At 62.8% G+C, this 55,466-nt stretch carries 55 protein-coding genes; 23 read left to right on the plus strand and 32 right to left on the minus strand.

Features of this window, described 5'->3' with window-relative positions; translation table 11 throughout:
* Positions 1-47 precede the first annotated feature (47 nt).
* The 3 genes from ctaD (at position 48) to PVZ78_RS17510 (ending at position 3,270) form a co-directional block, all read left to right on the plus strand.
* The gene (gene ctaD / locus PVZ78_RS17500; RefSeq protein ID WP_009046264.1) at positions 48-1,649 is read left to right on the plus strand and encodes a cytochrome c oxidase subunit I; all 1,602 of its coding nucleotides are present in this window, start codon (positions 48-50) and stop codon (positions 1,647-1,649) included.
* Between the two features lie 144 nt (positions 1,650-1,793).
* A complete protein-coding gene (locus PVZ78_RS17505; protein ID WP_009046265.1) occupies positions 1,794-2,348 on the plus strand; it encodes a cytochrome c oxidase assembly protein in 555 nt (184 codons plus the stop codon).
* Between the two features lie 34 nt (positions 2,349-2,382).
* The gene (locus PVZ78_RS17510; protein ID WP_273829007.1) at positions 2,383-3,270 is read left to right on the plus strand and encodes a cytochrome c oxidase subunit 3; all 888 of its coding nucleotides are present in this window, start codon (positions 2,383-2,385) and stop codon (positions 3,268-3,270) included.
* Between the two features lie 8 nt (positions 3,271-3,278).
* Here the strand turns inward: PVZ78_RS17510 and PVZ78_RS17515 are convergent, their stop codons facing one another.
* Positions 3,279-3,482: a twin transmembrane helix small protein gene (locus tag PVZ78_RS17515; RefSeq protein ID WP_016703917.1), complete on the minus strand. Its 204-nt coding sequence runs from the start codon at positions 3,480-3,482 to the stop codon at positions 3,279-3,281.
* 69 nt (positions 3,483-3,551) lie between these two features.
* Here PVZ78_RS17515 and PVZ78_RS17520 point away from each other — a divergent pair, with 69 nt between their 5' ends.
* The 5 genes from PVZ78_RS17520 to PVZ78_RS17540 are packed head-to-tail and all read left to right on the plus strand — an operon-like array spanning position 3,552 to position 7,460.
* Positions 3,552-4,292, plus strand: coding sequence for an SURF1 family protein (locus PVZ78_RS17520; RefSeq protein ID WP_041987860.1), 741 nt, complete (start codon positions 3,552-3,554; stop codon positions 4,290-4,292).
* Positions 4,258-4,851, plus strand: a complete 594-nt coding sequence (locus PVZ78_RS17525; protein WP_101281600.1) for a hypothetical protein — start codon at positions 4,258-4,260, stop codon at positions 4,849-4,851. The genes PVZ78_RS17520 and PVZ78_RS17525 overlap by 35 nt, the downstream gene beginning before the upstream one ends.
* 10 nt (positions 4,852-4,861) lie before the next feature.
* Entirely contained in the window at positions 4,862-5,941 is a 1,080-nt protein-coding gene (locus tag PVZ78_RS17530; protein WP_007924313.1) for a COX15/CtaA family protein, read from the plus strand.
* On the plus strand, positions 5,929-6,828 hold the full coding sequence (cyoE, locus tag PVZ78_RS17535) for a heme o synthase (RefSeq protein WP_009046269.1): 900 nt from the start codon (positions 5,929-5,931) through the stop codon (positions 6,826-6,828). Before PVZ78_RS17530 ends, cyoE begins: the two co-directional genes overlap by 13 nt.
* Complete coding sequence (locus PVZ78_RS17540; protein ID WP_009041520.1) at positions 6,825-7,460, plus strand: SCO family protein; 636 nt, start codon at positions 6,825-6,827, stop codon at positions 7,458-7,460. The genes cyoE and PVZ78_RS17540 overlap by 4 nt, the downstream gene beginning before the upstream one ends.
* A 189-nt stretch (positions 7,461-7,649) precedes the next feature.
* On the opposite strand, the gene PVZ78_RS17545 is transcribed toward PVZ78_RS17540, so the two are convergent.
* The 7 genes from PVZ78_RS17545 to zur all read right to left on the minus strand — a co-directional run bounded on the left by PVZ78_RS17545 (position 7,650) and on the right by zur (position 13,273).
* Positions 7,650-8,423: a MetQ/NlpA family ABC transporter substrate-binding protein gene (locus PVZ78_RS17545; RefSeq protein WP_009046270.1), complete on the minus strand. Its 774-nt coding sequence runs from the start codon at positions 8,421-8,423 to the stop codon at positions 7,650-7,652.
* Positions 8,424-8,478: 55 nt separating this feature from the next.
* A complete protein-coding gene (locus PVZ78_RS17550) occupies positions 8,479-9,153 on the minus strand; it encodes a methionine ABC transporter permease (protein WP_009046271.1) in 675 nt (224 codons plus the stop codon).
* Positions 9,153-10,160, minus strand: coding sequence for a methionine ABC transporter ATP-binding protein (locus tag PVZ78_RS17555; RefSeq protein ID WP_009046272.1), 1,008 nt, complete (start codon positions 10,158-10,160; stop codon positions 9,153-9,155). Before PVZ78_RS17555 ends, PVZ78_RS17550 begins: the two co-directional genes overlap by 1 nt.
* Before the next feature lie 313 nt (positions 10,161-10,473).
* Positions 10,474-11,187, minus strand: coding sequence for a PA5502 family lipoprotein (locus tag PVZ78_RS17560; protein ID WP_273829008.1), 714 nt, complete (start codon positions 11,185-11,187; stop codon positions 10,474-10,476).
* 37 nt (positions 11,188-11,224) lie between these two features.
* Positions 11,225-12,013 (minus strand): zinc ABC transporter permease subunit ZnuB, encoded by a 789-nt coding sequence (gene znuB, locus PVZ78_RS17565; RefSeq protein WP_009046274.1) that lies wholly within the window; start codon positions 12,011-12,013, stop codon positions 11,225-11,227.
* Entirely contained in the window at positions 12,006-12,791 is a 786-nt protein-coding gene (gene znuC, locus PVZ78_RS17570; protein ID WP_009046275.1) for a zinc ABC transporter ATP-binding protein ZnuC, read from the minus strand. Before znuC ends, znuB begins: the two co-directional genes overlap by 8 nt.
* Positions 12,791-13,273: a zinc uptake transcriptional repressor Zur gene (gene zur / locus PVZ78_RS17575; RefSeq protein ID WP_007924301.1), complete on the minus strand. Its 483-nt coding sequence runs from the start codon at positions 13,271-13,273 to the stop codon at positions 12,791-12,793. Before zur ends, znuC begins: the two co-directional genes overlap by 1 nt.
* Before the next feature lie 57 nt (positions 13,274-13,330).
* Here zur and PVZ78_RS17580 point away from each other — a divergent pair, with 57 nt between their 5' ends.
* Positions 13,331-14,260: a zinc ABC transporter substrate-binding protein gene (locus tag PVZ78_RS17580; protein ID WP_273829009.1), complete on the plus strand. Its 930-nt coding sequence runs from the start codon at positions 13,331-13,333 to the stop codon at positions 14,258-14,260.
* 74 nt (positions 14,261-14,334) lie between these two features.
* Here PVZ78_RS17580 and PVZ78_RS17585 read toward each other — a convergent pair whose 3' ends face one another.
* On the minus strand, positions 14,335-15,285 hold the full coding sequence (locus PVZ78_RS17585) for a homoserine kinase (protein WP_016703912.1): 951 nt from the start codon (positions 15,283-15,285) through the stop codon (positions 14,335-14,337).
* A gap of 62 nt (positions 15,286-15,347) precedes the next feature.
* Positions 15,348-15,635, minus strand: coding sequence for a DUF2782 domain-containing protein (locus PVZ78_RS17590; protein WP_007924295.1), 288 nt, complete (start codon positions 15,633-15,635; stop codon positions 15,348-15,350).
* A gap of 74 nt (positions 15,636-15,709) precedes the next feature.
* On the opposite strand from PVZ78_RS17590, the gene polA reads away from it, so the two are divergent.
* On the plus strand, positions 15,710-18,517 hold the full coding sequence (polA, locus tag PVZ78_RS17595) for a DNA polymerase I (RefSeq protein ID WP_273829010.1): 2,808 nt from the start codon (positions 15,710-15,712) through the stop codon (positions 18,515-18,517).
* Positions 18,518-18,930: 413 nt separating this feature from the next.
* Here polA and yihA read toward each other — a convergent pair whose 3' ends face one another.
* Entirely contained in the window at positions 18,931-19,572 is a 642-nt protein-coding gene (yihA, locus tag PVZ78_RS17600) for a ribosome biogenesis GTP-binding protein YihA/YsxC (protein WP_009046280.1), read from the minus strand.
* A 191-nt stretch (positions 19,573-19,763) separates the two neighbouring features.
* On the opposite strand from yihA, the gene PVZ78_RS17605 reads away from it, so the two are divergent.
* The 7 genes from PVZ78_RS17605 to PVZ78_RS17635 all read left to right on the plus strand — a co-directional run bounded on the left by PVZ78_RS17605 (position 19,764) and on the right by PVZ78_RS17635 (position 27,154).
* Positions 19,764-20,054: a c-type cytochrome gene (locus tag PVZ78_RS17605; RefSeq protein WP_009041528.1), complete on the plus strand. Its 291-nt coding sequence runs from the start codon at positions 19,764-19,766 to the stop codon at positions 20,052-20,054.
* 45 nt (positions 20,055-20,099) lie between these two features.
* On the plus strand, positions 20,100-20,705 hold the full coding sequence (locus tag PVZ78_RS17610) for a c-type cytochrome (RefSeq protein WP_273829011.1): 606 nt from the start codon (positions 20,100-20,102) through the stop codon (positions 20,703-20,705).
* A 195-nt stretch (positions 20,706-20,900) separates the two neighbouring features.
* Positions 20,901-21,530, plus strand: a complete 630-nt coding sequence (locus tag PVZ78_RS17615) for a thiol:disulfide interchange protein DsbA/DsbL (protein ID WP_009041530.1) — start codon at positions 20,901-20,903, stop codon at positions 21,528-21,530.
* A 13-nt stretch (positions 21,531-21,543) separates the two neighbouring features.
* Positions 21,544-22,422, plus strand: coding sequence for an endonuclease/exonuclease/phosphatase family protein (locus tag PVZ78_RS17620; protein ID WP_009046282.1), 879 nt, complete (start codon positions 21,544-21,546; stop codon positions 22,420-22,422).
* Positions 22,419-24,575: a GGDEF domain-containing protein gene (locus PVZ78_RS17625; RefSeq protein WP_028683570.1), complete on the plus strand. Its 2,157-nt coding sequence runs from the start codon at positions 22,419-22,421 to the stop codon at positions 24,573-24,575. The genes PVZ78_RS17620 and PVZ78_RS17625 overlap by 4 nt, the downstream gene beginning before the upstream one ends.
* A 104-nt stretch (positions 24,576-24,679) precedes the next feature.
* A complete protein-coding gene (locus PVZ78_RS17630; RefSeq protein WP_038583259.1) occupies positions 24,680-25,459 on the plus strand; it encodes an N-acetylmuramoyl-L-alanine amidase in 780 nt (259 codons plus the stop codon).
* A 72-nt stretch (positions 25,460-25,531) separates the two neighbouring features.
* The gene (locus tag PVZ78_RS17635) at positions 25,532-27,154 is read left to right on the plus strand and encodes an EAL domain-containing protein (protein WP_016703907.1); all 1,623 of its coding nucleotides are present in this window, start codon (positions 25,532-25,534) and stop codon (positions 27,152-27,154) included.
* 3 nt (positions 27,155-27,157) lie between these two features.
* On the opposite strand, the gene PVZ78_RS17640 is transcribed toward PVZ78_RS17635, so the two are convergent.
* Both PVZ78_RS17640 and algB read right to left on the minus strand, forming a co-directional pair.
* A complete protein-coding gene (locus tag PVZ78_RS17640; protein WP_009046286.1) occupies positions 27,158-28,945 on the minus strand; it encodes a KinB sensor domain-containing domain in 1,788 nt (595 codons plus the stop codon).
* 10 nt (positions 28,946-28,955) lie between these two features.
* Positions 28,956-30,302: a sigma-54-dependent response regulator transcription factor AlgB gene (algB, locus tag PVZ78_RS17645; RefSeq protein ID WP_053267951.1), complete on the minus strand. Its 1,347-nt coding sequence runs from the start codon at positions 30,300-30,302 to the stop codon at positions 28,956-28,958.
* A gap of 449 nt (positions 30,303-30,751) precedes the next feature.
* Here algB and PVZ78_RS17650 point away from each other — a divergent pair, with 449 nt between their 5' ends.
* The 5 genes from PVZ78_RS17650 (at position 30,752) to PVZ78_RS17670 (ending at position 35,248) form a co-directional block, all read left to right on the plus strand.
* Entirely contained in the window at positions 30,752-31,039 is a 288-nt protein-coding gene (locus PVZ78_RS17650) for a hypothetical protein (RefSeq protein ID WP_009046288.1), read from the plus strand.
* Between the two features lie 71 nt (positions 31,040-31,110).
* Positions 31,111-31,275: a DUF1328 domain-containing protein gene (locus PVZ78_RS17655; protein WP_003177151.1), complete on the plus strand. Its 165-nt coding sequence runs from the start codon at positions 31,111-31,113 to the stop codon at positions 31,273-31,275.
* Between the two features lie 2 nt (positions 31,276-31,277).
* Positions 31,278-31,742, plus strand: a complete 465-nt coding sequence (locus PVZ78_RS17660) for an inhibitor of vertebrate lysozyme family protein (protein ID WP_009046289.1) — start codon at positions 31,278-31,280, stop codon at positions 31,740-31,742.
* Between the two features lie 738 nt (positions 31,743-32,480).
* Positions 32,481-33,812, plus strand: a complete 1,332-nt coding sequence (gltP, locus tag PVZ78_RS17665) for a glutamate/aspartate:proton symporter GltP (RefSeq protein ID WP_007924276.1) — start codon at positions 32,481-32,483, stop codon at positions 33,810-33,812.
* A 206-nt stretch (positions 33,813-34,018) separates the two neighbouring features.
* Positions 34,019-35,248 carry a nucleoside recognition domain-containing protein gene (locus PVZ78_RS17670; protein ID WP_009046290.1) on the plus strand — a complete coding sequence of 410 codons (1,230 nt, stop codon included), beginning with the start codon at positions 34,019-34,021 and terminating at the stop codon, positions 35,246-35,248.
* 71 nt (positions 35,249-35,319) lie between these two features.
* On the opposite strand, the gene PVZ78_RS17675 is transcribed toward PVZ78_RS17670, so the two are convergent.
* The 9 genes from PVZ78_RS17675 to PVZ78_RS17715 all read right to left on the minus strand — a co-directional run bounded on the left by PVZ78_RS17675 (position 35,320) and on the right by PVZ78_RS17715 (position 45,477).
* The gene (locus PVZ78_RS17675) at positions 35,320-35,952 is read right to left on the minus strand and encodes an ABC-type transport auxiliary lipoprotein family protein (RefSeq protein WP_041987840.1); all 633 of its coding nucleotides are present in this window, start codon (positions 35,950-35,952) and stop codon (positions 35,320-35,322) included.
* Positions 35,949-36,887, minus strand: coding sequence for an MlaD family protein (locus tag PVZ78_RS17680; protein ID WP_009046292.1), 939 nt, complete (start codon positions 36,885-36,887; stop codon positions 35,949-35,951). Before PVZ78_RS17680 ends, PVZ78_RS17675 begins: the two co-directional genes overlap by 4 nt.
* A gap of 1 nt (position 36,888) precedes the next feature.
* Complete coding sequence (locus PVZ78_RS17685; RefSeq protein ID WP_007924271.1) at positions 36,889-37,692, minus strand: ABC transporter ATP-binding protein; 804 nt, start codon at positions 37,690-37,692, stop codon at positions 36,889-36,891.
* On the minus strand, positions 37,689-38,837 hold the full coding sequence (locus PVZ78_RS17690) for an ABC transporter permease (RefSeq protein WP_016703904.1): 1,149 nt from the start codon (positions 38,835-38,837) through the stop codon (positions 37,689-37,691). The genes PVZ78_RS17685 and PVZ78_RS17690 overlap by 4 nt, the downstream gene beginning before the upstream one ends.
* A 69-nt stretch (positions 38,838-38,906) precedes the next feature.
* Complete coding sequence (locus PVZ78_RS17695; RefSeq protein WP_135006142.1) at positions 38,907-39,938, minus strand: DUF5924 family protein; 1,032 nt, start codon at positions 39,936-39,938, stop codon at positions 38,907-38,909.
* Between the two features lie 61 nt (positions 39,939-39,999).
* The gene (locus PVZ78_RS17700) at positions 40,000-41,385 is read right to left on the minus strand and encodes a M16 family metallopeptidase (RefSeq protein ID WP_124312594.1); all 1,386 of its coding nucleotides are present in this window, start codon (positions 41,383-41,385) and stop codon (positions 40,000-40,002) included.
* A 56-nt stretch (positions 41,386-41,441) separates the two neighbouring features.
* On the minus strand, positions 41,442-43,100 hold the full coding sequence (locus tag PVZ78_RS17705) for a Na/Pi cotransporter family protein (RefSeq protein WP_028683564.1): 1,659 nt from the start codon (positions 43,098-43,100) through the stop codon (positions 41,442-41,444).
* Positions 43,101-43,314: 214 nt separating this feature from the next.
* Entirely contained in the window at positions 43,315-44,082 is a 768-nt protein-coding gene (locus tag PVZ78_RS17710; RefSeq protein ID WP_009046297.1) for a TerC family protein, read from the minus strand.
* Between the two features lie 87 nt (positions 44,083-44,169).
* On the minus strand, positions 44,170-45,477 hold the full coding sequence (locus tag PVZ78_RS17715) for a CitMHS family transporter (protein WP_007924260.1): 1,308 nt from the start codon (positions 45,475-45,477) through the stop codon (positions 44,170-44,172).
* Positions 45,478-45,818: 341 nt separating this feature from the next.
* Here PVZ78_RS17715 and PVZ78_RS17720 point away from each other — a divergent pair, with 341 nt between their 5' ends.
* On the plus strand, positions 45,819-46,220 hold the full coding sequence (locus PVZ78_RS17720; RefSeq protein WP_009046298.1) for a GFA family protein: 402 nt from the start codon (positions 45,819-45,821) through the stop codon (positions 46,218-46,220).
* 56 nt (positions 46,221-46,276) lie between these two features.
* Here the strand turns inward: PVZ78_RS17720 and PVZ78_RS17725 are convergent, their stop codons facing one another.
* The 10 genes from PVZ78_RS17725 to PVZ78_RS17770 form a co-directional block, all read right to left on the minus strand.
* Positions 46,277-48,238 carry a DUF7844 domain-containing protein gene (locus PVZ78_RS17725; RefSeq protein ID WP_124300992.1) on the minus strand — a complete coding sequence of 654 codons (1,962 nt, stop codon included), beginning with the start codon at positions 48,236-48,238 and terminating at the stop codon, positions 46,277-46,279.
* Positions 48,235-48,555, minus strand: a complete 321-nt coding sequence (locus PVZ78_RS17730) for a DUF2388 domain-containing protein (RefSeq protein ID WP_009046300.1) — start codon at positions 48,553-48,555, stop codon at positions 48,235-48,237. Before PVZ78_RS17730 ends, PVZ78_RS17725 begins: the two co-directional genes overlap by 4 nt.
* A 27-nt stretch (positions 48,556-48,582) precedes the next feature.
* Positions 48,583-48,891, minus strand: a complete 309-nt coding sequence (locus PVZ78_RS17735; protein ID WP_009046301.1) for a DUF2388 domain-containing protein — start codon at positions 48,889-48,891, stop codon at positions 48,583-48,585.
* A gap of 106 nt (positions 48,892-48,997) precedes the next feature.
* Entirely contained in the window at positions 48,998-49,315 is a 318-nt protein-coding gene (locus PVZ78_RS17740) for a DUF2388 domain-containing protein (RefSeq protein WP_009046302.1), read from the minus strand.
* Positions 49,316-49,479: 164 nt separating this feature from the next.
* Positions 49,480-49,689, minus strand: coding sequence for a DUF1127 domain-containing protein (locus tag PVZ78_RS17745; RefSeq protein WP_016703898.1), 210 nt, complete (start codon positions 49,687-49,689; stop codon positions 49,480-49,482).
* A gap of 277 nt (positions 49,690-49,966) precedes the next feature.
* Positions 49,967-50,182, minus strand: coding sequence for a DUF1127 domain-containing protein (locus PVZ78_RS17750; RefSeq protein ID WP_007924247.1), 216 nt, complete (start codon positions 50,180-50,182; stop codon positions 49,967-49,969).
* Between the two features lie 319 nt (positions 50,183-50,501).
* Complete coding sequence (locus tag PVZ78_RS17755; protein ID WP_009046303.1) at positions 50,502-51,995, minus strand: acetyl-CoA hydrolase/transferase family protein; 1,494 nt, start codon at positions 51,993-51,995, stop codon at positions 50,502-50,504.
* 180 nt (positions 51,996-52,175) lie between these two features.
* Positions 52,176-53,612 (minus strand): NAD(P)(+) transhydrogenase (Re/Si-specific) subunit beta, encoded by a 1,437-nt coding sequence (locus PVZ78_RS17760; RefSeq protein WP_016703896.1) that lies wholly within the window; start codon positions 53,610-53,612, stop codon positions 52,176-52,178.
* Complete coding sequence (locus PVZ78_RS17765) at positions 53,612-53,935, minus strand: NAD(P) transhydrogenase subunit alpha (protein WP_003187010.1); 324 nt, start codon at positions 53,933-53,935, stop codon at positions 53,612-53,614. Before PVZ78_RS17765 ends, PVZ78_RS17760 begins: the two co-directional genes overlap by 1 nt.
* A 15-nt stretch (positions 53,936-53,950) precedes the next feature.
* On the minus strand, positions 53,951-55,072 hold the full coding sequence (locus tag PVZ78_RS17770) for a Re/Si-specific NAD(P)(+) transhydrogenase subunit alpha (RefSeq protein ID WP_273829012.1): 1,122 nt from the start codon (positions 55,070-55,072) through the stop codon (positions 53,951-53,953).
* Positions 55,073-55,466: the final 394 nt, after the last annotated feature.

The raw sequence follows: 55,466 nt of genomic DNA on the forward strand, positions 1-55,466 counted from the left end.
CGTGCTGCCCTCGATCGTCCAGCCCAACCGTTTACAGGAGACAGGCCATGAACGCTGTGAGCGATGAGCACGGTCATGCAGTCGTTGGCGATCATGACCACACCCACGGCCCCGCCAAGGGCCTGATGCGCTGGGTGCTGACCACCAACCACAAGGACATCGGCACCCTGTACCTGTGGTTCGCCTTCTCCATGTTCCTGCTCGGCGGCTCGTTCGCCATGGTGATCCGCGCCGAGCTGTTCCAGCCCGGCCTGCAGATCGTGCAGCCGGAATTCTTCAACCAGATGACCACCATGCACGGCCTGGTGATGGTCTTCGGCGCGGTGATGCCGGCCTTCGTCGGCCTGGCCAACTGGATGATCCCGCTGATGGTCGGCGCGCCGGACATGGCCCTGCCGCGGATGAACAACTTCAGTTTCTGGTTGCTGCCGGCGGCGTTCCTGCTGCTGGTCTCGACCCTGTTCATGCCCGGCGGCGGACCCAACTTCGGCTGGACCTTCTACGCCCCGCTGTCCACCACCTACGCGCCGGAAAGCGTGACCTTCTTCATCTTCGCCATCCACCTGATGGGCATCAGCTCGATCATGGGCGCGATCAACGTGATCGCCACCATCCTCAACCTGCGCGCCCCCGGCATGACCCTGATGAAGATGCCGCTGTTCGTCTGGACCTGGCTGATCACCGCGTTCCTGCTGATCGCGGTGATGCCGGTGCTGGCCGGCTGCGTGACCATGATGCTGATGGACATCCACTTCGGCACCAGCTTCTTCAGTGCCGCCGGTGGCGGTGATCCGGTGCTGTTCCAGCATGTGTTCTGGTTCTTCGGCCACCCCGAGGTGTACATCATGATCCTGCCGGCCTTCGGCGCCGTCAGCGCAATCATCCCGGCGTTCTCGCGCAAGCCGTTGTTCGGCTACACCTCGATGGTCTACGCCACGGCGAGTATCGCCTTCCTGTCGTTCATCGTCTGGGCGCACCACATGTTCGTGGTCGGCATTCCGCTGGTGGGCGAGCTGTTCTTCATGTACGCCACGATGCTTATCGCGGTGCCGACCGGGGTCAAGGTCTTCAACTGGGTCAGCACCATGTGGCAGGGCTCGCTGACCTTCGAGACGCCGATGCTGTTCGCCGTGGCCTTCGTGATCCTGTTCACCATCGGCGGCTTCTCCGGGCTGATGCTGGCCATCGCCCCGGCGGACTTCCAGTACCAGGACACCTATTTCGTGGTCGCGCACTTCCACTATGTACTGGTGCCGGGCGCGATCTTCGGCATCTTCGCCTCGGCCTACTACTGGCTGCCGAAGTGGACCGGGCACATGTACGACGAAACCCTGGGCAAGCTGCACTTCTGGCTGTCCTTCGTCGGCATGAACATGGCGTTCTTCCCGATGCACTTCGTCGGCCTGGCGGGAATGCCGCGGCGGATCCCGGACTACAACCTGCAGTTCGCCGATTTCAACATGGTGTCGTCCATCGGCGCGTTCACCTTCGGCGCGACGCAGATCTTCTTCCTGTTCATCGTCATCAAGTGCATCCGTGGCGGCCAACCCGCACCGGCCAAGCCCTGGGACGGTGCCGAAGGGCTGGAGTGGAGCGTGCCGTCGCCGGCGCCTTACCACACCTTCACCACGCCGCCGGAAGTGAAATGAACAGCCTGCCGCGATACCCGCTGACCTCCTCCTGTAGGAGCGAGCTTGCTCGCGATAGCCACGAAGTGGCGCGCTATCAGCCTCATCGAGTCATCGTTGGTGATTTTTTCGCGAGCAAGCTCGCTCCTACAAGGGGGCGCGCTCATGGCTGAGATCTCGATGAAGAAGCTGGTCACCCGCCTGTTGCTGGTGGTGGCGGCGATGTTCGTCTTCGGTTTTGCCCTGGTGCCGATCTACGACGTGATGTGCAAGGCGCTGGGCATCAATGGCAAGACCGGCGGGCAGTATTCCGGCGAGCAGCAGGTGGATGTCTCGCGCCAGGTGCGGGTGCAGTTCCTGTCGACCAACGCGATCGACATGGTCTGGGACTTCTATCCCAAGGCCGACGACATCGTGGTCCATCCGGGCGCGGTGAACGAGATGATCTTCATCGCCCGCAATCCCAGCGACCGCCCGATGAGCGCCCAGGCGATCCCGAGCATTTCGCCGAGCAGCGCCGCGATGTATTTCCACAAGACCGAATGCTTCTGTTTCACCCAGCAAGTGCTGCAGCCCGGTCAGCAGATCGAGATGCCGGTACGTTTCATCGTTGACCGCGACATGCCCAAGGATGTGAAGCACCTGACGCTGGCTTACACGCTGTTCGATATCACCGCGCGTCATCCACCGGTGGCCGTGAGCACCAACACCGGCGGTTAAGACGTTCAAGCGTGCCCGATAAGGAGAACAATAAATGGCAACTCATGAGCATTATTACGTTCCCGCCCAGAGCAAGTGGCCGATCATCGCCACCGTGGGCATGTTCGTTACCGTGTTCGGCCTGGCCACCTGGTTCAACGACCTCAAGGCCGCGCGCCCGGAATCCCATGGCCCGCTGATTTTCTTCGTCGGTAGCCTGTTGCTGGCCTACATGCTGTTCGGCTGGTTCGGCGCGGTGATCAAGGAAAGTCGCGCCGGCCTGTACAGCGCCCAGCTGGATCGCTCGTTCCGCTGGGGCATGAGCTGGTTCATCTTTTCCGAAGTGATGTTCTTCATCGCCTTCTTCGGCGCGCTGTTCTACGTGCGCCAGATCGCCGGCCCGGCCCTGGGTGGGGAAGGCAGCAAGGGCATCGCGCACATGCTCTGGCCGAACTTCGAGTTCGTCTGGCCATTGCTCGAAAACCCCGATTCCAAGCTGTTCCCGCCGCCCAAGGAAGTCATCAGCCCCTGGGGCCTGCCGCTGCTCAACACCGTGCTGCTGGTGAGTTCCAGCGTCACCGTGACCATCGCCCACCACGGCCTGAAGAACGGCCATCGCGGCGCGCTGAAAATCTGGCTGGCGATCACCGTGCTGCTGGGTTGTGCCTTTCTCGGCTTCCAGGCCGAGGAGTACCTGCACGCCTACCACGAGCTGGGGCTGACCCTGGGTTCGGGCATCTATGGCGCCACCTTCTTCATGCTCACCGGCTTTCACGGTGCCCACGTGACCATCGGCACGCTGATCCTGTTCGTGATGCTGATGCGCATCATGAAGGGGCACTTCGATGCCGAGCATCAGTTCGGTTTCGAGGCGGCCAGTTGGTATTGGCACTTTGTCGATGTGGTGTGGATCGGCTTGTTTGTCTTCGTCTACGTGCTCTGAGCGCGGGGTTACCAGGGCGCGTGCGACACCAGCTGGCCGCTGAAGAAGCCCCAGGCGATCAAGCCGACGGTGAGCGCGGCCAGGCACACACGCACGGTCAACGACCTGACCAGGCGATGGGAGCTGCTGTCGTCCTTGACCAGAAAGAACAGGCCGCTGAACAGGCTGATGAGCGTGGCGATCAGCAACAGGACGATTGCCGCTTTAAGCATGGTGGGCTCCAGGGGAAACGCGATGCGCTTGAGTATAGCCAGTCGATCTCGCCACTTTCGGGCGCTGCCATGAACGGCTTTCGCCCGGGCGTGCTGCCGACCCTGGTGGTGCTGGCGTTGCTGCCGGTACTGGTGACGCTCGGGTTCTGGCAACTGGGCCGGGGCGAACAGAAGCGCGAGCTGCTGGCCAGCTACGCGGAACGGCGGGTGGCCGAGCCTTTGAGCGTGGATGAGCTGCAGGCTGCCCCTGATCCGGCGTTCCGCCGGGTGCGAGTGCATGGCAGCTTCGATGCAGCCCACAGCCTGCTGCTGGATAACCGCATGCACGAAGGCAAGGTCGGGGTCGAGCTGCTGCAACCCTTTCTCGACCAGGCCAGCGGCCAATGGCTGTTGCTCAACCGGGGCTGGCTGCCCTGGCCGGACCGGCGCACGCCACCGGCGTTCAGTACCCCCGAACAACCTCTGGACCTCGACGCCTGGGTCTATGTCGCCCCCGGCGCGACCTTTCAACTGCATGCCGATCCGCGCAATGCCCAGTGGCCGCGGCTGGTGACGACGGTCGATCCAGCCAGGCTCTGGAGCGAGCTGGGACGCAGCGGCTTTGCCTACGAGCTACGCCAGGAGGCTGGCCCGGGCGCCTACCTGACCGAATGGCCGGTGGTGGCCATGGGGCCGGAAAAACATCTGGGCTACGCCGTGCAGTGGTTCGCCATGGCGCTGGCCCTGTGCGCTTTGTACCTCTATCTCGGATGGCATAACGCAAGGGAGAAACACCATGGGAGCGGCCATGAATCCACCCAACATTTCTGAGGCCCAGGCGCCGCACAACCGGCGCCGCGGACGCTGGCAGCTGCTGCTGATCGTGGCCATGGTGATCGGCCCGATGATCCTCGCCACCGGCATGTACAAGTTGCAGTTCTGGGTGCCGGAAAGCCGCAGCTACCACGGTGAGCTGATCGGCAACGGCCAGAGCCGCGCCGACATCGGGGTCCAGGCCGACGAGACGCGCTGGCAGATCCTGGTCACCGCGCCCAGGGACTGCGCGGTGGATTGCCAGCAACTGGTGTACCTGGCGCGGCAGATCCAGATCTCCCTGGGCCGCGACGCCTCCCGGGCCAGCCACGCCCTGGCCGCCTCCCAGCCGCTGGACACCGATTACCAGGCCAAGCTGCAGCGCGAGTACCCGCAACTGCAACGCTACCCACTGGACCTGCCGACCTTCACCAAGGGCGCCAGCGACCAGGGCGCGCCGCTGCTGTGGATAGTCGACCCGCACGGCAACCTGGTCCTGCGCTACGACGCCCGGGTCAAGGGCAAGGACCTGCTCAACGACCTGCGCCATCTGCTGAAACTGTCGAACATCGGATAAGGGCATCGTCATGGCCAAACCTGGATTTCGCCTCGCCTTATTTGCCACCTTGCTGGCACTGATCGTGGTGCTGCTCGGCGCCTATACCCGGCTGACCCACGCCGGCCTCGGCTGCCCGGACTGGCCGGGGTGCTACGGCTTCATCAGCGTGCCGAAAAGCGAAGCCCAGCTGGCCCATGCCGAGCTGCATTTTCCCGACACCCCGGTGGAAGCCCACAAGGGCTGGAACGAGATGATCCACCGCTATTTCGCCGGTACTCTGGGCCTGTTGATCGTATTGCTGGCGGCACGCTCCTGGACCCATCGGCATCATCCCGGGCAACCATTGAAGTTGCCGCTGTTCCTGCTCTCGGTGGTGTTCGCCCAGGCCTTGTTCGGCATGTGGACGGTGACCCTCAAGCTGTGGCCGCAGGTGGTCACCGCGCACCTGCTGGGCGGCTTCGCCACCCTGAGCCTGCTGTTTTTGCTGACGCTGCGCCTGTCCGGGGTGCTGCCGGCGCTGATCGTGCCGCGCCGCCTGCAGTACTGGGCCACGGCCGGGCTGGTGCTGGTGATCGGGCAGATCGCCCTGGGCGGCTGGGTCAGCTCCAACTACGCGGCGGTGGCCTGCATCGACCTGCCGACCTGCCACGGCCAGTGGTGGCCGGCGGCGGATTTCGCCAACGGTTTTCACCTGACCCAGCACATCGGCCCCAACTACCTGGGCGGGCAGCTCGACAGCGACGCCCGCACCGCCATCCACCTGACCCATCGCATCGGCGCGTTGCTGGTGACCCTGGTGTTGCTCGGCCTGGCCTGGCAACTCAAGCATGTGGGCATGACCCGCCTCGCCGGGTTGGTGCTGGTGGCGCTGGCGGCGCAGATCGGCCTCGGCATCAGCAATGTGCTGTTCCACCTGCCGCTGCCGGTGGCCGTGGCGCATAACGCGGGTGGCGCGGCGCTGCTGCTGACCCTGGTGCTGGTCAACTATCACGCCCGTACCAGCCTGGTCCGCGCCCGCTCGCACCTGCCGCTGGGCTGGCGCCTGAGCCCGCGCAAACACGCCGCCGGGCCCATCACTATTAAAGGAGAAATGCCATGGCGACTCTGATCGGCGAGCGTCACCGCCAGGCGATCTGGCGTGACTACCTGGAGCTGACCAAACCCAAGGTGGTGGTGCTGATGCTCATTACCTCGCTGGTGGGCATGTTCCTCGCCACCCGTGCCGGGGTGCCGTGGACGGTGCTGGTGTTCGGCAACCTGGGCATCGCCCTGTGCGCCGGTGCGGCGGCAGCGGTGAACCATGTGGTGGACCGGCGGATCGACGCGGTCATGGCGCGCACCCACAAACGGCCGCTGGCCGAAGGCCGGGTATCGCCGCCGGCGGCGCTGGGTTTCGCCCTGCTGCTGGCCATCGCCGGGCAAGCCTTGCTGCTGGCGTTCACCAACCCGCTGACTGCCTGGCTGACCCTGGCATCGCTGCTCGGTTATGCGGTGATCTACACCGGTTTCCTCAAGCGGGCGACCCCGCAGAACATCGTGATCGGCGGCCTGGCCGGGGCCGCGCCACCGCTGTTGGGCTGGGTCGCGGCCACCGGCCATGTGACGGCCGAACCGCTGCTGCTGGTGCTGATCATCTTCGCCTGGACCCCGCCGCACTTCTGGGCCCTGGCCATTCACCGCAAGGAGGAATACGCCAAGGCCGACATCCCGATGCTGCCGGTGACCCACGGCGAGCATTACACCAAGGTGCATATCCTGCTCTACACCTTCGCCCTGCTGGCGGTCAGCCTGCTGCCCTATGCGATCCACATGAGCGGCCTGCTCTACCTGATTTGCGCCCTGGGCCTGGGCGCGCGCTTTCTGCAATGGGCCTGGGTGCTGTACCGTGGCAGTCGGCCGCACGCGGCGATCAACACCTTCAAGTACTCTATTTATTACTTGTTCCTGCTGTTTATCGCGCTGCTCGTAGACCACTACCTATTGTTGAACCTATGACTCGAACTCAGAAAACCGTCTTTATTCTCGTGGCGCTGGTGGCCCTGGTGCTGGGGCTCACCGTCAACAAAGTGCTGACCGGCAAGAACCAGGGGGACCCGACCGCGCTGATCGACGCCGGGATCATCCTGCTGCCCCAGAGCCGCAACCTGCCGGATGTGAAGATGACCGACCAGGAAGGCCAGCCGGTGGTGCTCAATGAGCTCAAGGGCAAGTGGAGCCTGCTGTTCTTCGGCTACACCTTCTGCCCGGACATCTGCCCGACCACCCTCGCCCAACTGCGCCAGATCAAGAGCGAGCTGCCCAAGGAGGCGGTGGACAACCTGCAGGTGGTGCTGGTCAGCGTCGACCCGAACCGCGATACGCCGCAGCAGCTGAAACAGTACCTGGGCTACTTCGACAAGGACTTCAAGGGCCTGACCGCGACCTCGGTGGCGGATGTGCAGAAGCTCGCCAATGCGGTGAGTATCCCGTTCATTCCGGCGGACACCAGCAAGCCCAACTACACCGTCGACCACAGCGGCAACCTCGCGGTGATCGGCCCGGACGGCACCCAGCGCGGCTTCATCCGCGCGCCGCTGAACAACCAGAAACTGGTGGCCCAGCTGCCGGTGATGTTGCAGCGCAAGTAATCCGGGACGCCTGAGTCCTGTAGCCGCTGCCGCAGGCTGCGATAAGGTGCGGAGCACCTTCCGAGGCCCTCAAGAGCGCGTCTCCTGCGGAGCCGATCGCAGCCTGCGGCAGCGGCTACAGGGGGCGCGGTAGGCAACTGAAACGAAACGGGGCGCCTTGAGGCGCCCCGTTTGTGTTTCTGTAACCGATCAGAACGCCGGAACCACGGCGCCTTTGTACTTCTCGAGAATGAATTGCTTCACTTCGGGGCTGTGCAGGGCGGCAACCAGTTTCTTCATGGCGTCCGAATCCTTGTCGTCAGGACGGGCCACCAGGATGTTCACGTAAGGCGAGTCCTTGCCTTCGATCACCAGGGCGTCCTTGGACGGGTCCAGCTTGGCTTCCAGGGCGTAGTTGGTGTTGATCAGCGCCAGGTCGACCTGGGTCAGCACGCGCGGGATGGTCGCGGCTTCCAGCTCACGGAATTTCAGGTCCTTGCTGTTCTCGGTGATGTCTTTGACCGTGGACAGGATGTTGTTGGAATCCTTGAGCTTGATCAGGCCGGCCTTGGCCAGCAGCAGCAAGGCGCGGCCGCCGTTGGTGGCGTCGTTGGGGATCACCACGTTGGCGCCACCTGGCAGTTCTTCGAGCTTCTTGAACTTGTTGGAGTAGGCGCCCAGCGGCTCCAGGTGCACGCCGGCGACGCTCACCAGGTGGGTGCCCTTGGCCTTGTTGAACTCATCCAGGTACGGCTGGTGCTGGAAGAAGTTGGCGTCCAGGCGCTTTTCGGCGACCTGCACGTTCGGCTGGATGTAGTCGGTGAAGACCTTGACCTTCAGGTCCACGCCTTCCTTGGCCAGCGCCGGCTTCACGAATTCGAGGATCTCGGCGTGAGGCACCGGAGTGGCGGCCACGGTCAGGGTGTCAGCGGCGTTCGCGGAAAACGCGGCAACGGCGGCGAAAGCGACGAGTAGTTTTTTCATCCAGCTAGCTCCTTGTGAGGCGCCCGGTGCCGGACGCCTGCCGGCCAGGGCCGACTTATTTTCGGGAAAAGTGCACCACCAGCTTGTCGCCGACGGTTTGCAGAACTTGAACCAGCACCAGCAACAGCACCACGGTGACCACCATCACATCGGTCTGGAAGCGCTGGTAACCGAAGCGGATCGCCAGGTCGCCGAGACCGCCCGCGCCTACCACGCCCGCCATGGCGGTGTAGGAAACAAGGGTAATCGCTGTCACGGTAATTGCCGCGAAAATACCCGGACGGGCTTCCGGCAGCAGGGCGTTGGTGATGATCTGCCGGGTGGTCGCGCCCATCGACTGGGTAGCTTCGATGATGCCGCGGTCCACTTCGCGCAGGGCGGTCTCCACCAGGCGGGCGAAGAACGGCGTGGCGCCGACCACCAGGGGCGGGATCGCGCCGGCGACACCCAGCGAGGTACCGGTGATCAGCACGGTGAACGGGATCATCACGATCAGCAGGATGATGAACGGCAGCGAACGCAGGATGTTCACCATCAGCGACAGCAGGGCGTAGAGGCTCTTCTGCTCCAGCAGTTGGCGCGGGCTGCAGAGGAATAGCAGCACACCCAGGGGCAGGCCCAGCAGCACGGTGAACAGCAACGAACCACCGAGCATCAGCAGGGTGTCGCCGGTGGCCAGCCAGATTTCGTACCAGTCGATATTGGCGAAGAAACTTGTCAGCAGTTCCATTAGCGCAGCACCTCCATATGGACGTCCGCCGCGGTGAAGTGGGCGAAGGCCGCCTCCATGTCACCGCCGGTGATAGCCAGGGTCAGTTGCCCGTAAGGGACATCTTTGATGCGGTCGATGCGGCCGGCGAGGATGCTGTAGTCCACCCCGGTTTCGCGGGCCACGGTGCCCAGCAGCGGCGCGTAGGTGGCGTCGCCCTGGAAGGTCAGGCGCACGATGCGCCCCGGTACGTGGGCGAAGTCGTCGCGCTGTTCGCTTTCGTCGATCTGCTCGTCTTCCTGGACGAAACGCTTGGTGGTCGGGTGCTTGGGATGCAGGAACACCTCGGCCACCGAACCCTGCTCGACGATCACCCCGGCATCCATCACCGCCACCTGGTCGCAGACGCGACGGATCACGTCCATCTCATGGGTGATCAGCACGATGGTCAGGTTCAGTTCGCGGTTGATCTCAGCCAGCAGTTGCAGGACCGACGCGGTGGTCTGCGGGTCCAGGGCGCTGGTGGCTTCGTCGCACAGCAGGATCTTCGGCTTGGTCGCCAGGGCGCGCGCGATGCCGACGCGCTGCTTCTGCCCGCCGGACAGCTGGGCCGGGTACTTCTTGGCGTGATCGGACAGACCGACGCGGGCCAGCAGCTCGGCCACGCGCTGGTCGATCGCACTGCGCGACAGCTCGCCGGCCAGGGTCAGCGGCAGCGCGACGTTGTCGGCCACGGTCTTGGAAGCCAGCAGGTTGAAGTGCTGGAAGATCATCCCGACCTGCTGGCGGAAGCGGCGCAGGCCGTTGGCGTCCAGGGCGGTGACTTCCTCGTCGTCGACGATGATCTTGCCGCCGCTGGGGTTTTCCAGGCGGTTGATCAGGCGCAGCAGGGTACTTTTACCCGCGCCGGAATGGCCGATCAGGCCAAATACCTGGCCATTCTCGACCTTCAGGCTGGTCGGATGCAGGGCGGGAATATCCTTACCGGCGACCCGGTAGGTTTTATGGACGTTTTGAAACTCGATCACGTAGCGAACCTTGTGGGGCGCGTTAGAAAAGGATCAGCGGTTAGCCGGGCGCGCATTTTAGCCTGTCCGTATAGAGGTTCTTAGCATTTATTTTGTATTCATCCTTCGATTTGGCAATAACGCGATCAAAGGTTATGGCACCGGCTCTGGGAGCGGGAGCCCAAGGCGATTGCGGCGAGATGTTTGTTTAGGAGCACAGCTTGCGTGCGATGGGGACGCCACGGTCATCTGTAGTACCGCGTTATCGTTCATCGCGGGCAAGTCGGATCGCCGCCCGCTTGCTCCTACAGCCGCGGGCTTGCGGGCGATGGGTTTATTGGGGCTTGCGCGGGCTCAGCACCATCTGTGCCGGGACGTGGCGCAGGATCTGCCGTTCGATTGTCAGGTCGTAGTCGGCATCGAGCTTCTTCACCCGCTTGCTCAGCAGGGTCTTCAGCCAGGGGTAATCCTCGGTGCGTGGCGCCTGGATGCTCACGTCGCACTGGTAATTCACCACATCGGCGGCGATCGCATCGAGTTGCCGACGCAGTTGCTTGATATCGCTGAGGTTCAGCGCAATGGTGGTGCTCTCGGCGGCCGGGTCGATCAGCTTGGCTGGCGGCCGGGCTTCAGCGGCCTTGAGCGCGGCTTCGGCTTTTTCCAGCTCGGCTTTACGGGCCTGGGTGATGGCGCCATCGACGCCACCGGTCAGGGCCGGTGCCTTGGGCATCAGCGCGCGGGCGCGGCTCAGGGCCGTGGCGGCGGCGTTGACATCACCCTTTTGCAGCACGATCTGGCTGCGCTGCAGGTAGGCTTCGGCCAGCTGGCGCTGGTATTGCTCGAGCTGCGGGTCGTTGGGCGACTGGGCCTGCAAGGCGCTCAACTGGTCTTCGGCGGTGGCCAGTTCACTGCTGGCGATATTTTGCTGCAGCTGTGCGATGGCCGTGGCGCGGGCGTCGGGCACTTCAGCCGGCGGCGTGCTCTGGCAGGCGCCCAGCAGCAGGGAAAATGCGACAAGGAGCAGATAACGGGAGGCGAACGGCTTCATTCCTGCGACTCTCTAATTGCGCAAAAAGCGAGCAAGTCTACACCCCTCGACGGGGCAGGACAAAACTCAGCAGAAACAATGCGGCCGCCGTGACCACAATCGACGGCCCCGCGGGGGTGTCCTTGAACCAGGACAACGCCAGCCCGCCACAGACCGCGAGTATGCCCAGCAGGCTTGCACCCAGCGCCATCTGCTCCGGGGAACGGGCGTGACGTTGAGCCGCAGCCGCCGGGATGATCAGCAGCGAAGTGATCAGCAACACCCCGACGATCTTCATCGCCACCGCGATCACCACCGCGATCAACAGCATTAGCGCCAGGCGCAACGACGCCACCGGCAAGCCTTCGACCCTGGCCAGCTCCTCGTGCACGGTGATCGCCAGCAACGGCCGCCACAGGGCCACCAACAGCAGCAGGACCGCGGCGCTGCCGCCGAGAATCCACGCCAGGTCGCCGGGGCTGATCGCCAGCAGATCGCCGAACAGATAGGCCATCAGGTCGATCCGCACGTCATGCATGAAGCTTAGTACCACCAGCCCGAGGGAGAGCGTACTGGGGGCGAGAATCCCCAGCAGCGTATCGGAAGCCAGCGGCTGGCGTTGTTGCAGGGTGACCAGCAGCACCGCCAGCAACAGACAGCCGACGGTCACCGCCACCGCCGGGCTGACATCCAGCAGAAAGCCCAGGGCCACGCCGAGCAAGGCGGCGTGGGACAGGGTGTCGCCGAAATAGGCCATGCGCCGCCAGACCACGAACGATCCCAGGGGACCTGCCACCAGCGCTAGCGCCAGGCCTGCGAGCAGGGCGTAGAACAGAAAATCAGCCATGCTTGCAGCTATCTCCGTGAACATGAACGTGACCGGCCGCGGCCCCGGTGACGACCGAGCCGTGCAGATCGTGGGCGTGGTCGTGATGGTGGTGGTAGATCGCCAGGCTCGGCGCGTTCTGGCCGAACAGCTCGACGAAGGCCGGGTCGCCGCTGACCTGTTCCGGGTGGCCGGAGCAGCACACGTGGCGATTGAGGCAGACCACCTGGTCGGTGGTGCTCATCACCAGGTGCAGGTCGTGGGAGACCATCAGCACACCGCAGCCGTGGCGATCGCGCAAACGGGTGATCAGGCTGTACAGCTCGGCCTGGCCGGCGACGTCCACGCCTTGTACCGGCTCGTCCAGTACCAGCAGTTCCGGCTCGCGCAGCAGGGCGCGGGCCAGCAGCACACGCTGCATCTCGCCGCCGGAAATGCTCTGCACCGGGCTGTCGATCACCTGTTCGGCGCCGACTTCGTTCAGCGCGGCCAAGGCTGTCGCGCGGTCCACGCCGGGCACCAGGCGCAGGAAACGCAACACCGACAACGGCAAGGTCGGATCGACGTGCAGCTTCTGCGGCATATAGCCAACCCGCAGCTTCGGCTTGCGCCAGACGCTGCCGCTGTCGGGCTTGAGCAGGCCGAGCACGGCGCGCACCAGGGTGGTCTTGCCGGCGCCATTGGGGCCGATCAGGGTGACGATCTGCCCTGGTTCGACACTGAGCTGGATGTTGTCCAGCACGCTCTGCCCGGCAAAGGTCACCGCGACCTGGTCGAGGCGGATCAAGGCAGTGCTCATCAAGCCCCCTGGCAACCCGAGCAGAGGCCGACCACTTCAACGGTCTGGCCTTCGACGACAAAGCCGACATCGCGGGCGCTGCTGATGATCGCGTCGCTGATGGATTTTTGTTCAAGCTCGATGGCGGCGTGGCAGACGCGGCAGATCAGGAACTGGCCCTGGTGCGCGTGTTCCGGGTGGTTGCAGCCGACGAAGGCGTTGAGCGAGGCGATGCGGTGCACCAGGCCGTTTTCCAGGAGGAAATCCAGGGCGCGGTACACGGTTGGCGGCGCGGCGCGACGACCGTCCTGTTCGCTGAGCACGGCGAGGATGTCGTAGGCACCCAGTGGCTTGTGGCTTTGCCAGACCAGCTCCAGCACCCGCCGACGCAGGGCGGTCAGGCGCAGGCCTTGGCGCGCGCACAGGGCATCGGCCTCGGACAGCGCGCTGTGCACGCAGTGAGAGTGGTCGTGGGGGCGACTGGCGAGGGGGGTTTTAGGCATGAGCGGCGACGATAATTGTGAGAGACGTTATTATGTTACCCGTTCTCGCCTCTTCGAGTGGTCATCGTGTCCCGACTTTTTGCCCTTTTTGTCGCTTTTACCGCCAGTTTGTTCGTGATCAGCTCGGCCCAGGCCGAGGTCCGGGTCCTGACCAGCATCAAACCCCTGCAATTGATCGCCGCCGCCGTCCAGGATGGCATCGCCGTGCCCGAGGTTCTGCTGCCGCCGGGTGCCTCGCCGCACAACTATGCGCTGCGCCCTTCCGACGTGCGCAAAGTGCAGTCGGTGGAGTTGCTGTACTGGATCGGCCCGGACATGGAGAGCTTCCTGCCGCGGGTGCTCAAGGGCCGCACGTTGCCATCGCTGGCGGTGCAGGATCTGCCAGGCCTGAAACTCCGTCATTTCGCCGAAGATAACCACTCGCACGCTGAAGAAGCCGACGAACATGATCACGATCATCGTCCGGGCAGCCTCGATGCGCACTTGTGGCTGTCGCCGGTCAACGCGCGGGTCATCGCCGACCGCATGGCGGCCGACCTGAGCGCCGCGGACCCGGCCAACGCCGCGCGTTACCAGAGCAACGCCAAGGCTTTCGACGCACGCCTGGATGCCCTGGATGCCCGTTTGAAAACCCGCCTGGCGCCAATCGCCGGCAAGCCTTACTTCGTCTTCCACGAAGCCTTCGATTATTTCGAAGACGCTTATGGCCTCAAGCACGCGGGCGTGTTCAGCATCGCGGCCGAGGTGCAGCCAGGCGCGCAGCATGTAGCGGCGATGCGCATGCGCTTGCAGGAAGTCGGCAAGACCTGTGTCTTCAGCGAGCCGCCATTGCGCCCGCGCCTGGCCGAAACCCTGGTGGCGGGCTTGCCGGTGAAGCTGGCGGAGCTCGATGCGCTGGGCGGCTACACCCCGGCCTCCGCGCAGGGGTACGAGCAGGTGTTGGAGAAGCTGGGCAACGATCTGGCGGGTTGCCTGGAATCGCTGTAAAGGCGGCTGACGCTATCGCGGGCAAGCCTCGCTCCTACAGGGGATCGTAGGTGCGAGGCTTGCCCGCGATGCTTTCAGATGGCGAACGGCAATGGCGTGCTGACCTGCTGGCGCTGGGCCAGGCGCAGCTGGAACTCCATCGGGTCGTGAATCAGCACGTCCTGTCCGGCGAAGGACTCGGCGGCGATCAGGCGTGACAGCCAGAAGCGCACGCAGGCCACCCGCAGCATGGTTGGCCACAGCTCGGCCTCGGCGGTGGTGAACGGGCGCAGGGTCGCGTAGGCGCCCAGCAGGGCCCGGGCGCGCGAGCCGTCGAGCAGGCCGTCGGCGTCGGAACACCAGTCGTTCAGGGCAATCGCCACGTCATACAGCATCGGCCCGGAGCAGGCGTTGTAGAAGTCGATCAGCCCGGTCAGGTGCGTGCCTTCGAACATCGCGTTGTCGCGGAACAGGTCGGCGTGGATATTGGCCCGTGGCAGCGCGAGGATCTTCACCTTCTGTTCGGCGATTTCATCCAGCGCCCGCTGCAGCAGATCCCGCGCCTGGGGATCGAGATGCGAGAGCATCTGCGAGCCTTCTTCCTGCATCCAGTCCAGGCCACGATCGGTCTTGCGCTTGATCATGTTGTCCTTGGTCGCCAGGTGCAGGTGAGCGAGCAGCTCGCCGACCTGCGCGCAATGCTGGGCATTGGCTTGCTTGATGTGCTTGCCGGCCAGGCGCGGCTGCAGCAGCGCCGGCTTGCCGGCCAACTCGCGCAGGGCCACGCCGTCGGTGGTGCGCAGGGCGTAAGGCACCGGCAGGTCGGCGTCGTGCAGCACGTCCAGCAGTTCGATGAAGAACGGCATTTCCTGGACCGGGCCGCGCTCGACCAGGGTCAGGACGAACTCGCCCTGTTCCAGGCTGATGAAGAAGTTGGTGTTTTCGCTACCAGCGGCAATCCCCTGGAAGTCAAGCAGGCGGCCGAGCCCGTAAGGGGCGAGAAAGGTTTCCAGCTCGGGCCGAGCCAGGGGAGTAAACACAGACATGGTTAAAAACTGCCAGTACGGGCGCCGCTGTCGAGCCAGCGCCGGTTGAAGTTAGGAGTGGTTTACCACTCGAAAATTTTCCACGCCGGAATCAGCATATCCGGCTGGTCCGAACGAATGAAGTTGCCATCGGAACCGTCGGCGCGCACCAGAAAGTAGGGTTTGCCAACCTTCGGCGTGACCTTGATGGCGTACAGGAAACCGTTCTGGCGGTACTCCTGGATGGTCTTGTCGCCTTCCGTGCGAATGGTCACTTCCGGATCCGCCGATGGCGCATCCTCCGCCGCAATCACGGCCATCGGCGCGATTGCAATCAGGCTGGCCAGCAGCAAGCGATTTAGTGTGCGCATGATAACCTTGTCCCTTTGTCGTCAACGGTCCCGCTATTCTAGCGCCGGACCCGCCGAAAAGGTTGATCCTGCTCATGAGCCAAGCCCCCCTCGTCCTGGTGGACGGTTCGTCCTACCTGTACCGCGCCTTCCACGCGCTGCCACCTTTGACCACTTCCAAAGGCATGCCGACCGGTGCGGTCAAGGGCGTGCTGAACATGCTCAAGAGTCTGCGCAAGCAGTACCCGGACAGTCCGTTCGCCGTGGTGTTCGACGCCAAGGGCGGGACCTTCCGCGATGACATGTACGCCCAGTACAAGGCCAATCGCCCGAGCATGCCCGACGACATGCGGGTGCAGATCGAGCCGTTGCACGCCAGCGTGATCGCCCTGGGCTTTCCGCTGCTGTGCGTCGAGGGCGTCGAGGCGGACGACGTGATCGGCACCCTGGCCCGCAGTGGCGCGGCGGCCGACCGGCCGGTGGTGATCTCCACTGGCGACAAGGACATGGCGCAGCTGGTGGATGGGCACATTACGCTGGTCAACACCATGTCCGGTAGCAGCATGGACGTGGAGGGCGTGAAGGAGAAATTCGGCGTCGCTCCCGAGCAGATCATCGATTACCTGGCGCTGATGGGCGACTCCTCCGACAACATTCCGGGTGTGCCGGGCATCGGCCCGAAGACCGCTTCCGGCTTGTTGGTGGGGGTCAATGGTGGCTTGAACGAGCTGTATGCACAGCTCGATATCGTCCCGAGCCTGCCGATTCGTGGGGCCAAAACCCTGCCGGCCAAGCTCGAAGAGCACAAGGAAATGGCTTTCCTCTCCTATCAGCTGGCGACCATCAAGGTCGATGTGCCGCTGGATGTTGGCCTGGACGACCTGCACCTGGGCGAGCCGGATCGCGACAAGCTGGTGGAGCTGTACAGCCTGCTGGAGTTCAAGAGCTGGCTCGACGAGCTGCAGCGCGATGCCAAGCGTCTCGAGCTGAGTGCCGCCGCGGCGCCCGAGCCGGTGGCCGACCTGTTGACCCAGGCCGAGGCTGAGGTCGAAGCGCCGGTGGCGGTTGAAGCGCAGTACGAAACCATCCTCGATCAGGCGCGCTTCGATGCCTGGCTGGAGAAACTGAAGAACGCCAAGCTGTTCGCCTTCGATACCGAAACCACCGGTATCGACGCCCAGCAGGCGCAGCTTGTGGGGCTGTCCTTCGCCGTGCAGGCCAACGAAGCGGCTTATATTCCGCTGACCCACTCTTATATCGATGTGCCGGAGCAACTGGATCGCGACACCGTCCTGCGGGCCCTGAAGCCGATTCTCGAAGACCCGAACAAACTCAAGGTCGGCCAGCACGCCAAGTTCGACATGAACATCCTGGCCAACTGCGCCATCGGCGGCGATCAGGCCAACGGCATCACGGTGCGCGGGGTCGCCTTCGACACCATGCTCGAGTCCTATGTGCTCAATTCCACGGCTACCCGGCACGACATGGACAGCCTGGCGGAGAAATACCTGGGCCACACCACCGTGAGCTTCCAGGACATCGCCGGCAAGGGCGCCAAGCAGCTGACGTTCGACCAGATCGCCCTCGAGCAGGCCGGGCCTTATGCGGCGGAAGACGCCGATGTGACCCTGCGTCTGCATCAGGTCCTGCATGAAAAACTGGCTGCGATCCCGAGCCTGGCCAGCGTGCTCAGCGATATCGAAATGCCCGTGGTGCCGGTACTGGCGCGGATCGAGCGCCAGGGAGCGCTGGTGGATGCCGACCTGCTGCGTGTGCAGAGCATCGAACTCGGCGACAAGATGGTGGAACTGGAGCGTGAAGCCTTCGAGATCGCTGGCGAAGAATTCAACCTCGGCTCGCCCAAGCAGCTGGGGGTGATTCTCTATGACAAGCTCGGCCTGCCGGTGCTGAAGAAAACCGCCAAAGGCCAGCCGTCCACTGCTGAAGAAGTGCTGGCCAAGCTGGCGGAGGACGACTACCCGCTGCCCAAGGTGCTGATGCAGTACCGCTCCATGAGCAAGCTCAAGAGCACCTACACCGACCGCTTGCCGGAGCAGATCAACCCGCGTACCGGGCGGATCCACACCTCCTACCATCAGGCGGTCGCGTCTACCGGGCGTTTGTCTTCCAGCGATCCGAACCTGCAGAACATCCCGGTGCGTACCGCCGAAGGCCGGCGTATCCGCCAGGCCTTTATCGCGCCGCCTGGCTACAGACTGCTGGCGGCTGACTATTCGCAGATCGAACTGCGGATCATGGCGCACCTGTCCCGCGACGAAGGGCTGCTGAATGCCTTCCGCAATAACCTCGACGTGCACACGGCAACCGCGGCCGAAGTATTCAAGGTCGAGCTCAAGGACGTCAGTTCCGATCAGCGCCGCAGCGCCAAGGCGATCAACTTCGGCCTGATCTACGGCATGGGCGCGCAGAAACTCGGCAAGGACATCGGCGTCGATACCAAGACCGCCAAGGCCTATATCGACACCTACTTCGCCCGCTATCCCGGCGTGCGCGAATACATGGATCGCACCCGCGCCCAGGCTGCGGAACAGGGTTATGTGGAAACCCTGTTCGGGCGCCGCCTGTACCTGCCGGAGATCAACTCCAACAAGCCGCAGGAACGCGCCGGCGCCGAACGTACGGCGATCAACGCGCCGATGCAGGGCACGGCGGCCGACATCATCAAAAAGGCCATGGTGGCGGTGGATAACTGGCTGGCGACCTCAGGCCTGGATGCCAAAGTCATCCTGCAGGTGCACGACGAACTGGTGCTGGAAGTGCGCGAAGACTTGGTGGACCAGGTAAGCGAGGAGATTCGCGGCTACATGAGCAAGGCCGCGACCCTGGATGTGCCGCTGCTGGTCGAGGTCGGGGTGGGCAGTAACTGGGATGAGGCGCACTGAGGCGAGAACGCAGCACTTTGGCCGCGGCATAGTGCCGCGGCGAAGGCTGGCGAAGAGCTATTAGTGCGGAAAATTTCATCGACTATTGCCAATAGTTTTTGAAACCTCCCGGAACTTAATCGGCGAAAGCCCACTCAGAGTATCTGAATGGCTGGTGAAGCCCTTCGATGCTCCTATGTTGTGTTAAGTGTTGGCAGATATCTGGACCCCGCCCTAGCGGTCCGGAACTTGGACCCCGAACTTCCCCTCCCCATACGAAGTCCGGGGTTTTTTTTGCCCTAAAACTGCCTGTGGCGCGATCATGCTGCGTTAAAAGCGCGGCCCGAAATGCTCATTTACAGCCAGTAAACTCCGCTTTCGAGCCGCGCTTTTGCCTTGCCTGATCACTCCACAGACAGTTTTATCTATGTCTTTCAGACTTCGATTTCGGCGCCTTTGTCTGCCAGTTCCATCCAGCTCGCCAGTACAGTGTAGGCCTCTTCCAGGCCCATGCGTTTTGGCGCCGAGAACAGTTGGATGGTGACGTTGTCGCCCCAGCCTTTACGGATTTGCGACTGCACCTTGAGCAGGGTGTTCTTGGCCGCGCCGTAGGTCAGTTTGTCGGCCTTGGTCAGCAGGATATGCATCGGCATGCCGCTGGCGACGGCCCAGTCGAGCATCAGCAGGTCGAAGTCGGTCATCGGATGGCGGATGTCCATCATCAGAATCAACCCCTTCAGGCTCTCGCGGCTGCCCAGGTAGGCTTCCAAGTGACGCTGCCAGTGCTGCTTGAGCGGGATCGGTACTTTCGCGTAACCGTAGCCCGGCAGGTCGACCAGACGGCGATCGTCGTCTAGCTTGAAGAAGTTCAACAGCTGCGTGCGGCCCGGGGTTTTCGAGGTGCGTGCCAGGCTGGCATGGGTCAGGGTATTCAGGGCGCTGGATTTGCCGGCGTTGGAACGCCCGGCGAAGGCGACTTCGAAGCCTTCGTCGTCGGGGCATTGATCGACTTTGGCGGCGCTGAGCATGAAAGTGGACTGTTGGCACAGACCAAGAATGGGGTTTTTCAGTTGCATGGGATTTCCGATAGGGGCGGTGCCGAGAATGGACGCGGCGAGCGGTGTCGTTTCCGTTTCAGTAACGCCAGTATATAATGCCGCAGATTTTGTGTGCGCTTTGTCCCAGCGTAGGATGAAGTTCACGAGAGCGATAGACCTTGATTGCGCATTAGAACGCAGCACGCTCTCAACCCTGAAAAGGTCGTTTTATGACGAAATGGCTGCTGGCTGCCGGCGTCCTGATACCGCTTTACAGCGCTCAGGCTACACAGGATCCGGAAGCTGTGTACAACCGTGTTTGTGGGGCTTGTCATTCCGGCCAACTACCAACGGCTCCCCGCAAGGGGGACCAGGGAGCTTGGGCGCCGAGGCTGGCGCAAGGTATGGAGACGCTGGTGCAACACGTGACCCAGGGTTTCAAGGCGATGCCGCCGCGTGGTTTGTGCATGGACTGCAGTGCCGAGGATTACCGAGCCATCATCCTTTGGATGAGCGAGTGATCCCGGTCCATAACTCTTAACCCTTAGCCGTAGTTGGATTAGCTGATGAACAAATTACTCGTGAGTCTGCTGTTGACCTTGGGCATCACAGGTGTCGCCCATGCTGCAGGCGACGCTGCTGCCGGTCAGGCGAAAGCCGCCGTATGTGGTGCCTGCCATGGTCCGGATGGGAACAGCATGGTGCCTAACTTTCCAAAGCTGGCGGGTCAGGGTGAGCGTTACCTGAACAAGCAGTTGCACGACATCAAGTCCGGCAAGCGCCAGGTGCTGGAAATGACCGGCCTGCTGACCAACCTGAGCGATCAGGACCTGGCCGACCTCTCCGCCTACTTCGCCAGCCAGAAAGGCAGCGTCGGCGCGGCAGACCCGAAAGTCGTGGCTCGCGGTGAAGAATTGTTCCGTGGCGGCAAGCTGGATCAAGGCATGCCTTCCTGCACCGGTTGCCACTCGCCAAATGGCACGGGTAACGCCGCCGCCGGCTTCCCGCACCTGGGTGGCCAGCACGCTCAGTACGTAGCCAAGCAGTTGACCGACTTCCGCGAAGGCAACCGCACCAACGACGGCGACACCATGATCATGCGCAGCATCGCCGCCAAGCTGAGCAACAAGGACATCGAAGCAGTATCCAGCTACATCCAGGGCCTGCACTGAGGCCGGCGATCATGTTGCGAAAGGGTCTATCTTGCGCAACGTTAATGATCGATTAATCTGTCGATGAAAGCATAAAGGGTGGCTCAGGCCGCCCTTTTTTATGGCGTCTGCCGCTACACTAGCGAACTCAAGCCCCGCCATGACCTGTCTGCGAACAGGCCGCGCGAGGCGACCTTACTTGTTCAGGAGTAAAGCATGCGTAATCTGATTCTCAGCGCCGCTCTCGTCACTGCCAGCCTGTTTGGCATGACCGCTCAAGCCGCCGAACCCCTTGAAGCCGGTAAACAATACGTAGAGCTGAGCAGCGCCGTTCCGGTTGCGGTGCCTGGCAAGATCGAAGTGGTCGAGCTGTTCTGGTATGGCTGCCCGCACTGCTACGCCTTCGAGCCGACCATCAACCCATGGGCTGAAAAACTGCCGGCCGACGTCAACTTCGTACGCATCCCGGCCATGTTCGGCGGTATCTGGAACGTTCACGGTCAACTGTTCATCACCCTGGAAGCCATGGGTGTCGAGCACAAGGTCCACAAAGCCGTATTCGAAGCCATCCATGGCGGCAAGAAACTCGCTTCCCCAGAGGAAATGGCCGAGTTCCTGGCCGGCGAAGGCGTCGACAAGGACAAGTTCCTGAGCACCTACAACTCGTTCGCCGTCAAAGGCAAGGTCGAGGACGCGAAGAAGAAGGCCCAGGCCTATCAGATCTCCGGCGTACCGACCATGGTCGTCAATGGCAAGTACCGCTTCGACCTGGGCACCGCCGGTGGTCCTGAAGGTGCCCTGAGCGTCGCCGACCAGCTGATCGCCAAAGAGCGGGCGGCCAAGTAAGCGAGCCCCTGCCATGCGACGTTGGGGTACGGAACGCATCGTTGGCCTGCATGACCCGCGGGTCAACGAGCACCATGTGGCGTCCTCCGGCCTGCCGGCAGACAGCCGTCTGCGGCTGCTCAGTTTCAATATCCAGGTCGGTATCAGTACCGAACGTTACCGGCATTACCTGACCCGTGGCTGGCAGCACCTGCTGCCGCACAACGGGCGCGCCGACAACCTGCAAAGGATCGGCGATCTGCTGGGCGACTTCGATCTGGTCGCCCTGCAGGAAGCCGATGGCGGCAGCCTGCGCTCGGGCTACGTCAATCAGGTCGAGCACCTGGCCCAGCTCGGCGCCTTCCCCTACTGGTACCAACAGCTCAATCGCAACCTCGGTCGCCTGGCCCAGCACAGCAATGGTGTGCTCAGCCGCCTGCGACCCTGGGCGATCGAAGATCATCCGCTGCCAGGCCCCAAGGGGCGTGGTGCGATCCTTCTGCGCTTCGGCGATGGTCCCGAGGCGTTGGTGGTGGTGATGATGCACCTGGCCCTGGGCGCCCGTACGCGCACCCGGCAGTTGGCCTACATCCGCGAGATGATCGGCGGGTACAAGCATCAGGTGCTGATGGGCGACATGAACACCCATGCCAGCGATCTGCTGGAGCATTCGCCGTTGCGCGATCTCGGTCTGCTGGCGCCGCAATTGGAAGCGACGTTCCCCAGCTGGCGCCCGCAACGCTGTCTTGATCATATTTTGCTCAGCTCCAGCCTGACGCTGGAGCGGGTCGAAGTCCTGGCCCAACCGATTTCCGATCACCTGCCGGTCGCGGTAGAGATTCGTCTGCCGGGTTCGCTCACGGCCGATGCATTGCCCGCGCTGAGTCCTGCCCCTCGCGGAACCCATGAATGAGCGACGACGCCCAGCGCTGGAAAGAGAAATACCTCAAAAGTATCGAACAACAGGAAAAACTCGAGCGACGCTGGAATGCCCGCCTCGACCTGCTTCGCCGTGGCCTGGTGCGCAGCACGCTGGCGGCCGAAGGGACTGATCGCGCCGTCGACCAGTGCATGAAGGAAATGCGCGAGGTGGTGCGCACCGACGATATGGACGCGGCCTTGGCGGCCCTGTTGCCACGCCTGGAAAAAGCCGTGCTGGACTCCGAGCAGCGTCGCGAGACGCGCATCGAGCAAATGAGCACGGCCCTGACTTCGCTGGTCAGCCAGTTGCAGAAGCTGCCGTTGCCCCGCGAGGTGAGTCGGCCGCTGAAAAACTTCGCCAAGCAGCTGGATGGTCGCGTCGGCCAGGCCCGGGAAATCCCACTGTTGCTGGGCGAACTGAGCGGCCTGCAAGGCAAGGCGCTGAGCCAGTTGGAGAGCCCCCCGGAGCCGAGCCGCCCAGGTTTGCTGCAGCGCTTGTTTGGTGGTCGTGACGCTGACGAAGCGCCTGCGGCGTCCGCGGCTGAGACGCCTGCGGTGGTGGCAGCCCCCGCTATGGAGCAGCCGCTGGCAACGGCTGAAAGAGTTGACACGCCCCCGCCCCCGCCTCGGGTCGAAGTCGCGCCCGCACGGCCGTCCGAAACCCTGGAGCCGGTGCCCCCGCCTGTGGTCGAGAAGCCCGCTGCTGTCAGCCAGCCGCCCGAGCCACAGCCGCAAGCGCTGCCCGAGGTAACCACGGCAGTCCAGGTCGAGGCCTTTGTGCCGCCGGTGCTGGAGTCGGAGAAACCCATCGCCGTCGAGCCGGCACCGCCGATGCCGGATTCGCAGGAAGCGCCGCTGCCAGTTGTGCCTGGCCCCGTCGAAGCACCGCTGTCCGTGCAGCCGCCGACTGTCGAGGCTCCGGTTGTTCTTTCCAACCCGGACGAATTGATCGTTGCCGCACCCGCCGAGGCGACCCCGGCGCCAGTGCTGCTTGACCGCTTGCCATTGCCGGCGGCCATGGCCGAGGCGCTGGCGGCGGTCGATCCGCAGCAGGCCGAGCAGGATGTGCTGTACGCCCTGCCCGACTCGCCGGAGCCGTCCTACAGTTCGGTGGCCAAGCACATCGAACATACCCTGCTCGGCCTGCTGGACGACTTGAGCCTGCCCGAGCGTCACCGGCCGCAAGCCGAGTCCATGCGCGATCGCTTGCAACATGGATTGAACTGGTACGAATTGCTGCCGATCCTCGACGATCTGGCAGTGTTGATGCTGGCGATCACCGACAGTGGCCAGCATGAGTTCGAGGCTTATCTCAAGCAGCTCAACGAGCGCCTGGAATCCTTCCAGAGCAACCTGCAGGCCGCCAGCGAAGGCCATGCCGACAGCAGTTCCGCGGCGCGGGAGATGGACACGCAGATTCGCGAGCAGGTCGATGGTCTGCAAAGCAGCGTTCAGGAGGCGGCGGATCTGGACGACCTCAAGCAGGTCCTGGAAAGCCACCTGGAAGGCCTGCTCGGCACCATGGACCATCACCAGAAGCAGCGTGACGAGCGCGAGAAGGAAGTGGCCGCGCGCCTGCAGAGCCTGGCCGAGCGGGTGTCGAGCATGGAGCAGGAAGCCCAGGGCTACCGCGAGCACCTGGAAGAACAGCGGCAGAAAGCGTTGATCGACCCCCTCACCGGCCTGCCCAATCGCGCGGCCTGGAGCGAGCGCCTGGAGCATGAAGTGGCGCAGTGGCAGCAGCACGGCAACACCTTGTTGTTGGCGATGCTCGACCTCGACCACTTCAAGCGCATCAACGACAACTACGGTCACCTGGCCGGCGACAAGGTGCTGAAGATCATCGCCGGCGTATTGCGCAAGCGCCTGCGCGGCAGTGACTTCATTGCCCGTTTCGGCGGTGAAGAGTTCGTCCTGCTGATACCCAATACTTCATGGCCGGTCGGGGCGCGCCTGGCGGAAACCTTGCGGGCGGCCATCGAAGCCTGTCCGTTCCACTTCAAGGGCGAGCGCGTGACCATCACCATGTCCATCGGCATGAGTGCCTTCAAGCCGGGAGAACGCAGCGATCTGGTGCTCAAAAGAGCCGATCAGGCGCTCTATCGGGCCAAGGAGGCGGGGCGCAACCGGGTGGAACTGGGCTGACGCATAATTTGTTCCATTTTGTATAAACCGGTGTTTTTGCCGGTTTTCCGCAAAGGCAGTACGTTACACTGTTGCATTATTTTCTCCAGCGTACTGCTTCCACCATGAAAGTTCTTGCCCTCGCCTTGTCCCTTCTGTTGCTGGCCGGTTGCGCCAGCGGTCCGCGTTTCGATACCAGCCACCCTTCGGTCAATTTCGATGAGCGGGTGCAATTCGTGGTGGTGCATTACACCTCGGCCTCGATGGAGCGTTCCCTGCAACTGCTGACCCATGGCCAGGTCAGCAGCCACTACCTGATCGGCGACGACAAGGCGGCGACCATCTACAAACTGGTGGACGAGCAGTACCGCGCCTGGCACGCCGGCGAGAGCCAGTGGCAAGGCCGTACCTGGCTGAACTCCAGCTCCATCGGGATCGAGATCGTCAACCCGGGCTTTCGCGACCTGCCCACCGGGCGTGTCTGGTACCCCTACAGCGAAGCGCAGGTCCAGAGCCTGATCGTGCTGCTCAAGGACATCAGCAAGCGCAACAACATCGCGCCACAACACATCATCGGCCACAGCGATATCGCCCCCCTGCGCAAGCTCGACCCGGGCCCGCTGTTCCCCTGGAAGCGTCTGGCCGAAGCCGGGTTGGGCCGGTGGCCGAACGCCCAGGCGGTGGCGCGCCAGGAGGCGTTCTTTGCCGCGCAGTTGCCGAGCGTCGCCTGGTTCCAGCAAGGCCTGGCGCGTCTTGGTTATGAGACGCCGCAGACTGGCGAGCTGGATGTGGCGACCCGTCACGTGCTGGCCGCGTTCCAGATGCATTACCGGCCGTCGCGTTTCGACGGCCAGCCGGATGCGCAAAGCGCTGCGATCCTGCAGGTTCTCAACCAGACAAAATAATGACGCCCGCCCGACGGTCAGGGCTTTTTCTCAATCAGTAGCTATAACTCATTGGTAACCCTCGGATATCCAATGATGCTGGCCGCCCGCGAACCCCTGCGCAGTTGGTTCTATCGCCCCTGGCTGTTGGCGACGTGCGCGGCTGTATTGAGTGCGGCCTTGCTGCTGGCGGCGAGCCTGGGCATTGCGATGCATGAGGCGCAACTGCGCGAAAGCGAGCAGATGAATGCCCAGGGCCAGCGCTTTCTCGAGCGCCTGGAGCAACTGTTCGGCCAGCTGCGCGAAGGCCTGGACGTGCTCGAGGCGCAGCCCCTGCGCGAATGCAGCCCCGAGATGGTCGCGACCCTGCAGCAGATCAGTTTCAGTTATCGCTTCATTTATGAAGCGGCCTACATTGATGCTGCCCAGGCCTGCACCAACTGGCCACGCCAGGACAACCTGGCCGTGATGCGGCCGCCGGATATCAGCGGCCCGACCTACAACTACTGGCTGAACACCTCCACCGAACCCAACGAAAACCGCGCGGCGCTGATGCTCGGGCGGGGCAACTTTCGCGTGGCAACGTCTCGCGGACATCTGACCGATATGGTCGATCTGCCCGCCAACAGCAGCCTGATGGTGGTTCTCGACCATGGCTTGCGGGCCATCCCGGTGCTGGGGCCGGCGCTGGAATGGCCGCCGACCGAGCCGTGGCCGCCCGCGGGGCGCAGCCCGTTGCTGGTGACCCAGGACCAGTTGATCTACCGGATGCCCACCCGCAATCCGGAGTATCAGCTGGTACTCGTCACCCCCCGCACCAACATGCAGCGAGAAATGTTCGAGGGGTGGTGGTGGCTGCTGCCCAGCAGCCTGGCATTGGCGATCTTCATCGGCGGCCTGGCCTTTCAACTGGCCGGGCAGCGCCAGTCCCTGGGCGCCGAATTGCAAGGGGCGCTGCGCCGTGGCGAGCTACAGGTGCTGTATCAGCCCATCTTCGATCTACGAACGCGCCAGTGTGTCGGCGCCGAGGCTCTGCTGCGCTGGCGCCGTCCGGACGGCACCCTGACCAGTCCGGAGCTGTTCATTCCCATGGCGGAGAACACCGGGCAGATCCGCCCCATCACCGATTTTGTCCTGCAACGCCTGCTCGAGCAGTTGGGGCATCTGTTGCGGGCCAACCCGCAGCTGTACATCTCGGTCAACCTGGCGGCCTGCGATGTCATGGTGCCGCGGATCGGCAAGGTGATGGCGCGCCTGCTGGCGCTGCATCGGGTGGCGGCGCGGCAGATCGCCTTCGAAGTCACCGAGCGCGGGCTGATTGATGTGGTGGTCGCCCGGCATAACCTGCAAGCCTTGCGGGACGTTGGCCATCAGGTGCTGATCGACGACTTCGGCACGGGGTATTGCAGCCTGGCCTACCTGCAGACCCTGCCGGTGGATTACCTGAAGATCGACAAGGCATTCATCGATGCCCTGGGGCATGACGCCGCCAGCAGCGGCGTCGCCCCGCACATCATTCGCATGGCCCATGCCCTGGAGCTCAAGGTGATTGCCGAGGGCATCGAATTCGAGGATCAGGCGTTGCTGCTGAGCAGCGAGGGCGTGCGTTTTGGCCAGGGCTGGCTGTTTGCCCATGCACTGAGCGCAGTGCAGTTCATCGACCTGATTACCCGCGGACGCCGCCTGGGCCCGCGGCGTCTGGACGACGAGGTCTAGCCCCTAAAGAGGCAAGGCCAGATAGAACTGGGTCCCCTGCCCGGGCCGCGAATAGACACCCATGCGCCCGCCGTGCAGTTGCACGATTTCCTTGCACAGCGCCAGGCCCAGGCCGGCCCCGCCTTTCTTGCGCCCGACCTGGACGAAGGGTTCGAAAATCCGTCCCTGTTGCCCGTAGGCGATGCCTTCGCCGTTGTCTTCGACGCTGATGATGACCCGCTCGCCATGCCGACGCGCCTGCAAGCGAATCAACCCACCCTTGGCGGTATGCCGCAGGGCATTGTCGATCAGGTTGTCCAGCACCCGTTCCAGTTGCATGCGGTCGGCATGCAGCCGCGGCAGCGGCTCCTGCAGTTCCACCAGCAGCTCGATGCCCTGCGCCGTGGCCGCGCCGATGAAGCGGTTGCGCGCCTGCTCCAGCAACTCTTCGAGGGAGCAGGGTGCCAGGGTGAGTTTCTGCAGGCCGTTCTGATAGCGCGAGAAGTTCAGCAGGTCGTTGATCAGTTGCATCAGGCGCTGCATTTCTTCGTTGACGGTGTTCAGCAGGTCGGCTTCGCGGGAGTCCTCAGGGAAGCGCAGGCGTTCCTGCAGCAGGCCGAACGCCATGTGCATGCCGGTGACCGGGGTGCGCAATTCATGTGAGGCGCGCAGCACGAATTCGCTGCGCACGCGCTCGAAGGCCCGCTGCTCGGTGACGTCGTGCAGCACCATCACCGCGCCGAGGATATGTCCCTGGGGATGGCTGACCGGGGTCAGGCTGTACGTCAGCAGGCGCGACTCGCCATCGACCTCGATGCTCAGGTCTTCCGGCGGCCGTTCCAGGCTGCCGCCGCGCAGCACCAGTTGCAGCTGCTCGTCCAGCTCCGGTCGCTGCAGGGCGCTGCCCAGCCCTTGTCCAAGGCGTTCCTCGTCCCAGCCCAGCTGACGTTGCGCCACCGGGTTGAGGTGTTCCAGGTGACCCTGGCGGTCGATCATCAGCAAGCCGTCGTCGATGCTGTCGAGCACCGATTGCAGGCGCTGCTGGCCGGCGAGCAGTTCGTCGACATTGGTGGCCTGATGCTCGCGCAGGGCTTGGGCCATGATCCCGAAGCGCCGGGTCAGCAAGTTCATCTCGGCAGCCGAAGACAGGGGCAGGGTCACGTCGAAGTTGCCCTGGCCGATATTGTCGGCGGCCTTGGCCAGGGCTTCGATGGGGCCGCCAAAGCGCTGGGCGATGCCGTGGGCGGTGATGAAGCCGATGATCAGCACGGCCAGCCCGACGAGGCCGAGCAGGCCGGCGATCAGCAAGGCGCGATTGCGGGCCTGATGTTCGATGTCATTGATGTTGTCCAGGGCCTGCTTGTGTTCGCTGATCAAGCCATTGCGCAGGGTATTGAAGCGGTGGGTCAGTTCCGTATTGCCATTGACCCCTGCCGAGGTCCCGTCGGCACGCTCGAAGGCCTCGAAGAAGCTCTGGTAGTCGTCGCGTGCCTGGGTGAAGCCGTTGCGCACATTGTTTTGCCGTTCATGCTCGATGCCCTGGTCGAGCAGGGCCAGGTATTCCTGCCTGGAGTCGTCCAGCGCCGCCCGGTCAGGGTTGTGGTTGAGCATGATGATCAGTTGGTCGCCCAGGGTCTGGCGCAGCTTGAGCCCCAGGTCCAGGGTGATGAAGTTGTTGCGGATCAGCGCTTCCTGGGTCTTGGCCATCTGCATCACGCTGACCAGCCCGAGCAGCAGGCCGAGCAGCGCCACGGTGATCAGCGCCGAGATGCTCAGAAACAGTCTCGTGCGCAGTTTCATCGCTAACTTCATGAGGTGCGGCTCACAGGTTGTACTGTTTGCGTTTGCGGTACAGCGTCGAGGCGTCGATACCGAGCGTCTTGGCGGCCTGGTCGAGAGTATCGCTGGTGGCCAGCACGGCGCCGATATGGGCTTTCTCCAGCTCGTCCAGGCTCAAGGCGGCGCCGATGCGCGGAGTGTTGTTGGTGGGTTGCTCGGCCATGCCCAGGTGGCTGATCTCCACTTTCTCCTGGGGGCAGATGATGCTGGCGCGTTCCACCACGTTGCGCAGCTCGCGGATATTGCCCGGCCAGCGGTAATTGAGCAGCGCTTCGCGGGCCTCGTCGCTGAAGCCTCGGGCGGGACGGGCGTATTCCTTGACGAAGCGTGCGAGGAAACGGTCGGCCAGGGTCAGGATGTCTTCGCTGCGTTCGCGCAGCGGCGGCAGGTGCAGGGTGATCACGTTCAGGCGGTACAGCAGGTCTTCACGAAAGCGTCCGTCGCGTACCATGTCCTCGAGGTTGAGGTTGGTCGCGGCGAGGATGCGCACGTCGGCGCGACGGGTCACCGGGTCGCCGACCCGCTCGTATTCCTTGTCCTGGATGAACCGCAGCAACTTGGGTTGCAGGGTCAGCGGGAAGTCGCCGATCTCATCGAGGAACAGCGTGCCGCCATCGGCCTGGTTGACCCGGCCAAGGGTGCTTTCGCTGGCGCCGGTGAAGGCTCCGCGGCTGTGACCGAACAATTCGCTCTCCATCAGCTCGGCGTTCAGCGACGGGCAGTTGATGGTCACACAGGATTTCTTGGCGCGCTTGCTCCAGCCGTGAATGGCCCGGGCCAGCTCGCCCTTGCCGGTGCCGGATTCGCCGAGGATCAGGATGTTGGCATCGGTGCCGGCGACCTGGCGGGCGGTTTCCAGCACCACTTTCATCGCCGGGCTGTGGGAGTCCAGGCCGTCCTTGGGTTTGCGCACTTCGCCTTCGAGGGCTTCCAGGCGCGCCGAGAGCTGGCGGACTTCCAGCTGCTTGGCGGTCGCCAGGCGCAGTTGGTCGGGGCTGCAGGGCTTGACCAGGTAGTCGGCGGCGCCGGCCTGGATCGCGTCCACCGCGGTGTCGACGGCCGAATGGGCAGTGACTATCACCACCCGCATCCAGGGGGCCTGGATGCGCATCTGGGCCAGCACCTCCAGGCCATTGTCCTCGCCCAGGCGCAGGTCGAGGAAACACAGGTCGAACACCTGGCGTTGCAGCAAGGCCTCGGCCTGAGCGGCGCTGTTGGCCGTGGCGACGGTATAGCCCTCGTCTTCCAGGCAATAACGGAAGGTACGCAGGATTGCGGACTCATCATCTACCAGAAGAATGCGGCCTTGATTTTCCGGTGCTGATTCCATGTCCGAGGCTCCTGAAGTAAGTGATCTTATTTAGTCCCGGAAAAATCGGGCAAGTTGCATGGTTAATTCTTATCGATTCCCAGGGGTGCAGGTTAGTCATCTCCGGGGTGTATTGCTAATCGATTGAAAATAATAGGTTTTTTATTGCTTTTAGGACTTCTCCGTAATTCTTTCCCGATTTCGTCACTGTACTCCTGCATTTTCAGCCGCGTTTTTTTCCTCAAGTATCAGTCCAATCGTGCAATTCGCACGGTATCCAGGGCGGCATCGTGCAGGATGGCGTATGAAGATCTTCCTTGTTTGCTTTCAAAGCATTGTTTTTATTGAATTTATTTCAATTCAAAAAACTGGCATGCAGGCTGCAACAGTCTGATCAGACTCGGCCGAACAAGCTGCAAGCGCAGCCACAAGCGCTTGAGAACAATGACCCGCGTGGGAGGAGCCTCCGGATGAAACGCCAACGTCTCGCCCAATTGTCTGTTTCGCCCCTGCACCTGCAGCAGGGATTGTTCGCCAGCCTGGCATTGCTGGTGACCTTGATTGGCGGTCAGCAGTTTTCACGTTGGGAGCAGAGCCAGCAGCAAGAGGCTGTGAGGTTGCCGGTTTATCACACCACTCAAACCCACTTCAGTGCAGTCAGCACTCGGTTTGCCGATTCCGCCCCGCTGCATCTGATGGACGTCGACCAGGCTCAGCCTGCCACCGACACGGCTTATCAGGAGCGCTGGGTGTTCTAGGCAGGACAGCCGGTACGCAACTGCGGGCCGGCTAAGCAGTACCTCTAAATAGAAGCGTAAGGAGAATGACCATGTTGAGCTGGGCAATCACATTCCTGATCATTGCCATCATCGCCGCGGTACTGGGCTTCGGTGGTATCGCGGGCACCGCCACGGGTATCGCCAAGATTCTCTTTGTCGTTTTCCTGGTGATGTTCATTGCTTCCTTCTTCTTTGGCCGTCGTGGTCGAGGTTGAACATGAGCGTTTCTTTGAAAGCATTGGCCGCCGCCCTGTTACTGGGCGGCGCGGCCACGGCGATGGCAGCCAACGACGGTCAGACCCGGGTCAACGAGTTGTTGAACAGCGACCCGCAATACCGCGAAACCTGGCAGGACGTCGTCGAAAAGGAAGAGCGCCTGCCGGAGTGGGTGATGAACCTGTCCGGTGATGCGCAGCAGATGAATGCGCTGGAAGAAGACGGCGACAAGTACCTGGTCGGTCCGCTTTGCGAAACCCGCGATACCTGTCGCAACCAGCGCCTGATCGTGGCGTTCAGTTTCGACAAGAAACACGCCTACGCCATGTTGGTCGAAGTGCCGGCGGGCCTGCCCGCGGACAAGTCGCCGACCCGCCATGCCGAATACCGTTTTCTCGGCAAGCCGGACGCTGGCATGCAGGGCTTGCTCAGGGAACAGCTGAAAAAGGACCCGAACTGGTACTGAGTTTGCGGTTCGAAAGCTTCGATCATGGAAGGCGAGTGTCCAGCGGGCCTTGCTTTCCGTTGCACCGCCCCGAGGAGGGGCAGCGCATGACCAGGGGGCCGGGACGTTCTGATCGAAACCGGATCGGAGTGACCTAGGGGTACAGGGAGTGCCTCCGCGAGGGCCGGGTCAGGAAAAACTGCGGCGCAAGCTCGCAAGCCGCTCAGGCTTGACGACTTGCGTCGTGTTTGAATGCCACAAACCTTTGTGGCAGAGCGGTGCCTGCTTTTTCAGGCAGGGGTTCGCGACAAATATTCCGAGTTGCCTGGCCTAACCGTTTCACGGTGTTTCTTTGCGACCGTACATCGAGAAACTTTTGCCTTTTTCCAGACGGGATTTCTGGTTCTAACGTAAGAACTTTCCCTTCTTTCGAAGGTCATTCCGAATCCTTCCAAAAGCGCTGAATGCCGCCTGAAATGGCCGTTTCACGGTAGATGGCCAGGCCGAAATGTCGCATTCGAACCGGTTGGGACGCCCGTTTCGTTTAGAAAAACTCATGCCGATTCGGCATAGGGTAGGCGTTTACGGCATTAGACGCGCCCCCCTTGCGTCGGAATAGTTGCGCCTTTTTTCGCCTGCAGAGAGCCGTAAATGCTCGCTCGGGGTGACCTTATACGGGGGCCGATGCACAGACTTTTCCGCCATTGAGCGTTCCAGTTCGCGCATCAGCCCGAGTCCAACTGAAGTAAGGGTAATGATATGAAGAAGGCAAAACTAAGCCTCGCCTGGCAGATCCTCATCGGTCTGGTGCTGGGGATTGCAATTGGTGCGCTGCTCAACCATTTCAGTGCCGAAAAAGCCTGGTGGATCAGCAACGTCCTGCAACCTGCGGGCGATATCTTTATCCGCTTGATCAAGATGATCGTGATCCCGATCGTGATTTCCTCGCTGATCGTCGGTATCGCCGGCGTGGGCGACGCGAAGAAACTCGGGCGTATCGGCCTGAAGACCATCATCTACTTCGAAATCGTCACCACCATCGCGATCCTGGTCGGCCTGGTGCTGGCCAACGTGTTCCACCCGGGCGCCGGCATCGACATGAGCACCCTGGGTACCGTGGATATTTCCAAGTACCAGGCGACCGCCGCCGAGGTACAGCATGAACACGCGTTCATCGAAACCATCCTCAACCTGATCCCATCGAACATCTTCGCGGCCATGGCCCGCGGCGAGATGCTGCCGATCATCTTCTTCTCGGTGCTGTTCGGCCTCGGTCTGTCGAGCCTGCAGGCCGACCTGCGCGAGCCGCTGGTGAAGATGTTCCAGGGCGTCTCGGAAAGCATGTTCAAAGTTACCCACATGATCATGAACTACGCCCCGATCGGCGTATTCGCCCTGATCGCGGTGACCGTGGCCAACTTCGGTTTCGCCTCCCTGCTGCCGCTGGCCAAGCTGGTGATCCTGGTTTACGTGGCCATCGCCTTCTTCGCCTTCGTGGTCCTGGGCCTGATCGCTCGCCTGTTCGGCTTCTCGGTGATCAAGCTGATGCGCATCTTCAAGGATGAGCTGGTGCTGGCCTACTCCACCGCAAGCTCCGAAACCGTGCTGCCGCGGGTGATCGAGAAGATGGAAGCCTACGGTGCGCCGAAAGCCATCTGCAGTTTCGTGGTGCCGACCGGTTACTCGTTCAACCTCGACGGTTCGACCCTGTACCAGAGCATCGCGGCGATCTTCATCGCGCAGCTGTACGGCATCGACCTGTCGATCAGCCAGCAACTGCTGTTGGTCCTGACCCTGATGGTCACCTCCAAAGGCATCGCCGGCGTACCGGGCGTGTCCTTCGTGGTCCTGCTGGCGACCCTGGGCAGCGTGGGCATTCCGCTGGAAGGCCTGGCCTTCATCGCCGGTGTCGACCGCATCATGGACATGGCCCGTACTGCCCTGAACGTGATTGGCAACGCCCTGGCGGTACTGGTCATCGCTCGTTGGGAAGGCATGTACGACGACGCCAAGGGCCAGCGCTACTGGAACTCCCTGCCGCACTGGCGCAGCAAGGAGCCGCTGCCAGCCGGTGAAGTCACCAAAGGCTGATACCTGTAGCCGCTGCCGAAGGCTGCGATAAGTTCCGCAGGAACTTCGCGATCCGGGCCGCGGCGCCTCCTGCGCAGGCGAGCGCAGCCTGTGGCAGCGGCTAGCAATGTTCTGCTCTGTCATCATCGACAAACCCCGGTCAATCCGGGGTTTGTCGTTTCTGTCCGCCCCGCTATCATTCGCCGCATCTTCTGGGGGAATAACTGATGCTCAATGGCCTGTGGCTTGGCTTCTTCATCGTGGCGGCCGTTTCAGCGCTGGCGCAGTGGCTGGTTGGCGGTAATGCCGGGATCTTCTCGGCGATGGTGGAAAGCATCTTCGCCATGGCCAAGTTGTCGGTGGAAGTGATGGTGCTGCTGTTCGGCACCCTGACCCTGTGGCTGGGCTTTTTGCGGATCGCCGAGAAGGCCGGGATCGTCGACTGGCTGGCCAAGGCCCTGGGCCCGCTGTTCACCCGCCTGATGCCGGACGTGCCGCCAGGGCACCCGGCCATCGGCCTGATCACCCTGAACTTCGCGGCCAACGGCCTGGGGCTGGACAACGCCGCCACGCCGATCGGCCTCAAGGCCATGCGCGCCCTGCAGGACCTCAACCCCAGCGAAACCACGGCGAGCAACGCGCAGATCCTGTTCCTGGTGCTGAACGCCTCGTCCCTGACCCTGCTGCCGGTGACCATCTTCATGTACCGCGCCCAGCAGGGCGCCGCCGACCCGACCCTGGTGTTCCTGCCGATCCTGCTGGCCACCAGCGCCTCGACCCTGGTCGGCCTGCTGTCGGTCGCGGTGATGCAGCGCCTGCGCCTGTGGGATCCGGTGGTACTGGCCTACCTGATTCCCGGCGCCCTGGCCCTGGGCGGCTTCATGGCCCTGCTGGCCACGCTGTCGGCCACCGCGCTGGCGTCGCTGTCGTCGATCCTGGGCAACCTGACGTTGTTCGGCCTGATCATGCTGTTCCTGGTGATTGGCGCGTTACGCAAGGTCAAGGTCTACGAGGCCTTCGTCGAGGGCGCCAAGGAAGGTTTCGACGTCGCCAAGAACCTGCTGCCGTATCTGGTGGCGATGCTCTGCGCGGTGGGCGTGCTGCGCGCCTCCGGGGCCCTGGACTTCGGCCTGGACGGCATCCGCCATCTGGTGGAATGGGCTGGCTGGGACACGCGTTTCGTCGATGCCCTGCCGACGGCCCTGGTCAAGCCGTTCTCCGGCAGTGCCGCGCGGGCGATGCTGATCGAAACCATGCAGACCCAGGGCGTGGACAGTTTCCCGGCGTTGGCCGCGGCGACTATCCAGGGCAGTACCGAGACCACCTTTTACGTGCTGGCGGTGTACTTCGGTTCGGTCGGCATCCAGCGCGCGCGCCATGCCGTCGGCTGCGCCCTGCTGGCCGAGCTGGCCGGCGTGGTGGCGGCGATTGCGGTGTGCTACTGGTTCTTCGGCTGATCGCGAGCAAGCTCGCTCCTACAAGGATGATAAACATCCTGTAGGAGCGAGGCCTGCCCGCGATGAGGCCGTCAGCGCCTGACCAACTGGCTGCCCTGCTTCACCGTCCACTCCACCACCTGCCGGTTCAGGGTATCCCCCGCCTGGCCAAATCCGGCGACCACCGCCGGCACCTTGGTATCGTTCAGCGGCTGGCGCACTTCGAAGCGCTGGCTGGCCAGGATCTTCTGATCGTAGCCGCGCACCAGGCGCGCATCCAGGCGGATCACCACCGCCACGGCCTTGCCCTGGTATTCGCTCTGGAATGCCTGCAGGTTGCCGCCCAGTTCAAGATCGGTCTGCACATCGCTGTCGTCGGTGCCCAGCAGTTGCACCCGACCGTCGGCGAGGAATCCGTCCAGCAGCCGATTGCGCAACAACACCGGCGCCGGATCGCTCCAGCGCGCGTCCTTGTAGCTGCTGATCACATCGCCCTGGGGGATCACAGCGATTCTCGCGCTGTTCAAGGCGTCGCTCGCCAGGGGTTTGGTCAGGCGCAGGGACCAGGGCTGTGTGTGTCCCTGAGGCTGGGCTGCGGCGCTCTGGGCCGTGGGCAGGCGATAGATATCCACTGGGTCGGCCTGGGGCAGGATCGAGCAGGCGCCGCTCAAGGCGAAGCCGGCGGCCAGGGCCAGCCGGCCGAATGGGCGATAGGCACGCGTCATGGCGTGAACTCCTTGTTCTTGTCACTGCCCAGCAGGTAGCCGCTGGGGTTGGCTTCCAGGCGACGCGAAATGGCCCGCAGCGAGCTCAGGGTGTCGCGCAGCTCGCGCACCGCCGGCGCCAGGCCATTGAGGCCCTGGATGCCGTTGTTCAGCGAGTCCTGGTTGTCGGTCAGCAGTTTGTTGATGGTGGCGCTGCTCTGTTCCAGCGATTGCATGGCCAGCTCGGCGCTGCCGAACATCTGCTTGCCCTGCTCGTTGAGCAGGCCGTTGGCATTGCGCATCAGCGCGGTGGTCTGTTCCAGGGTGGCGCTGGCCTGCTTGCCGATGGACGCCAGTTGCTGCATGGCCAGGCGCACGTCGCCGCGCTGTTCGGCGATGGCCCCAGTGGTCTGCTCCAGGTGTTCGAGGGTGTTGCCGATGCGCTCGACGTTCTCTGGCGAGAACATGCTGTTGGCGTTGTGCAGCAGCAGGTTGACGCTGGTCATCAGGTCTTCGCTGTTGTTCAGCAAGCGGGCGATCGGCGATGGCGAAGCGACGATCACCGGCAGTTTGCCGTCCTTGCCCTGAAGCGGCTGGCTTTGCGGGGTGCCGCCACTGAGCTGGATGATCGAAGTCCCAGTGATGCCGGTCAGGGTCAGCTTGGCCTGGGTGTCTTCCTTGATCGGGGTTTCACCGCTCAGGCGGATCCGCGCCAGGACCCGGCGCGGGTCGTTCGGGTCCAGGCGCAGGCTGACCACATCGCCGACCTTGATCCCGCTGTACTGCACGGCGCTGCCTTTGGACAGGCCGCTGACGGCCTCGTTGAACACGACCTCGTAGTCCTTGAACTCCGTGTCGACGCTGGACTTGGCCAGCCACAGGCCGAACAGCAGGGCGCCGACCACCACAATCACGGTGAACAGGCCGATCAGTACATGATGGGCTCGGGTTTCCATGTCATACCTCGTTGAGCTGTGTAGCGGCCTGATACGCCGCGCGGCCGCGAGGGCCATGGAAGTACTCGTGAATCCAGGCGTCGTCGGTCTCGGCGACCTGGTCGATGGCATCCGCCACCAGCACCTTTTTCTGCGCCAGCACCGCCACCCGGTCGGTGATGGTGTACAGCGTATCCAGGTCGTGGGTGACCAGGAACACGCTCAGGCCCAGGGCGTCACGCAGGGTCAGGATCAATTGGTCGAACGCCGCGGCGCCGATCGGGTCGAGGCCGGCGGTGGGTTCGTCGAGAAACAGGATGTCCGGGTCCAGGGCCAGCGCCCGGGCCAGGGCGGCGCGCTTGATCATGCCACCGGACAGCGAGGCCGGGTATTTGTCGGCCGCCGACAGCGGTAGCCCGGCCAGCGCCAGCTTCACCGCCGCCAGGTGCTCGGCGTCGGCGCGGCTCAGGCCGGCGTGCTCGATCAGCGGCAGGGCGACGTTTTCGGTCACGGTCAGCGACGAGAACAGCGCGCCCTTCTGGAACAGCACGCCGAAGCGCCGTTCGATCAGCGAGCGCTCATGTTCCGCCAGGCTTGGCAGGTTCTGGCCGAACACCCGCACCGAGCCTTCGCTGGGCTGGCGCAGGCCGATGATGCTGCGCAGCAGTACCGACTTGCCGCTGCCCGAACCGCCGACCACGGCGAGGATCTCGCCCTTGTACAGGTCCAGGTCGAGGTTTTCGTGCACGCTCTGCGGGCCGAAGCGATTGCACAGGCCGCGGACTTCGATCACCGCCTCGGCAGGCGGCCGGGTTGAACGGTTCACCAGCCCATCTCCATGAAGAACAGCGCGGCGACGGCATCGAGGACGATCACCACGAAGATCGATTGCACCACACTGGACGTGGTGTGGGCCCCCACAGACTCGGCGCTGCCGCTGACCTTGAAGCCTTCCAGGCAGCCGATGGCGGCGATCAGGAAGGCGAAGATCGGCGCCTTGACCATGCCCACCAGGAAATGCTGCACGCCGATGTCCGATTGCAGCAAGGCGAGGAACATCGCCGGCGAGATATCCAGCGACAGCGCGCAGACCACCCCGCCACCGACAATCCCCGAGAGCATCGCCAGGAAGGTCAGCATCGGCAGCGCCACCAGCAGCGCCAGGACCCGGGGCAGCACCAGCAGCTCCATCGGGTCCAGGCCCAGGGTGCGGATGGCGTCGATTTCTTCGTTGGCCTTCATCGAGCCGATTTGCGCGGTAAAGGCGCTCGCGGTCCGGCCGGCCATGAGGATCGCGGTGAGCAGCACGCCGAATTCACGCAGGAAGGAGAACGCCACCAGGTCCACGGTAAAGATGCTGGCGCCGAAACTCTGCAGCACCGTGGCGCCGAGGAAGGCCACTACGGCGCCCACCAGGAAGGTCAGCAGAGCGACGATGGGCGCGGCGTCGAGGCCGGTCTGCTCGATATGCGCGACCATCGGCGTGATGCGCCAGCGCTTGGGATGCAGCAGGCCACGGACCAGGGTTTCCAGGATCAGGCCGACGAAACCCAGCAGCTTCAGGCTGTCCTGCCAGATGGCGTCGACCGCCTTGCCGATCCGGGTCAGCAACAGGATGCCGACCGATACTTCCGGTTCCTTGAGCGGCACGCAGAAGTCGCTCAGCGAGCAATAGACAGTCTGCAGCAGCGCGCGGTCGGCCGAAGACAGGGTGCAGTCGGGGTGTTCGGCGGACTTGCCGAGACGCTCGGAACCCAGCAGTTCGACCAGCAGCGAGGCGCCCGCGGTATCCAGGGCGCCGAGGCCGTTGAGGTCGATGTGGGTGCTGGTGTCGTATTGTCCGGTGAGCTTTTCGCAGAGGTGCTTGAGCTCGGTGTAATGGACGAGCGTCCAGTCCCCCGTGACTCGCAACCGCGAGGGGGAACTTGACGTATCCAGTTGGGCACTGCCGGCCGTCGCGCTCTGGGTCATAAGCTCCGTGCTTGTATGGTTTTTACGCAGTGCTACGTAATACCACGATCGAGGCGACTTTGCCTTGTACTAAGGTGCTGAGTTTTGTCCGTTGATGCCGGTGATCTTGAAGCGCAGCACGCCGATCACCTGCCCGTCTTCGGTCAGCACCCGGACCTGCCAGCTGCCGGTCGGATCGCCGGGGAAGTTCTGCTTGTGCGACCAGGCGCGGTAGCCCTCCTTGCGCCCGCCGTGGATGTCCAGGGCCACCCGGTCGACCTCTTTGCCGTTGAATTGCCAGACGTGATAAATGCGCTCGTCCAGCCCGCGCGGCGCATTGATCGCGGTGTAGGCATACAGCCCGGTGCTGCGCACGTCGCTGGCGCTGACTTCCTTGAGGCTGGCGCCGGGGGTGCGGTCCTGCAACTGGGTGCTGATGGCTTCCTCGGCGATCCACAAGGTCGCCGGCGGAACCCAGGAACGCAGCAGCCAGCCGGTGCCGCCGATGGCCAGGGTCATGCCCAGCAGCATCAGCGCACCGCGCAGGTTGCGGATCGGGAAGATCGACGCGAGGCTGGGGAATGACAGCAGCATGGCGATACCCAGGGCCAGCTTGAAGCTCTGTGCGGTGGTCAGGTGCAGGATGATCGGCAGCGCGGTCAGCAGCGCGGCGAACAGCGTCAGGGTATGCAGGGCGAGGAACAGCCAGCGCCGCGGGGCCAGCCATTTGTAGTACAGCGGGTCGATGATCGAGACCAGCGCCGAGGCGCCCAGCAGGCCGGTGAATACCAGCTGTCCGCTGTTCCAGGCGGTGGTGATGAAGAAGAACGGCAGGACGAAAAACAGGCTTTCCTGGTGAATCATCTGCGTTGCGTAACGCAGCAGCGGCTGGGGGATTTCCCGCTTGAAGATCTTGGTGAACAGCTGGGTCAGGCTGTTTTCCAGCATCAGCCAGATCCAGCTCACCAGCATGATCACGGCGATCCAGGTGGCCAGGCCCTGTTGGCGGTCCACCAGGATGAAACTGCCGACACCGGAAATGAAACCGCCGAGCGCAATGACCCCTGGGTAGCGCTTCATCAGTTCCAGGATGCGCTGCATGTAATGAGTCAGGTTTGGCATTCGGCGATCACACTAGAAAAAATCCCCGACAGAATAACGGTTTAGCATGACAAAAGACGCATCAGCCACGGATTCGTTTGCGATAAGCGCGCCAGCCGAACAGCGCCAATATGATCAATAGCAGTGCGCCGAGGATCAGCCCGCTCAAGGCCGTGTAGCTCAGCAGCGGTTTTTCGATCCGCAGGTAGCCGGGTTGCTCCAGCAGCTGGCGCATGGCCTGGTTGGCCTGCTTCAGGCTGACGGCTTTCAGGCGCTTGGCCGGGTCGCTGAAACGCCCGTCCGCATAGTCGCTCAAGGCGCCCCAGTAATAGTCCGCCAGGGCGCTGTTGCCCTGCACCGCCCAGGCCTGGCGGGCAATGGCGGCCTGTTGCAGACGGGCGAAGGTGGCGGGCTCCAGGCCGTCCTTGAGCAATTGCGCCTTGAGCTCATCGATCACCTGTCGGGCCTGGGGCAGGTCCGCGCGTTCCAGGTCGGCATTCAGGCTGAGAAAGCCGACGCCGCCGAACACCTCGCGTTCGCTGTTCGGTCCGTAGGACAGCTCGTGCTGCAGGCGCAGCTTCTGGTACAGCGCCCAGTCCAGGTAATCCTTGAGCAGGTCGAAGGTTTCATCGTGCTGCCGGTCGAGGGTTGGCTCGGGAAACAGCCAATGCAGCTTGGCGCTGTCGCCGACCCAGCCGTGGATCAGGCTGCGCTCGGCGACGGCCGTTTGTTGAATGTCCGGCAGGCCCTGGTGCTCGCTGGGCTCCACCGGTTCCAGCGCGCCGTAGCTGCGCTCCAGGTAGGCCGGCAACAGGCGGTCAAGGTCACCGACGACGATCAGGGTCATGTTGTTCGGCGCGTACCAGTCCTTGCGCAGCCGCTCCAGCTGTTCGAGGGTCAGTTGATCGACCTCGGCCCGTTCGGCGCATTTCAGGCCCAGCTCCACCGCCAGCTGGTTGCTGGCGGTGTGGCCGAGGTCCTGGCGGTCCAGCCAGCGTTGCAGGTGCGAGTAGTGCCCGCCGTCCTCGCGCTCGACCACCCGTTTCGCCGTTTGCAGTGCGTTGTCGTCGAGTTCGGTGCGGGTCAAGAGGGCCAGCAGCAGGTCCAGTACCTTGCGCTGGTTTTTCGCCGGGGCCTCGATAACGAAGGTGGTGTCGGCATTGCTGGTATAGGCGTTCCACTCGCCGCCCAGGGCTTGCATGCGCTCCTCCAGCCCGCCCTCGCCGCTGGCGTCGATGCCGCTGAACAGCAGGTGTTCGAGCACATGCGGCAGTTCCTTGTCGGCGCAGCCGAAGTCGTCCAGCCCTACCCCGACCACCAGGCGAATCGCTACGTGGCCGCGCTCGCTGCCCGGCTTGAGCAGCAACTGCAGGCCGTTGGGCAGCATGTAGCCCTCGACCTGGAAGCGATCCAGGGCAAACGAGTGGGCTGATCCGAGCAGCAGACAGGCGAGTAACAGGCAACGCATAACAGGCTTCCTTACGACGGGCGTAAGTTCTACAGACTTCGGGTAACTGTGGACGTTCAGGGTGAATGGGTGATGTCAGTCATATCGTCCACGGCGAGCGCACCGGTTTCGGACGTCCCCAGCACCACGTAGGCGCTGCCGCAGAACAGCGAATTCAAGCGTTTCATATCGGCGATCAGTTCCAGGTGCAGCGAACTGGTCTCGATGCTCTGGACGATTTTACGTTGCAGGCGGCTGACATGGGCATGGGCCAGGCGACGTTCCTGAGCGCGAAAGCGGCGTTTTTCCCGCAGCAACTGCCGGGCGCTTTCCGGATCGGCGCTGAGAAACACCGAAAGCCCCAATCGCAGGTTGGCGATCAGCTGTTCATGCAGGCCGACCAGTTCCTCGATGCCGACTTCGGAAAAGGAGCGGCGCTGCGCGGTCTTCTGCTGCTGGATCTTGCGCAGCATGCGTTCGATCAGGTCGCTGGCCAGTTTCAGGTTGATCGCCAGTTCGATGATTTCGGCCCAGCGCCGGCTGTCCTGTTCGCTGAGGTCTTCCCGGGGCATCTGCGCCAGGTAGAGCTTGATCGCGTTATAGAGCACTTCGACGTCGTCGTTGAGGTTGCGCATTTCCTGGGTGATCGCGGTCTGCTTGCCGTGCAGCACATCGCGCACGGCTTCGAGCATGTTATCGATCAGGTCACCGATGCGCAGGGTTTCCCGCGCCGCGTTGGCCAGGGCCAAGCTGGGGGTGGCCAGGGCGGTCGGATCGAGGTGGCGAGGCTTGGCCCGGCCGTTGGTTTCCGGGCGCTCCGGCAGCAGCCAGGCGCAGACCTTGGCCATCGGCCCGACCGTCGGCAGCAGCACCAGGCAACGCAGGGTGTTGTAGAGCAGGTGGAAACCGATCACCACCTCTTGCGGGCTGAAGTCCAGGCTGTCCATCCAGTGGGCGAGCGGGTCGAGCACCGGAATGATCAGCAGCAGGCCGATCAGCTTGTACAGCAGGCTGCCCAGCGCCACCTGGCGGCCGGCGGCGTTCTGCATGTTGGTGCTGAGAAAGGCCAGCACCCCGCTGCCGATGTTGGCGCCGATCACCAGGCCGATGGCCACCGGCAGGCTGATCACGCCGGCCCCGGCCAGGGTCGCGGTAAGCAGCACGGCGGCCAGGCTGGAGTAGGAAATCATGGCGAACAGCGCACCCATCAGGGCATCGAGCAGGATGTCGCCGGTCAGCGAGGCGAACAGGACTTTCACGCCTTGGGCATGGGTGATGGGCGCGGCGGCTTCGACGATCAGTTGCAGTGCCAGGATGATCAGCCCCAGGCCGATCCCTACCCGCCCGAGCTGGCCGGCGCGGGTCTGTTTGCGCGACAGGAAGAAGATCACCCCGAGAAAGATCAGCAGCGGCGACAGCCAGGACAGGTCGAAGGTCAGCACCCGGGCCATCAGCGCGGTGCCGACGTCGGCGCCGAGCATGGTCGCCAGGGCGGGTGTCAGGGCCATCAGCCCCTGGCCGACGAACGAGGTGACCAGCATCGCCGTGGCGTTGCTGCTCTGGACCATGGCGGTGACCAGGATCCCGGCGATGAAGGCCAGCGGACGCTTGGCCATGTTCTGGCCGATCAGGTGACGCAGGTTCGAGCCATAGACCCGCAGGATGCCGGTGCGGACGATATGCGTGCCCCAGATCAGCAAGGCCACGGCGGAGAGCAAATTGAGCAGGGTGAGCATAACGGCCCCCTGTGGTGAATAGCGCCCCAGAGGGGCAAGTTAACGGTGCCGCGCGTCGTTCTACGTTCTGTACTTAAGCTGTAGTTGGCTAACGGTCTGTGCGCCAGCATCGCATAGCTGATGCGGCGATTGAAACAAAACTGTCATGAAAAAACGGCTTTTCGCAGGTGTGAAAAAGGGGCTCGAAAGCCCCTTTTTCTGCTGCGCTCTCGGGTTATTGACCCGGGATGTCCTTGCGCAGTTTCACCGGGTCCTGCTGCTTTTTCTTTTTCGCGATGGCGGTGCGCATCTTGATGTTGATCGCCTCCACCGCCAGCGAGAAGGCCATGGCGAAGTAGACGTAGCCTTTTGGCACATGCACTTCGAACGCCTCGGCGATCAGTACGGTACCGACCACCAGCAGGAACGACAGCGCCAGCATCTTCAGCGACGGGTGCTTGTCGATGAACTCGCTGATGGTGCCCGAGGCCAGCATCATCACCAGCACCGCGACGATGATCGCCGCGACCATGACCGGCACATGGGAGACCATGCCGACGGCGGTGATCACCGAGTCCAGGGAGAACACGATGTCGATGATCGCGATCTGGATGATGGTGTAGAGGAAGTTGCCGCCCTTGCCGCTTGGTTCTTCCGCGGTTTCGTCCTCGCCTTCCAGGGCGTGGTACATCTCCTGGGAGCTCTTCCAGAGCAGGAACAGGCCACCGAAGAACAGGATCAGGTCACGCCCGGAAATACCCTGGCCGAAGACCACGAACAGGTCGGCGGTCAGGCGCATGACCCAGGTGATCGACAGCAGCAGGAGGATCCGCGTGATCATGGCCAGCGCCAGGCCGAAAATCCGGGTCCGTGCCTGCATGTGTTTGGGCATGCGGCTGACCAGGATCGAGATCATGATGATGTTGTCGATACCCAGGACGATTTCCAGGGCGGTCAGGGTAAAGAAGGCAACCCAGATTTCCGGGTTGGTCAGCCATTCCATGTGTATTCCTTTGAGCGAGTGTTGTACCGCGCCAGTCGAGATTTCCGAGAACGAAGTCTAGCGGCCGACGCGGTGAGTCATTGCTTTTTATAGAGTGCTGAACAGCGGAAAAATCCCCATCAGCAAGGCGGCGAACATTATGCACAGGCAAACCAGTACTGCCCACTTGAGGGTGAAGCGCTGGTGATCGCCGAACTCGATACCGGCCAGGGCCACCAGCAGGTAGGTGGATGGTACCAGCGGGCTGAGCAAGTGGACGGGTTGGCCGACGATCGAGGCACGTGCCATTTCCACCGCGGTGATGCCGTAGTGACTGGCGGCCTCGGCGAGAACGGGCAGCACGCCGTAATAGAAGGCATCGTTGGACATGAAGAAGGTGAACGGCATGCTCACCAGCGCGGTGATCACCGCCAGGTACGGGCCCAGTGCATCCGGAATCACCGCCAGCAGGCTCTTCGACATGGCGTCGACCATGCCGGTACCGGACAGGATGCCAGTGAAGATACCGGCGGCGAAGATCAGCCCGACCACCGCCAGCACGCTGCCAGCGTGGGCCGCGACGCGGTCCTTCTGCTGTTGCAGGCATGGATAGTTGACGATCATCGCGATACTGAAGGCCACCATGAACAGCACTGGCAGCGGCAACAGGCCGGCGATCAGTGCGCACATCAGGGCGAAGGTCAGGGCGCCGTTGAACCAGATCAGCTTCGGACGGCGGGCGTCCGGGAACTGCGAGACGCTGATTTCGCTGTGGTCGATCTCGTCGCCCTGCAGGTGCAGTTCACCCAGGCGCGCACGTTCGCGCTTGCCGTACATATAGGCGATCGCCAGGATCGCCACCACGCCGGCCAGCATCGCCGGGATCATCGGCACGAAGATGTCCGACGGGTCGACATGCAGCGCACTGGCGGCACGGGCGGTCGGGCCACCCCAGGGGGTCATGTTCATCACGCCGCCAGCCAGGATGATCAGGCCGGCCATGATCCGCGGGCTCATGCCGATGCGGCTGTACAGCGGCAGCATGGCCGCCACGCAGATCATGTAGGTGGTGGCGCCGTCGCCGTCCAGGGACACCACCAGCGCGAGCACGGCGGTACCGACCGAGACCTTGAGCGGGTCACCCTTGACCAGCTTGAGGATCTTGCGCACGGCCGGGTCGAACAGGCCGGAGTCGATCATCAGGGCGAAATACAGGATGGCGAACATCAGCATCACGCCGGTCGGTGCCAGCTTGGTGATGCCTTCGAGCATCATCGGGCCGATCTTCGGGGCGAAGCCGCCGAACAGTGCGAACAGGATAGGAACGATGATCAGGGCGATCAGCGCGGACAGGCGCTTGGTCATGATCAGGAACATGAAGGTGATGACCATGGCGAAGCCAAGGAAAGTCAGCATGGGAATACTCCAGGCGTAGCGCGGCTAGGGAATGGCGAACCGGTTGGGGTCAGCGCAGAACGGGAAGCGCGGGACGTGGAGGAAGCGGGGCGAAAAGGCGGGTACGAACGGACATCAGAATCACCATTGTTGTTGTTAATTGGGCCTGGAGGCGCGAAAACGCCCAATGGCCAACCGGTCTGTTGCCGGCAGTGGAGGCGATCCTAATCGCGGAAGCTTTCAGCTACCTTTCGTTGTAGAAAGCAATGATCAGATGCGTCGCAAGCCGACGTGCGGTTAAAAAACAACCAGATCGGCCTGCTGACGGAGTTTTCCGCTGCCATTCGATGGGAGGTCCTTGTATGAGCCTGTTGCATACCGGCGGTTGCCATTGCGGCCAGCTGCGTTATCAGTTCAGCGGGCCGTTGCGCGATATCGCCCATTGCCATTGTTCGATCTGCCGACGGGTCAGCGGCGGCCTGGTGACCACCTGGATCACCCTGCCCCGCCCGGCTTTCCAGTGGCTGGCCGGGACGCCGGCGTGTTACCACTCCTCACCCGGCTGTGCGCGGTACTTCTGCCCGAACTGCGGTGCCCATCTGGCGCTGATCACACAACTGAGCCCGGACAGCATCGATGTGACCATCGCTACCCTGGATCATCCGGAACTGGCGCCGGCCGAGCGGCATATCTGGACCGACAGCCGTTTGCCCTGGCTGCACCTGGATGAGCAGCTGCCGGGAGAGGCCGAGGAGACGTTGTAAGGTTGCGGGATCGCTTCGCGGGCCAGCTATGAAGGAGGCTGGCCCGCGATGCGGGATCAGGGCAGTTCCAGCCCGCCCGCGGCCTTGTGCAAGGCCCGCAGGTGTTCGCCCAGCTGTTTCAGGTTGGCTTCGTTGGCGGCGATTTCGGCGGCGCGGTTCGGCTCCAGCAAGGCCCGTACTTCCTTGTCCAGATCGCCGGTCAGGGCCTGCAGCTGTTTCTGGCGCAGGCTGCTTTCCGACTCCAGGCGTTGCCATTCGCTTGGCTGCGGCAAGCCATAGCCGCTGCTACCGAGCAACTCGGCCGGGCGACTGAGGAAGCCGCTGTTGGCGAGGATTTCCTGCAGGGTCTTGTTGGCCTTGTCCATGCCGCCGTTCTGCAGGTCGCGAGCGCCCAGGTAACGCTGCTTGACCTCATCCTGGGCCAACAGCAGCTGGCGCCGGAAGCTCGCCTGTTCGAGCAGCAGCAAGGCAGCGCTGGTGCGCAGGTCCGCCTGGTCGAACCATTGGCGGCGCTGCGCGGCGCTCAGGGACAGCCAGTCTTCGACGCTGTTCTGTTTGATCGGCAGATGCTTTTTCAACACTTCGAACATCGCCTGGTAACGGTCGCGGAAAGAGTCGAAGCGATACCCCAGGCGCAAGGCTTCGCGAGGGTCGTCCAGCACGCTGGTGTCGGCCAGGCCACGGCCCTTGAGCACTTCCAGCAGGCCGTTGGGCATGATGCTGTCGAGCCCGGTGAGCTGGGCATTGTTGCTGCCGCTGCGCAGCAGCTTCAGGCTTTCCACGGCGCAGTTGTTGGACAGGAAGTAATAGTTGCCGTCGTAGCTCCAGTGCATCTCGGCGGCGCGTTCGACCACCTCTTCGATCTCGCTGCGCGAGAGGTTCAGCGGCACCGAAGCCAGGCTGCGCAACTCGGTCTTGGTGTATTCATCGATGACCTGGGCCAACGGCAGGATAAACAGGCGGGACGGGTATTTGCCGACCAGGCCGTCCCAGCTCGACAGCTGCACGTCACCGACAAAGGCGCGGTAGGACAGCACCAGGTGCTGCTCGAGGTCCAGCCGGCAGTCCGGCCCGCGCGGTCGGCCGGGGGCGCAGATCACCAGGCGCAACATGCTGTGCCCCCAGCGGCTGACCCAGTTCTGGTTGGCTTCGGCCAGCAGGTAATCCACGGCGTAGACCCGCTCCGGGTCGACCTTGCCCAGCGGCTGCTTGGCGAAGTCGTTGCCGGCGTTGAGGAAGGCGAAGGATTGGGTGCAGGTGTCCTTGGCCTTCGGCGCCCAGCCGAAATGCTCCTGGTAATAACGGTACAGCGCTGGCCGGCGGCAGGCGTAGCTCGGGTCCAGGAGGAAGTACTCCATGTTCACCGCGACGAACTCTTTCGGGTTGGTCGTTTCGTAGATATCCGGGCTGCGGGCGATCTGGCGGTTGTACTGCTCGCGTTCGCCGCGGCGGCCGACGTATTGCGGCCAGCCGGCGAGGTCGAGCAGGCGCGGGTCGTCGCTGAGGGTGAAGCGGCGCGCGGTCTGGCCGCGGCACTGGTCCGGCAGCCCGATCAGGCCCGAGGCACTGTTCTGGCGGCTGCAACGCTGGATCAGCGTGCGCTCGGCGCCCGACCACAGGCGCGAACGGTCATAAATATGGGTGAGTTCATGCAGCACGGTGGCGAGCATTTCCCGGCGCACGGTGCCATGGGGGCGATGGGTTTTCTGGGTGGCCGCGCTGCCGTCGGTGAGGCCGGCCAGCAGCTTGCGATTCAGGTCGAGTTCGTCGACCAGCGATGCCTGGCCGTAGGCGTTGTGAGGCATGTCGTCGGTCCAGCCGACATCGATGCGACGGTCCAGTTGTTCGATGAAGCGCGGCGGCAGCGCTTGCATCGCTTCATCCAGCAGCGCCTGGCTGGCGTGCTGCTGTTCCGGGCTCAAGCCTTCGGTCTTGAGCCGCAGTTGCAGGTCGGCCTGAGCGCTGTTGCCCAAGAGTAACAGCGCTGCACCCAGCAGCCAGGCAGCGAGCGGCCTCACAGTGCGAGGATGGCTTCGGCGAGCACCTGATCACTGGCGTCGCGGGCTTCCGGCACGCGGTTACGCAAGGTATCGAAGGCGGCCTCCAGCTGGGCGCCACGAATATCGCCGTCGCTGGCGACGAAGCTGGCGGCGTCGTCATGGGCGGCACGCACGATTTTCGAGTCGCGGATGGAGGTGGTGGTGTCCGAGGTGAAATCGATGGTACGACCAAAGGCTCGAACGATGATGTTACTGGTGGCTACCAGGGTTTGTGCCTGGGCCACATCAGCCAACAGCAACAGGCCAAGGGTGGCAGCAATCAGCGGGCTACGCATGGAACGACTCCGGGATGACAGGGATAGTTATTGGACGAGAATTGCCTGCGCCAGTTCAAGGTCGCCGACATGAAGTTGTGGCTGGGTTTTACGCAGGTATTTCAGGGCTGATTCCAGCCGGGCTCCGCGCAGGTGGCCGTCAGTGGCGACGAACGCCGCGGCATCATCCTGGGCAGCCAGTACGCGTTTGTTGTCGAAAGGCGCGGAGGTCACCTTGCTGGTGGCGTAGCCAGTGATGACCAGGCCTTGTGTGCTCAAGTCGAAAGCAGCGGCCGAGCCTGTCCAGCAAACGGCAATCAACGAAGGGACGGTAAGCAGGGATCTGAAAAAACGCATGAGTCTCGACAGCTGAAAAACCAGCGGCAAGGCTAGCGCAATGCCCGGGCGAGAGCCAGCGCCCAGGGTTTCGGGTGCGTTGGGCGCACCCGTCGCCGGACCGGTGTCAGATCGTCAGGATGGCCTGAGCGAGCTGGGCGTCAGTAGCGCTCAGTTGTGGCAACTGTTGGCGGATGTGGTCAAACGCGCTTTCCAGCTTCACTCCACGAATGGCGCCTTCGGTGGCGACAAAACTGGCGGCGTCGTCACGAGCGGCGCGCACGATTTTGTCGTCACGGAACGAGGATGTGACGTCGGAAGTCGCATCGGAAGTGGCCTTGAGTGCGCCGACAACCGCATCGGTGGTGACGATAAAGCTGGAGGCGTGGGCGTTGGAGGCCAAGGCCAGCAAGGCAGCAGCGCTGAGCAGGCGAAGACGGGACATAGGTAAAACTCCTTGATAACAGATAGGGTGGTGCTGAGTGGGCACCGGGTAGTCACTGTGGGGCAGATGAATCAGACGCCCCTTCAGGAAAATCGCTACACGCTACTGGATATTAGGCCCACCCCATCTGTTCGAATAGCCCTCTTCTGCTGTCTTGGCGCGAACTAGCGCCAGAAGGGTTTCTCCAGTTCAGCCATGCGGTCGCTATGGCTGATGCCTACATCGGACAATTGCTGATCGTTGAGCCCTGCCAGTACGCGGCGTGTCCGGGCGTTCTGTTGCATTTGGCACAAGGCGCGGTACAAGCGTTTCCACGCGCTTATCTGAGGATGGGAGAAGCTGAGAGGTGCGATACGTCCTGGTATGTGGTTCATGGTGCGGTCCTTTCGGCAGGCCGAAGTCAGGGACTTGGGACACCATGTTGCTATTCACGCAGGCTCGTATACAGATACAACAGTGTGAAATTGTACTGGTCCAGTTTTATTTATATTTAAACTGTACCTGTCTGGCCATACCCTTTCTGTACCGGCTCTTCCCAGTATTGCCAGGCCTAAAACGACAAAACCCGTCGCAGTTGCCCGCGACGGGTTTTGTTTTTTCAATTCGGGGTGCTGGCGGTGGACCCAGTGGGTCAGGGCCAGCGACGCTAACTTAGCGCCAGAACGGCTTGCTCAGCTCTTCGTAGCGTTGAGCTTCGCTGATACCTGCGTCAGCCAGCAGACGCGAATCCAGGCGAGCCAGTTGGTGGCGGCTGGAGATGCGGCGCTGCCACAACATCAGGTTGGCGAGAACGCGCAGAGGCAGGGAGGCCTGGGTTTTTGCAGCTTTGTCTTCGAAGAACAGTTCGGAACTGAGTGTACGTTCCATGGTGTGCATCCTTCCGCTTGTGGCGGGATTAGGTAGTGGTTTAACTGGAACCCATGATCCTCCTCTCGCGCCAGTCTCTGTAGATACAGTTCATCTGTATTGTGAGGGACCAGTTAACTGTTTATAGATGCTGTACTGTTCGGAAATGATGCAACTGTACCTATCAGCACCATTTAGGTGCGTTTCAGGACGTTTTCTTGAAAAAAGTAGGGTTTTGAGAGGGTAAAACACCAGTACAGCAGTACAGTTTTTGACAAGTGTTTAAGGACTGTCGATGAGCTGACGCAACTGTGCTTGCGTCAGCCATCGACTGTACCCATCACACAGCGAGCATGCGCCCGGTTTCTTCCAGGTTCATGTGCCAGCGCAGTGCATCGCGCAGGATGTGCGGCGTGTGGCCGCCCAGGGCGCAGGCGGCGGTGAAGTAGTCATTCAGGGGCTGGCGATAGTCCGGGTGTACACAGTTGTCGATGATCACCCGGGCCCGCTCCCGTGGCGCCAGGCCACGCAGGTCGGCCAGGCCGACTTCGGTCACCAGGATGTCGACGTCGTGTTCGGTGTGGTCGACGTGGCTGACCATTGGCACCACGCTGGAAATCGCCCCGCCCTTGGCAATGGACTTGGTGACGAAGATCGCCAGGTGCGCGTTGCGCGCGAAGTCACCCGAACCGCCGATGCCGTTCATCATCCGCGTGCCGCAGACGTGGGTGGAATTGACGTTGCCGTAGATGTCGAACTCCAGGGCGGTGTTGATGCCGATGATGCCCAGGCGACGCACCACTTCCGGATGGTTGGAGATCTCCTGCGGGCGCAGCACCAGCTTGTCCTTGTAGCGCTCCAGATTGCCGAACACATCGGCGTTGCGACGGCTCGACAGGGTGATCGAGCTGCCCGAAGCGAAGCTCAGCTTGCCGGCGTCGATCAGGTCGAAAGTCGAATCCTGCAGCACTTCGGAGTACATGGTCAGGTCTTCGAACGGCGACTCGATCAGGCCGCACATCACCGCGTTGGCGATATTGCCAATACCCGCCTGCAGCGGGCCGAGCTTGTTGCTCATGCGCCCAGCGTCCACTTCCTGCTTGAAGAAGTTGATCAGGTGATTGGCGATCCCCTGGGTTTCGCTGTCTGGCGTCGAAACAGTGGATGGCGAGTCCGCCTGGTTGGTGATGACGATAGCGACGATCTTCTCCGCCGGGATCGGGATGGCGGTGCTGCCGATACGGTCGTCGACCTTCACTAGCGGGATGGGCGTGCGGGTCGGCCGGTAGGTCGGGATATAGATGTCGTGCAGACCTTCCAGGTTCGGGTTGTGCGCCAGGTTGATCTCGACGATCACGTGCTTGGCGAAGATCGCGAAACTGGCGGAGTTGCCCACCGAGGTGGTCGGCACGATATGGCCTTGCTCGGTGATCGCCACGGCTTCGATGACGGCGATGTCCGGCAGCTTGAGCTGCTGGTTGCGCAGCTGTTCCACGGTTTCCGACAGGTGCTGGTCGATGAACATCACCTCGCCGGCATTGATCGCCTTGCGCAGGGTGCTGTCGACCTGGAACGGCATGCGTCGGGCCAGGACACCGGCCTCGGTCAGTTGCTTGTCGAGGTCGTTGCCCAGGCTGGCGCCGGTCATCAGGCTGATTTTCAGTGGGGTTACCTTGGCGCGCTCGGCCAATGCATGGGGCACGGCCTTGGCTTCGCCGGCGCGGGTGAAGCCGCTCATGCCGACGGTCATGCCGTCCTGAATCAGAGCGGCAGCGTCGGCGGCGCTCATCACCTTATCCAACAACGAAGGCAAGCGGATACGATCACGGTACATGGATTGTTATCTCGGGCAGCGGAAGCAAGATGCGCAGTCTAGTGATTTCAAAAAAATTCGTCCCGCTACCAAGGTCGAATGAAAGGCCGCGATTTAGAGCCTTTTGTCGGGTTTGTGCGGGAAATAAAAAACCCCAGCCTACTAAAGGCTGAGGTCTTGGGTGTTGCGCTGGAGCAGGGTTTACTCGACGGCTTTGACCATGTCTTCGATGACTTTCTTGGCGTCGCCGAACACCATCATGGTCTTGTCCAGGTAGAACAGTTCGTTGTCCAGGCCGGCATAACCGCTGGCCATCGAACGCTTGTTGACGATGACGGTCTTGGCCTTGAACGCCTCGAGAATCGGCATGCCGGCGATCGGCGATTTCGGATCGTTCTTCGCCGCCGGGTTGACCACGTCGTTGGCGCCGAGCACCAGCACCACGTCGGCCTGGCCGAACTCGGAGTTGATGTCTTCCATCTCGAACACCTGGTCGTACGGCACTTCGGCCTCGGCCAGTAGTACGTTCATGTGGCCGGGCATGCGCCCCGCGACCGGGTGGATCGCGTACTTCACGGTCACGCCACGGTGTACCAGTTTCTCGGTCAGCTCTTTCAGCGCGTGCTGGGCCCGCGCGACCGCCAGGCCGTAACCCGGAACGATGATCACGGTGTCGGCGTTGGTCAGCAGGAAGGTGGCGTCGTCGGCCGAGCCGGACTTCACCGGGCGGGCTTCTTGCGCGCCCGCCGGGCCGCCAGCGTCTGCAGTGTTGCCGAAGCCGCCAAGCAGTACGTTGAAGAACGAACGGTTCATCGCCTTGCACATGATGTACGACAGGATCGCACCGGACGAACCCACCAGGGAGCCGGCGATAATCAGCATCGAGTTGTTCAGCGAGAAGCCGATCCCCGCCGCTGCCCAGCCCGAGTAGCTGTTGAGCATCGACACCACCACCGGCATGTCGGCGCCGCCGATCGGGATGATGATCAGCACGCCCAGCACGAAGGCCAGGACCAGCATCAGGGCGAAGGCGCTGAGATTGCCGGTGAACATGAAGGTCACGCCCAGGCCCAGGGTCGCCAGGCCGAGAATCAGGTTCAGTTTGTGTTGGCCGCCGAACTGTACCGGTGCGCCCTGGAACAGGCGGAACTTGTACTTGCCCGACAGCTTGCCGAAGGCGATCACCGAACCGGAGAAGGTGATGGCACCGATGGCCGCGCCGAGGAACAGCTCCAGGCGGTTACCGGCTGGAATCGAATCCCCCAGTTGCTTGACGATGCCCAGGGACTGCGGTTCGACCACGGCAGCAATGGCAATGAACACCGCCGCCAGACCGATCATGCTGTGCATGAAGGCCACCAGCTCCGGCATCTTGGTCATTTCCACGCGCTTGGCCATGATCGAACCGGCGGTGCCGCCGATCAGCAGGCCGACGATCACGTAGCCAATGCCAACGGTCGCCAGTTCCGCGCCGAGCTTGAACACCAGGCCGACGGTGGTGACGATCGCCAGGGCCATGCCGAGCATGCCGAACAGGTTGCCGCGACGCGAGGAGGTCGGGTGCGACAGGCCTTTGAGGGCCTGGATAAAGCAGATCGACGCGATCAGGTAGAGCGTCGTTACCAGATTCATGCTCATTACTTGGGCGCCTCTTCTTTTACGGCTTTCGGGGCTTTTTTCTTGAACATCTCAAGCATGCGGCGGGTTACCAGGAAGCCGCCGAACACGTTGACCGCGGCCAGGGCCACGGCCAGCGTGCCCATGGTCTTGCCCAGCGGCGTCACGGTCAGGGCGGCGGCCAGCATGGCGCCGACGATCACGATCGCCGAAATGGCGTTGGTTACCGCCATCAGCGGGGTGTGCAGTGCGGGTGTAACGTTCCAGACCACGTGATAACCGACATAAATCGCCAGCACGAAGATGATCAGGTTGTAGATACCGGGGGAGATAAGCTCTTCCATCGTCTGAATCCCTGCTTAGGCGTTTTTACGGATGACTTGGCCGTCGCGGCACATCAGGCACGCGGCGACGATGTCGTCTTCTAGGTTGACCTCGAACTGACCTTCTTTAGTGAAGACGAGCTTCAGGAAGTCCAGCAGGTTGCGGGCGTACAGCGCCGAGGCATCGGCAGCGACAGCGCCGGCCAGGTTGGTCGGGCCGACAATGGTTACGCCATTTTCGACGACCACCTGATCCGCCACGGTCAGCGGGCAGTTGCCGCCCTGGGCCGCGGCGAGGTCGATGACCACTGAGCCTGGCTTCATCTGGGCCACGGTTTCGGCGCTCAGCAGCACTGGCGCCTTGCGGCCCGGAATCAGGGCGGTGGTGATCACGATGTCCGCCTGTTTGGCGCGTTCGTGCACGGCCTGGGCCTGGCGCTGCATCCAGCTGGCAGGCATCGGGCGCGCGTAACCACCGACGCCGACGGCGCATTCGCGCTCTTCATCGGTCTCGTAAGGCACGTCGACGAACTTGGCCCCCAGGGATTCGATCTGTTCCTTGACCGCCGGACGCACGTCCGAGGCCTCGATCACCGCGCCCAGGCGCTTGGCGGTGGCGATGGCCTGCAGGCCGGCAACCCCGGCACCGAGAATCAGCACGCGAGCAGCTTTCACGGTGCCCGCGGCAGTCATCAGCATCGGCATGAAGCGCGGGTAATAGTGGGCAGCGAGCAGCACCGCCTTGTAACCGGCGATGTTGGCTTGCGAGGACAGCACATCCAGGCTCTGGGCCCGCGAGGTGCGTGGCGCTGCTTCCAGGGCAAAGGCGGTGATGCCGCATTCGGCCATCTTGGCAATGGTTTCATTGCTGAACGGATTGAGCATGCCCACCAGGACGGTGCCGCTTTTGATCAGGGCCAGCTCGCTGTCACTGGGAGCCACGACCTTGAGAATCAGCTCCGCGCCGAATGCATCGTTGGCGCTGCCAATGGTTGCACCTGCCGCTTCATAGGCACTGTCGACAACACTGGCGTTGATGCCGGCGCCGCTCTGCACAGTGACTTTATGACCCTGGCCGATCAGTTTCTTGATGGTTTCCGGGGTTGCAGCAACCCGTGTTTCACCCGTTTGGGTCTCGAGAGGAACACCAATGTGCACGTCAAATCTCCTGCTTGATCTTATTGCTTTCGATCTTTTCTAGAAGGCCAGCGCACTACGGATGGTGCAGCTGGGGCGGCCGATCAGCACGATCCCGCCAGAATCAAGGCGGGGCGCGGCATTTTGCAGGCGAACATTACGCCCTTCAAGGGATTATGAGGGGTGACGGAAAATTAACTACAAGTCACCCTGTGACCGAATGTCGCAAGGGTTGGGCTCAATCCCTTGTAAGTCGTGACCTGTAAGGATTTCGACGGAAAATAAAACAATTTTCATATTGCTCGCGTGAATGAGCGTTCATGACCCTCAAAAAGCCCTACAAGCCACGTGGTTAGGCGCTTGTAGGACGGTTGTCCCGCTTATCGATACAGTCTGTCTGAATGCGACATTTAGT

It is taken from the genome of Pseudomonas sp. SBT1-2 (assembly GCF_028640875.1).
GTDB lineage: Bacteria > Pseudomonadota > Gammaproteobacteria > Pseudomonadales > Pseudomonadaceae > Aquipseudomonas > Aquipseudomonas chlororaphis_I.

Excerpts from the sequence above, each read along its gene's own strand:
- PVZ78_RS17505 (WP_009046265.1), top strand. The coding sequence starts at position 1,794 with ATGGCTGAGATCTCGATGAAGAAGCTGGTCACCCGCCTGTTGCTGGTG.
- zur (WP_007924301.1), bottom strand. The coding sequence starts at position 13,273 with ATGCCTAAAACCCCCCTCGCCAGTCGCCCCCACGACCACTCTCACTGC.
- PVZ78_RS17730 (WP_009046300.1), bottom strand. The coding sequence starts at position 48,555 with ATGCGTAGCCCGCTGATTGCTGCCACCCTTGGCCTGTTGCTGTTGGCT.
- PVZ78_RS17625 (WP_028683570.1), top strand. The coding sequence starts at position 22,419 with ATGAGCGACGACGCCCAGCGCTGGAAAGAGAAATACCTCAAAAGTATC.
- PVZ78_RS17585 (WP_016703912.1), bottom strand. The coding sequence starts at position 15,285 with ATGTCTGTGTTTACTCCCCTGGCTCGGCCCGAGCTGGAAACCTTTCTC.
- PVZ78_RS17605 (WP_009041528.1), top strand. The coding sequence starts at position 19,764 with ATGACGAAATGGCTGCTGGCTGCCGGCGTCCTGATACCGCTTTACAGC.
- cyoE (WP_009046269.1), top strand. The coding sequence starts at position 5,929 with ATGGCGACTCTGATCGGCGAGCGTCACCGCCAGGCGATCTGGCGTGAC.
- algB (WP_053267951.1), bottom strand. The coding sequence starts at position 30,302 with ATGGAATCAGCACCGGAAAATCAAGGCCGCATTCTTCTGGTAGATGAT.
- PVZ78_RS17530 (WP_007924313.1), top strand. The coding sequence starts at position 4,862 with ATGGCCAAACCTGGATTTCGCCTCGCCTTATTTGCCACCTTGCTGGCA.
- PVZ78_RS17760 (WP_016703896.1), bottom strand. The coding sequence starts at position 53,612 with ATGAGCATGAATCTGGTAACGACGCTCTACCTGATCGCGTCGATCTGC.
- PVZ78_RS17630 (WP_038583259.1), top strand. The coding sequence starts at position 24,680 with ATGAAAGTTCTTGCCCTCGCCTTGTCCCTTCTGTTGCTGGCCGGTTGC.
- PVZ78_RS17540 (WP_009041520.1), top strand. The coding sequence starts at position 6,825 with ATGACTCGAACTCAGAAAACCGTCTTTATTCTCGTGGCGCTGGTGGCC.
- PVZ78_RS17670 (WP_009046290.1), top strand. The coding sequence starts at position 34,019 with ATGCTCAATGGCCTGTGGCTTGGCTTCTTCATCGTGGCGGCCGTTTCA.
- PVZ78_RS17700 (WP_124312594.1), bottom strand. The coding sequence starts at position 41,385 with ATGCGTTGCCTGTTACTCGCCTGTCTGCTGCTCGGATCAGCCCACTCG.
- PVZ78_RS17640 (WP_009046286.1), bottom strand. The coding sequence starts at position 28,945 with ATGAAGTTAGCGATGAAACTGCGCACGAGACTGTTTCTGAGCATCTCG.
- ctaD (WP_009046264.1), top strand. The coding sequence starts at position 48 with ATGAACGCTGTGAGCGATGAGCACGGTCATGCAGTCGTTGGCGATCAT.
- PVZ78_RS17660 (WP_009046289.1), top strand. The coding sequence starts at position 31,278 with ATGAGCGTTTCTTTGAAAGCATTGGCCGCCGCCCTGTTACTGGGCGGC.
- polA (WP_273829010.1), top strand. The coding sequence starts at position 15,710 with ATGAGCCAAGCCCCCCTCGTCCTGGTGGACGGTTCGTCCTACCTGTAC.
- PVZ78_RS17525 (WP_101281600.1), top strand. The coding sequence starts at position 4,258 with ATGGGAGCGGCCATGAATCCACCCAACATTTCTGAGGCCCAGGCGCCG.
- PVZ78_RS17520 (WP_041987860.1), top strand. The coding sequence starts at position 3,552 with ATGAACGGCTTTCGCCCGGGCGTGCTGCCGACCCTGGTGGTGCTGGCG.
- yihA (WP_009046280.1), bottom strand. The coding sequence starts at position 19,572 with ATGCAACTGAAAAACCCCATTCTTGGTCTGTGCCAACAGTCCACTTTC.
- PVZ78_RS17695 (WP_135006142.1), bottom strand. The coding sequence starts at position 39,938 with ATGCCAAACCTGACTCATTACATGCAGCGCATCCTGGAACTGATGAAG.
- PVZ78_RS17750 (WP_007924247.1), bottom strand. The coding sequence starts at position 50,182 with ATGGAACGTACACTCAGTTCCGAACTGTTCTTCGAAGACAAAGCTGCA.
- PVZ78_RS17560 (WP_273829008.1), bottom strand. The coding sequence starts at position 11,187 with ATGAAGCCGTTCGCCTCCCGTTATCTGCTCCTTGTCGCATTTTCCCTG.
- PVZ78_RS17755 (WP_009046303.1), bottom strand. The coding sequence starts at position 51,995 with ATGTACCGTGATCGTATCCGCTTGCCTTCGTTGTTGGATAAGGTGATG.
- PVZ78_RS17550 (WP_009046271.1), bottom strand. The coding sequence starts at position 9,153 with ATGGAACTGCTGACAAGTTTCTTCGCCAATATCGACTGGTACGAAATC.
- znuC (WP_009046275.1), bottom strand. The coding sequence starts at position 12,791 with ATGAGCACTGCCTTGATCCGCCTCGACCAGGTCGCGGTGACCTTTGCC.
- PVZ78_RS17675 (WP_041987840.1), bottom strand. The coding sequence starts at position 35,952 with ATGACGCGTGCCTATCGCCCATTCGGCCGGCTGGCCCTGGCCGCCGGC.
- PVZ78_RS17735 (WP_009046301.1), bottom strand. The coding sequence starts at position 48,891 with ATGCGTTTTTTCAGATCCCTGCTTACCGTCCCTTCGTTGATTGCCGTT.
- PVZ78_RS17715 (WP_007924260.1), bottom strand. The coding sequence starts at position 45,477 with ATGCTGACTTTCCTTGGCTTCGCCATGGTCATCACCTTCATGTTCCTG.
- PVZ78_RS17545 (WP_009046270.1), bottom strand. The coding sequence starts at position 8,423 with ATGAAAAAACTACTCGTCGCTTTCGCCGCCGTTGCCGCGTTTTCCGCG.
- PVZ78_RS17705 (WP_028683564.1), bottom strand. The coding sequence starts at position 43,100 with ATGCTCACCCTGCTCAATTTGCTCTCCGCCGTGGCCTTGCTGATCTGG.
- PVZ78_RS17690 (WP_016703904.1), bottom strand. The coding sequence starts at position 38,837 with ATGACCCAGAGCGCGACGGCCGGCAGTGCCCAACTGGATACGTCAAGT.
- gltP (WP_007924276.1), top strand. The coding sequence starts at position 32,481 with ATGAAGAAGGCAAAACTAAGCCTCGCCTGGCAGATCCTCATCGGTCTG.
- PVZ78_RS17610 (WP_273829011.1), top strand. The coding sequence starts at position 20,100 with ATGAACAAATTACTCGTGAGTCTGCTGTTGACCTTGGGCATCACAGGT.
- PVZ78_RS17590 (WP_007924295.1), bottom strand. The coding sequence starts at position 15,635 with ATGCGCACACTAAATCGCTTGCTGCTGGCCAGCCTGATTGCAATCGCG.
- PVZ78_RS17510 (WP_273829007.1), top strand. The coding sequence starts at position 2,383 with ATGGCAACTCATGAGCATTATTACGTTCCCGCCCAGAGCAAGTGGCCG.
- PVZ78_RS17765 (WP_003187010.1), bottom strand. The coding sequence starts at position 53,935 with ATGGAAGAGCTTATCTCCCCCGGTATCTACAACCTGATCATCTTCGTG.
- PVZ78_RS17515 (WP_016703917.1), bottom strand. The coding sequence starts at position 3,482 with ATGCTTAAAGCGGCAATCGTCCTGTTGCTGATCGCCACGCTCATCAGC.
- PVZ78_RS17680 (WP_009046292.1), bottom strand. The coding sequence starts at position 36,887 with ATGGAAACCCGAGCCCATCATGTACTGATCGGCCTGTTCACCGTGATT.
- PVZ78_RS17650 (WP_009046288.1), top strand. The coding sequence starts at position 30,752 with ATGAAACGCCAACGTCTCGCCCAATTGTCTGTTTCGCCCCTGCACCTG.
- PVZ78_RS17615 (WP_009041530.1), top strand. The coding sequence starts at position 20,901 with ATGCGTAATCTGATTCTCAGCGCCGCTCTCGTCACTGCCAGCCTGTTT.
- PVZ78_RS17720 (WP_009046298.1), top strand. The coding sequence starts at position 45,819 with ATGAGCCTGTTGCATACCGGCGGTTGCCATTGCGGCCAGCTGCGTTAT.
- PVZ78_RS17620 (WP_009046282.1), top strand. The coding sequence starts at position 21,544 with ATGCGACGTTGGGGTACGGAACGCATCGTTGGCCTGCATGACCCGCGG.
- PVZ78_RS17745 (WP_016703898.1), bottom strand. The coding sequence starts at position 49,689 with ATGAACCACATACCAGGACGTATCGCACCTCTCAGCTTCTCCCATCCT.
- znuB (WP_009046274.1), bottom strand. The coding sequence starts at position 12,013 with ATGGCTGATTTTCTGTTCTACGCCCTGCTCGCAGGCCTGGCGCTAGCG.
- PVZ78_RS17655 (WP_003177151.1), top strand. The coding sequence starts at position 31,111 with ATGTTGAGCTGGGCAATCACATTCCTGATCATTGCCATCATCGCCGCG.
- PVZ78_RS17740 (WP_009046302.1), bottom strand. The coding sequence starts at position 49,315 with ATGTCCCGTCTTCGCCTGCTCAGCGCTGCTGCCTTGCTGGCCTTGGCC.
- PVZ78_RS17635 (WP_016703907.1), top strand. The coding sequence starts at position 25,532 with ATGATGCTGGCCGCCCGCGAACCCCTGCGCAGTTGGTTCTATCGCCCC.
- PVZ78_RS17710 (WP_009046297.1), bottom strand. The coding sequence starts at position 44,082 with ATGGAATGGCTGACCAACCCGGAAATCTGGGTTGCCTTCTTTACCCTG.